The sequence below is a fragment of the Affinirhizobium lemnae genome, assembly GCF_022968395.1.
Lineage (GTDB): Bacteria > Pseudomonadota > Alphaproteobacteria > Rhizobiales > Rhizobiaceae > Neorhizobium > Neorhizobium lemnae.
The window spans coordinates 1-44,778 of sequence record NZ_JALJQZ010000032.1 but is presented as its reverse complement, the minus strand read 5'-3'; the positions used below and the strand labels follow the sequence as shown (position 1 = coordinate 44,778).

Here is a 44,778-nt window from a genome sequence, read left to right as displayed (position 1 = left end):
TGAACTCCATCGAATCTCGCAAATCCGAAGGAATCATAACCTCTTGAAATCACCCACCTCTTTTTGAGGCAGCCTCTAAACTCACGTCTTGTCGGTATCGGGCTCAACCCTATGTCGTGGAGACAACAGAGGTTTAGAATTGATGTATCGCTTCTTGATTGTAGAGGACAGCCTTCTGATCGCGATGGATCTGGAAGAGGCCATTTCGCGCAGCGGGCACGAAGTTATCGGAATAGCTCCAGACATGACCGTCGCGCTCAATTATGCCCGAGAAGCCGACATAGCATTTGTCGATGTACGGCTTGCAGATGGAGAGACCGGCCCTGAGCTTGCCCGTCTACTGACCGGACGTGGCCTGACGGTCATTTTCGTGACCGGAAACCCAATGCTTATCGAAGGGCGCGATGCCGGCGCCCTGGGCGTTATCGCCAAGCCGCTCACACAGCAGGCTGCGGCGGATGTCATTCAGTTCGTCGTTGACTGGAAAGGCGGGAAACAAAGAAGACCTCCCGCACGCCTGAGGCTGTTTCGCCCGTTTTCTCCTGCCGCCTGAAACGGCAAAGGGCGCGGATTGGTGATCCCGCGCCCCTCTTGCACATAAACTGCTCGATCAATCAGCCAGCGAGCTTCGTCGCAATCCTGGCCACATGTGCGCCCTGGTAGCGTGCACCCTCCAGCTCGATTTCCGAAGGCTGACGGGAACCGTCGCCATCCGTGATCGTGGATGCGCCGTAGGGTGAGCCACCCTTGACCTGTTCGACGCCCATCTGGCCCTGGAACGCATAGGGAAGCCCTGCGACGACCATGCCATGGTGCAGGAAGGTCGGGATGAACGACAGGATCGTCGACTCCTGGCCGCCATGCTGCGTGGCCGTAGATGTGAAGACCGATCCGACCTTGCCTACCAGCTTGCCCTGGAACCACAGACCACCGGTCTGGTCCCAAAAGTTGCGCATCTGCGAAGCTACAGTGCCGAAACGCGTGCCTGCGCCAACGATGATGGCGTCGTACTCCGTGAGATCGTCAACCTTGGCGACTGCTGCTGGCTGGTCCATCTTGTAGTGAGAAGCCTTGGCAACGTCTTCCGGAACCAGTTCCGGCACGCGCAGGACGGTCACCTCGGCACCGGTCGATTTTGCGCCCTCTGCAACGGCATATGCCATGGTTTCGATATGACCATACGTCGAGTGGTAGAGTACGAGAACCTTAGCCATTCATTCCTCCTGTTTCGGCTCCAACAATTGGAGCGCGTCTGGTAGCTGCATACTTATCCGCGCAAATACTAACTTCCAGCCTCCAGGCGCGGTACGCACTGTTCAATAATCGAATACGGAAGATCTGTTGTGATCATAATTTCGTAACAATGGAAGCTGGAATTCGTCTTCTGTCGCGAGGGGAATCCGCATACATCATGATTCAGTCGCAGACTTCACGAGGGCTAAAATGACATCGACGATCGTAACCGCGGCCATTCTGGCCATAGGCGACGAGCTTCTTTCCGGTCGTACAAAGGACAAGAACATTGGCCACCTTGCCGATCTCCTTCTCCTGTCCGGCGTTGACCTCAAGGAAGTGCGGATCGTCGCAGACGAGCAGGACGCAATCGTCGAAGCGCTCAATGCGCTGCGCAAGCGTTACACCTATGTCTTCACCTCCGGTGGCATTGGCCCAACACATGACGATATCACGGCAGATGCCGTGTCGGCAGCATTCGGTTTGCCTTGTGAGCACGATGCTGAAGCGATGCGCCTGCTGGCGGACATGTACAAGCGACGGGAGATGGAGTTCACCGAGGCGCGTCAGCGGATGGCGCGTATGCCGAAGGGCGCGCGTCACATCGCAAACCCCGTCTCCACCGCACCGGGCTTCATCGTGGAAAACGTCTATGTGATGGCCGGGGTGCCACAAGTATTTCAGGCCATGGTGGATAACATCCTGCCAGAGCTTCAAAAAGGCTCGCACTTGCTGACGCGCTCTCTGCCGTGTCCCTATGGGGAGGGAGATATCGGCACACTGCTTGGCGCGATCCAGAAGGCTCATCCAGAAACGAGCATCGGCTCCTATCCCAAGTATGACGGTCAGCGCTTTTCCACGGAACTCGTTGTCAGAGCGCGAGATGAAGCAAAGCTCGACGCTGCCGCAAACACGATTTCCGACATGATCCGAGGGCTCGATGCGGCACGTGCAGGCAGCAATCCAGGGCCTGAAGCCTGACCCAAGGTCGCGCTTCGCCCAAAGGGCGCCTTGACCCATCTCAATGCAGGGACCATCTCCTTTGATGATGGTGGGATACATCTATGCCACCATGCCGAGGAGATCAGACAATGAGCTATCGGACCATTCTTGCAGTTCTGGACAGCGAGCATAACGTCGCTCCCGTCACCGAGTTTGCTATTCAGCTGGCGCGCCAGTTTTCCGCGCATATCATGGCACTTCGAGCCGAGACTCTCGCGACAATCCCTCTGATCGCACCGATGGAAATTCCGGATCCGACAGCGATTGAGACCTTGCAGCGAGCGGCGCAGGAAGAGACCCGGAAGATTGAAGCGGCATTTCGCCAGCGCGCCGAATCCTCCGGCGTCCCCTTCGAATTCAGATCTTACGTCTCGACAGGCGGAACTTCCTCCGAAGCAGTTCTCGAACTTGCCCGCACCTGTGACCTGATCGTTGCTCGACAGAATGACGCCAAAGCGGAAGCAGACAATAGCTCCGACCTCGAGACCTTCATCCTTGAAAGCGGGCGTCCTGTTCTCCTTCTTCCGCATGGTTCAAACCGCTCGCTTCCCGTTCGCCGCGCGCTCATCGCCTGGAACGGATCGAAGGAAGCGGCTCGTGCCGCATTCGATGCGTTACCGTTTCTCCAACAAGCGGAAAGCGTCGAGATCTTTTCCGTCGATCCGCCGGATATGCCACGTCAGAATCCGGAACTTGCCGGTGCCGATCTCGCCACTGCGCTTGCACGGCATGGCGTCAAGGTGAGCATCCGCACAGAGGAGAACTGCCAGATCTCCACATCTGAAGCCATCACGGCCCGTCTTGCAGACCAGAGCGTCGATCTGCTGGTGATGGGTGGCTACGGACATTCCCGCTGGTGGGAGATGTTGTTTGGCGGCGTCACGCGCTCTCTACTGAGCTCGATGACCGCGTTTACGCTTCTTTCGCGATGAACTCGAACCGCGGAACCTGGCCCTTCATCCATCTTGCCTAATTGTAGGAATTAAAGCTAATAGCAACGGCCAACGGAGCAGCTTCTATCGGTTGCTCCGCAGGCTGCCCGTTCCCATTCGGCGCCTGTTAAACTCAAGCGCGCCCGGAGCGAAACATATGTCTCTTCCTGATAAAGCCTTCCCCGTTTCGTGGGATCAGTTCCACCGTGATGCACGCGCGCTTGCCTGGCGTCTGGCAGGATCTGGACAGGAGTTCCGCGCAATCGTCTGCATCACACGTGGTGGCCTCGTTCCCGCAGCGATCATCTCGCGCGAACTGAATATTCGACTGATCGATACGGTTTGCGTCGCCTCTTACCATGACTACGTCAATCAGGGTGAAATGAACCTGCTAAAGGGTATTGATGCCAGCCTGATGGTCGATGGCGGCAAAGGCGTTCTCGTCGTGGACGACCTGACGGATACTGGCAAGACTGCCTCGGAAGTTCGCACCCTGATGCCGAATGCACATTTCGCCTGCGTTTATGCGAAACCCAAGGGAGTGCCGACCGTCGATACCTTCATCACCGAAGTCAGCCAGGACACCTGGATTTACTTCCCTTGGGACATGGGCTTCACCTATCAGGAGCCGATTGCCAAGGGGCACAAGGGCTGAAAACGCATTCTCCTTTTCGCATTCAGAACCCGCCAATCCGGCGGGTTTTTTCATGACCTTGCAATTCTTATAAATTGCATAGTTCAACCAATGATCGAATATGACTTTATGGTCTAATTTCTGTCCAATGACGTGCTACCTCCGGTGAGTCGGCGTAGCATTGATGAGGAGAAGGCATGTCTTGGTCCGATGCAGTCTATCGCCCCTTTGAGCAATTCATCCGTCCACTCGAAATCCCCTATAGGCCGTTGCCGACCACAGGGGCCATGTCCGTTCTTTGGCATTTCATCCGCATGTTTCGTGGGGTGGTCATCCTCATGGCCATCACGTCCATGGTCGTGGAAGCGTGCAACCTTACCATAATCTGGGGCCTGTCAGCCATTGTAGATGGGGTGACCAGTCAAGGTGTCGAAGCCTTCGTACATGACCGTTTCTGGCTGCTGGCTTTTCTGACATTCATCATTTTTCCGGTCATGCCGATCTTCTTCTATGTTGCCAATATCCTCAACTCCCACACCGTTGGTATAAGTCTGCCCATTACCATTCAATGGCAGGGCCACAAGGCCGTCGAAAAGCAGGATCTCGCTTTCTTTCACGATCTCTTCGCAGGTCAGGTTGCCTCACGCCTGGGACAGGTTGCCAACGGCGTTTTGCAGCAGATTCAGATCGCATTTCAAAGCGCGCCGCGTTTCTTGCTGCAAATCGTTGGCTCCGTCGCAATACTCCTCACCCTCTCATGGCAACTCGCCCTGCCAGTCGTTCTCTGGATCGCCTTCAACATTGCCTATGCCATACGTGTCGTGCCTGATTTCACGGCCCGATCCCGCCGCTCTGCCAAGCAGAACAGCCTCATCAATGGCACGCTGACCGATGTTTACAGCAACATGCAAATGGTGAAGCAGTTCGCTGCGGAAGATACTGAAGCTGGTGCGTTGCGCAAAATTTTGGGAAAAGCGACCACGACACTTCACCATGAACAGCGAGCGTACCGCACGGCTGAACTCGTCGTGGTCAGCGCCAACATGTTGCTTTGGCTGGTTCTGCTGGGGTTAGGCTTTTGGGGGCTTTATCGCACCACCTTGACGGTGGGAGAGTTCGTCGCGACCGTTTACATCCTCCAGCGTCTATCGGCGAGTTCCTTCACCTTTCTTCAGATGGGCCAACAGATTTTCAAGGCGTTGGGAACGATAAAGGATGCCATGCCGGTTTTAACGACACCACCGCAGATCACGGATCGGCCCGATGCCTTAGATCTAACCGTCACGCGCGGTGAAATCCACTTCGATCGCGTCAACTTCGCCTACACTTCAGACAAGCGGGTCATAGACGATCTCACGCTCACAGTGAAACCGGGCGAAAAGGTGGGTCTTGTTGGCCTGTCTGGCGCCGGCAAGACCACGCTTGTCAATCTTCTCTTGCGCTTTTACGAGGTTACCGATGGCGCGATCCGTGTGGACGGTCAGGATCTGCGGCATGTGACACAGGCGAGTTTGCGCAGAAACATCGGCCTGATCGCGCAGGATGTAGCACTGCTGCATAGATCAGTGGCAGACAATATCCGCTATGGCCGACCAGACGCATCGACCACTGAAATCGAAGAGGCTGCACGGGCCGCTCAGGCTGACGCGTTTATCGCGGATCTACGGGATGGCGAGAAGCGAAGCGGTTACGATGCCTTTGTCGGCGATCGAGGCATCCGACTTTCGGGTGGTCAGCGCCAGAGAGTATCTATAGCTCGCGTTCTGCTTAAAAATGCACCAATCCTCATTCTAGATGAAGCGACATCGGCGCTGGACAGTGAGGCGGAGGCGGCCATTCAGGACAGGCTGAACCTGCTGATGGAAGGTAAAACGGTTATTGCCATTGCTCATAGGCTGTCAACCATAGCGAGGATGGACAGAATCGTCGTCCTGGATCAGGGAAAAATAGTGGAAGAGGGCACCCCGGAAGAGCTTCTCGCCCACAATGGCCTTTATGCACGCCTTTGGCAAAGGCAGACGGGTGGCTTCATTCCAGACCAACTGGGCTGAATTACACCTTGATAGGCACCGCGAAAGGGTGCCTATCATAACATCAATTGAATCGCCTTACGCAGCGGAACGCAAGGCTTGCGCCGAACCGCTGATACGGAAGTGAGACAGCAGATCGGTTAGCTGTCTGCTTTCGTTGGCCAGAACCTGGCTGGAGGCGGTCGTCTCCTCAACCATGGCAGCATTTTGCTGGGTCATCTGGTCCATGTGATTAACGGAAGTATTGATCTCGCCAAGCGCCGCCGACTGTTCCGTCGCAGCACGAGCGATCATGGAAACCTGTTCGTTGACGTTATGCACGAGATCCTCGATTTCCTTCAACGCCTCGCCAGTGGAGAGAACCAGCTTAACCCCGCCCTGCACTTCCTGAGCAGAATTGTTGATCAGGGATTTGATTTCCTTCGCTGCATTTGCGGACCGTTGGGCGAGTTCACGAACTTCCTGAGCGACGACGGCAAAACCGCGCCCCGCCTCACCGGCGCGGGCTGCTTCCACACCGGCATTCAGCGCGAGCAGGTTTGTCTGGAAGGCTATCTCGTCGATAACCGAGATGATCTGGCTGATCTTCTGGGAGGACTGCTCAATACGCTCCATTGCATCGATTGCGTCGCGGACGATACCGCCGGACCGCCCAGCGCTATCCTTGGTCGCCGAAACCATGCGCGTTGCCTCGTTTGCGCGCTGGGTAGAGGTCTTGACCGTCGTCGTGATTTCCTCAAGCGCTGCGGCGGTTTCTTCGAGAGCTGCTGCCTGCTGCTCTGTTCTGCGGGCTAGCTGGTTCGATGCCGCGGAAAGCTCGCCGGAGCTGTCGGTGATCGTCCCGGCTGCCGCACGGACATTGTCCATGGTCGACCGCAGCGAAGCCATCGTAGCATTGACGTTCGATTGTAGTTCGGCAAAGGCACCCTGGAAGTGGCCCCGCATGTCCTGGGTCAGATCCTGATCGGCAAGGGCAGCGATAACGCGACGGACCTCGTTGATGCCACGGTCAACATTCTCGACCAGTTCGTTGACACCAGAGGCGAATCGCGTGAGGTCGGCATCTTCGTAGGTCTTGGTAATGCGCTGGCTGAAGTCGCCAGCGGATGCGGCCGCGACAATACCGCTGATGGATTGCTGCAAATCCTTGCTCTGGCGATTGAGCGCTTGCTCCTGTGCCTCCATCTCGCGCATGTGCAACTCGTTCGCCCGGAAGATTTCCAGCGCTCTCGCCATTTCGCCAATTTCGTCTGCGCGGTCCGTATCAATCACCACATCCCGGACATTGCCTTTGGCCATTTCGCTCATGACCATCGTCAGGCTGCGGATCGGCGCTGAAATGCCGCGTCGTGCTACGAGGAAGCTGATGGTTATACCCAGACCAATGCAGATGAGCGCGCTCGCCAACAGGATCGTCATGGTCATGCGTGAATCCGCCAAAGCATCGGCGCGGGCCGTTGCCAAAGTGTTGGCAGAATAGGTGCTGTAGATCTTCACTGCTGCGGTCACGGCCTTTTGGCCGTCAAGAGCCTTGTCGAGAGCAGCACGCAGGGCGGTAGGGTTCTTACCCTGCTCAGAACCAGCAATTTTTACCATTGCGCGAATGCTGTCGAAATAGGAGGCAAGCGATGTACGGACATTAGCCAGTTGCTTTTGCTCTTCCGCGTCTGCCGTGGCTGCAATCTTCGGCAGACGGTCCAGCATTTCCTTGGCGCGTTTTTCGGTTTCAGCTGCGAAATCTGCTGCTTTTTCCGGCGCCATCGCCAACTGATAAGTCATCCGGCTGATTGCGATGATATCGACACGCAGATCCATTGCCTCGCGCGCCACTTCTTCACGAGCGCCAGTGTTCTTCAAAGAAGATCCCAACACGCTTAGTCCCTGTGCACCGACGCCCGCGATGACGACGGCTGAAAGACTCATCAGCGTCATGACGACACCAACCTTCTTCAGGATTGAGAAATTCTTGATATTCACGAGAGACCCCCAACGGCAGAAAGGCACGGCAACAGGCGCGTCCATTCGAATTTTCAAAAAATCTATCGGAGGAAAGTTAAAATTGTGCCGTTATCGGTTTTTCTTCCATTTTCAATGGTATGTGACGGTCAAGAAAATTTTCTCCTCACTGCACATATCTGGCACTCTTGCTTGCAAGTCTTTGACTTCACTAATCGATTCGTCTGTCCCCATTTTCCACAGGCAAGCACCACAATATCTTGTGGTTAAAAATCCATTGCAAACGAGACCTTGACGGAATCACACATTCGAACAAGATAGCTTTCATGTTGCGGCGGCGACTGAACCGGACATGACGAGATCGGTTCTACCAGAACAAAACCCTGTATCCTGCAGGCTTGAGACGGGCAAACCATCAGTGTTTTTCCCGGCAGGATTTTTGTGCCGTTTTGTCTGATTTCTTCCGTGACATGGGGTGGTGGAAAACTGCTTTTATGCTATATTTAGTGTTTGCAGCTAAACTCACCACAAGATACAGGTCGACCATCTACGGATGATTTACCATTCGGACTGAGATAGGGCACGGCTGCCGGTGTTGACCCAACGGCTGCTGCAGTGACTTTCTGCGCCTGAGCGGGGCGCATAACAAGGACGAGAGACATGCGCATTGAACGTCGTTTTACGAAGCCAGGCGTTGGCGCCTATGCGGAAATTGAGTTCCGCAAGGCCACGAGTGAGATCCGCAATCCGGATGGTTCCATCGTGTTCCGTCTTGCGGATATTGATGTGCCCGCACAGTTCAGCCAGGTTGCGACAGACGTTCTGGCGCAGAAGTATTTCCGCAAGGCCGGCGTGCCGAAGATCCTGAAGAAGGTTGAAGAGAACAATGTTCCTTCCTTCCTGTGGCGCTCTGTGGCGGACGAAAAGGCGCTGAAGGAACTACCCGAAGACGAGCGTTACGGTTCTGAAATCGACGCGCGCCAGGTCTTCGACCGTCTTGCCGGCACCTGGACCTACTGGGGCTGGAAGGGAGGCTATTTCTCGTCCGAAGAAGATGCAGCTGCTTTCCGCGATGAACTGGCCTATATGCTGGCCACGCAGCGCGTTGCGCCGAACTCCCCGCAATGGTTCAATACTGGCCTGCACTGGGCTTATGGTATCGATGGTCCGGGTCAAGGCCACTTTTATGTCGATCCCTTCACGGGCAAGCTGACGAAGTCGAAGTCGTCCTACGAGCATCCTCAGCCGCATGCCTGCTTCATCCAGTCCGTTGAAGACGATCTGGTCAACGAGGGCGGCATCATGGACTTGTGGGTTCGCGAAGCGCGCCTATTCAAGTATGGCTCCGGCACCGGTTCCAACTTCTCCTATCTGCGTGGCGAAGGCGAAAAGCTTTCGGGTGGCGGCCGCTCGTCTGGCCTTATGAGCTTTCTTAAGATCGGCGACCGTGCGGCAGGTGCTATCAAGTCCGGCGGCACGACACGTCGTGCAGCCAAGATGGTGGTAGTCGATATCGATCATCCGGATATCGAGGAATACATCGACTGGAAGGTGAAGGAAGAGCAGAAGGTTGCGGCGCTTGTGACCGGCTCCAAGGTCGTCTCCAAGCATCTGAAGGCCATCATGAAGGCCTGCGTGAACTGCGAAGGCAACGGCGACGACTGCTTCGATCCGGCCAAGAACCCTGCCCTGAAGCGCGAAATCCGTGCTGCCAAGAAGGATCAGGTTCCGGAAAACTACGTCAAGCGCGTCATCCAGTTCGCTAAGCAGGGCTACAAGGATCTTGAGTTCAAGACCTATGACACGGATTGGGATTCGGAAGCCTATCTGACGGTTGCTGGCCAGAACTCCAACAACTCCGTTTCGCTGAAGGATGACTTCCTGCGCGCTGTTGAAAACGACGGCAACTGGAACTTGACCGCCCGCAAGGACGGCAAGGTTATGAAGACACTCAAGGCGCGTGATCTGTGGGAGAAAATCTCCTACGCCGCGTGGGCTTCCGCCGATCCAGGCCTGCACTTCAACACCACCATGAACGACTGGCACACCTGCCCTGCAACTGGCCCGATCCGTGCATCGAACCCCTGCTCGGAATACATGTTCCTGGATGATACTGCCTGCAACCTTGCCTCTCTGAACCTGCTGCAGTTCAAGGATGCCAAGACCAAGCGCATCAACATTACTGACTACGAACATGCCTGCCGCTTGTGGACGGTGGTTCTCGAAATCTCCGTGATGATGGCGCAGTTCCCCTCGCCCCGGATTGCAGAACAGTCCTACGAATATCGCACGCTGGGCCTCGGCTACGCGAATATCGGCGGTCTGCTGATGTCTTCCGGCATTCCGTATGACTCGGCTGAAGGCCGTGCCATTGCCGGTTCGCTGACCGCAATCATGACCGGTGTTGCCTATGCGACTTCGGCGGAAATGGCCTCCGAACTCGGCCCCTTCCCTGGCTTTGCTCCGAACCGCGAAAACATGCTGCGCGTCATGCGCAACCATCGTCGTGCGGCCTATGGCGAGGCAACCGGCTACGAGGGCCTGTCCGTCAACCCGGTTCCGCTGACCCATTCGGAAAACCCGGATCAGGATCTGGTTGTCCATGCCAAGGCGGCCTGGGACAAGGCGCTGGAGCTTGGCGAAAAGCACGGCTACCGCAATGCCCAGACGACCGTCATCGCGCCGACCGGCACGATTGGCCTCGTCATGGATTGCGACACGACCGGTATCGAGCCGGACTTTGCTCTGGTGAAGTTCAAGAAGCTGGCCGGAGGCGGCTACTTCAAGATCATCAACGGTGCCGTTCCGGAAGCTCTGCGCACGCTGGGTTACTCGGAAAGCCAGATTGCCGAAATCGAAGCCTATGCAGTTGGCCACGGCAACCTGAACCAGGCGCCGGGCGTCAACCCTTCGACGCTGCGTGCCAAGGGCTTCACCGATGAGAAGATCGAAGCCGTCAACGGTGCGCTGAAGGCTGCCTTCGACATCAAGTTCGTCTTCAACCAGTGGACGCTCGGCGCGGACTTCCTCAAGGACACTCTCAAGGTTTCCGATGAGCAGCTTTCCGACATGAGCTTCAACCTTCTGGAGCATCTCGGCTTTGCGAAGAAGGACATCGAAGCGGCAAACGTGCATGTTTGCGGTGCAATGACGCTGGAAGGCGCACCGTTCCTGAAGGCAGAGCACTTGGCCGTATTCGATTGCGCCAATCCTTGCGGCAAGATCGGCAAGCGTTACCTCTCCGTGGAATCCCACATCCGCATGATGGCGGCTGCACAGCCCTTCATCTCCGGTGCGATTTCCAAGACGATCAACATGCCGAACGAGGCAACCGTCGAGGATTGCGGTAGCGCCTACATGCTCTCCTGGAAGCTGGCGCTGAAGGCCAACGCGCTGTACCGCGATGGTTCCAAGCTGTCCCAGCCGCTCAACGCCTCGCTGATCGAAGACGAGGATGATGAGGATGCAGTCGAAGACTTCATCCAGGCACCGGCAGCGGCGCAGGCCGTTCAGGTGACCGAGAAGATCATCGAGCGTGTCATCGAACGTGTCACCCGCGAGCGTGAGAAGCTGCCGAACCGCCGTCAGGGTTACACCCAGAAGGCCAATGTCGGCGGACACAAAGTGTATCTGCGCACCGGTGAATTCGGTGACGGTCGTATCGGCGAAATCTTCATCGATATGCACAAGGAAGGCGCTGCGTTCCGTGCGATGATGAACAACTTCGCCATCGCGATTTCGCTGGGTCTGCAGTACGGCGTGCCGCTGGAAGAATATGTGGAGGCCTTCACCTTCACCAAGTTCGAACCGGCTGGCATCGTGACCGGCAACGACGCGATCAAGAACGCCACGTCGATCCTCGACTACGTCTTCCGCGAACTCGCCGTGTCCTACCTCGGACGTCACGATCTGGCGCATGTCGATACGTCGGACTTCTCCAACACGGCGCTCGGCAAGGGCATTCAGGAAGGCAAGACCAACCTGGTTTCCACCGGCTGGACCCGTGGCCACAAGCCGACGCTGGTTTCCAGCAGCAGCCTGGACCGCGCAGGTTCGGAACCGAAGGGTTCTGCCACTGCGGCACCGGCCAAGGCTTCCGGCGCTGGCAATGTAACCGCCTTTGCAGGCTCTGCCGCCCGCAAGCTGGAAGCAACGGTTGCCATCTCGACCTCGGAAGTCGTTTCCTTCAAGCGCGATTATGAAGAGCGCGCCAAGGAGCTGGCGGAAGAGATTGCCGAGGAAGCGGTGGCCGATGAAGGCCAGCAGGCTGCGACCGCCCTCTTCTCCGACAAGGCAGCCGCCGACGCGGCAACAGCCAAAACGGAAGCGAAGAAGGTGGAAGCCGAACGCCGTATGCGCTCCATCGCACAGGGCTATACCGGCAACATGTGCACCGAGTGCCAGAACTTCACCATGGTGCGCAACGGCACCTGCGAGAAGTGCGACACGTGCGGCGCCACGAGCGGGTGCAGCTGACCACCGGAGTCTAAACCAATAAATTCCATATATCTTGTCCCGCAGGTAAAAATCCCCTGCGGGATTCTTCTAGGAGCTTAAATGGAGAAGAAGAGATACCAAATATTCTTAAGTTCGACTTTTACCGATTTGGAGGAAGAACGACGAAAGGTAATGCAAGCCATGCTAGGTATGGATTGTATCCCTTCCGGGATGGAGTATTTTCCTGCCTCGGATGAGGAAACGTTCGAGTTTATTAAGACTGTCATTGATGAATCTGATTACTATATATTGATATTGGCGGGGCGCTACGGATCAATTGATGCTGACGGAGTATCATATACTGAAAAAGAATACGATTACGCCTTAAAACAATCTAAACCAATATTGAGTTTTCTTAGGAAAGATTTGTCAAAGCTGACGCTAGACAAGATCGACAAAGAGCCAGACCACCGTCCGAAACTTGAAGAATTTCGTAAAAAAATTCTTGGCTCAGGTAGGCTAGTTAAACAGTGGTCGAACGCCGATCAGCTTGCCGCAGACATTGTACTTACTCTGACACACGCAATAAAGCGATATCCCCAGCCAGGTTGGATAAGGGGGGATAGGGCGGCGTCCGCGGATCTGTTGGAAACTCTCAACAACTTAAGAATAGAAAACGAAGGATTAAAGAAACGGGAAGCACCCTCGAATCCAAAAATTGCAAAAGAAGGACTATTAGATCTAGAAGGTACGTTGACTATTCCATTTAGGGCGAAATTTAATAATTCTTACTCACCGGTATCGCGGAAAATAGATCTATCATTGGGGGAAATTCTTCGAGTAGTAGGCTTCCGTTATCGCACCGCTAGTGTTCCTAATAGCCATGATGATCTAAGGCATCACATCGCAAAATCGGCGTCTGCGTTATCCGTAGATCTGGATTACGAGATAACGCGAGATATAATCACACAATTCGAGATATTAGGAATTCTTACAAAGAACACGGAAAATGGCTACATCTCCTATGTCCTTAGCGAAAATGGGGAGAGAGAGTATCTCGAGCGGACGGCGCTCCGCAGGTAATGCGGCTAGATGTAAATTACATCTGCCGAGCGCGAGAATTGAAGCAGGATCAGTTACAGATCAGCAACCGTTTCAATGCCGACCACCCTTATCGAGTGGTCGGCATTGCCCATTCTGACAGCACGGCGGTGGCGCTTGCGGCTTCATTGTATTGATTGCAAAGTCGCCCGCCTCAGCATGATCAGGACGGGTCCCCGAAACTGGATAATCTGGCAGGTGGCACGGCGAGCATTTGCGGCTCATGGCCCTTGCCATGCGTGAGCGCTTCGAAATCCGCGTGATCGAGAACGAGCGCCGGCTGGCGATCCTGTCGTGCGGGTGGCGTGGGTGATGTGAGTTTGAGCCGAAGTCTCAGGGTGCAGATCGCCAACCCCAGCAAGCCCAGCACAAATACCGGTGGCACAAGGAGCCACAGGGCCTTGATGGCATCTGGAGACGCGCGAAACGTGGCCAGTAGATCGGCCCAGAGATTATAGTCCTGCATGAGGCAAGCCGCCCTGCTCTGTTGCGAGTTCAAACCGAACGGACAACGGCACACCAGCAGGCGCAACGTGCGCCTCTGGCGGCCGGGGAGTTCGAAAAATCGCACACATACGACCGCCCCGACCTTTAGGTGCAAGCACCTTGGACATACGTCGGGGCCTCCCCAGCCATAGAGGGTGGGAGAGCCTTATAGGGCAATCACAAGCACTCAGCCACTCAAGAATGGCCGAGGGGGCATCTCGTATCGCGGATGCCAGCCGATGTGTGAGGGGTTTTCGAGGCCCCAGAATCGACCCGTTCAAGCCGATCCCGCGAGCACACTATGCCACTCTGGTTGTTACATCCATTGCGAGAAGTGGTGATTATTTTCCGTGGATGCGCAGATACTTGGGTGTCGCGCCAGCTCCGCCCGCTACCCCTGCAACTTCTCCTTCGGCACCGGTGCATCATCATAACCGCCATAGACGGACTGATCGAAGGGGACAACAGCGCCCGTCATCATGCCGCTTTCCTCGGATGCCATCCAGAGAACCGTGCGAGCCACCTCCTTCGGGTCGAGAATGCGGCCAAAGGGTTTGGTCGCGGCGGCACGATCGATGAAATCCGGATCGCCGGTTTCAGAGAGGATCAGCTTGCGCTCGTGATCCGAGTTCATCCAGCCAATATCCAACTGGTTGACATGGATACGGTGACGCATGAGCGCGTAAGCCGCGTTGCGGGTCAACGTGGCCAGTGCGCCCTTGGAGGCGGAATAGGGGGCAAGAAAGGGCTGACCGGCGAGGCTGGACATGGAGCCGATATTCACCACCCTGCCCTCGATACCATCGCGGATCATCAGCCTGGCCGCATCCTGCAGCAGGAAGAACGGCGCACGGGTATTGATCGCAAACATGCGGTCGAACAGTTCCGGCGTCGTGTTGAGAATATTGCCACGATCGGTCAGCCCCGCCGCATTGACGAGAACATCAACCTTGCCGAAGCGTTTGTCGGCTGCTGGAATAACGGTACGGACGGCGTCGATATCGGCAAGATCGGCAGCAACAACCTCGACCGCAACTCCTGTCGCACCGGTAATACGGTCTGCCACTCCCCGGCCCTTTTCCGCATCGCGCCCGACAATGACAATGCCGCCTGCGCCTGCCGCGGCAAAGCGCTCGGCAATGGCGGCACCCAGCCCTTGCGTGCCACCGGTTATAACCGCGATTTTTCCCTCAATGCGACTCATGGCTTCCTCCCAACCCACTTGATGAGAAATGGATAAGGTTCATGAGGGAGTTTGCATAGAGCGCATGTCACTGGTCATGAGAAAGCGGCGGAGCCGTTTCCAGCCCCGCCGCCTGTCACTTCCGGCAAATGGTTCAGGCCGATCACTCAGCCGCGAGCGGCTGGCCTTCCAGACCCGTTGCCACGACGGAAACGCGGAAACGACCATCAAGATTGCGGTCGAAAATCGCGCCAACCACGATATCAGCCTCATCCTGCACTTCATCGCGGATACGGCTGGCGGCCTCATCCACTTCGAACAGCGTCATATCCATGCCGCCGGAAATGGAGATGAGAACGCCGCGCGCGCCGCGCACTGAGATATCGTCCAGCAGCGGGTTTGCGATGGCGGCTTCCGCAGCGCGCATGGCGCGGCCCTGGCCTTCCGCCTCACCCGTACCCATCATGGCGCGGCCCATGCCCCGCATGACGGATTTCACATCGGCGAAATCGAGGTTGATCAGACCTTCCTTGACGATGAGATCCGTAATGCAGCCAACGCCTGCGAAGAGAACGCGGTCCGCAGTCATGAAGGCATCGGCAAAGGTGGTCTTGGCGTCTGCAATGCGGAAGAGGTTCTGGTTCGGGATCACGATGACCGTGTCAGCGGCCTGGCGCAGTTCCTCGATCCCGGCTTCAGCCGTCTTCATGCGGCGATTGCCTTCGAAGGTGAAAGGCTTCGTGACGACACCGACCGTGAGGATACCGGCAGAGCGGGCAGCCCGCGCGATGACCGGAGCTGCACCCGTGCCGGTTCCTCCGCCCATGCCTGCCGTTACAAAGCACATATGGGAGCCAGAGAGATGATCCATGATCTCATCGATGGATTCCTCCGCAGCGGCACGACCGACATCCGGCAGCGAGCCGGCGCCCAAACCCTCGGTCACATGGGCACCGAGCTGAATACGGCGCTGCGCCTTGGACGTGGCCAGCACCTGCGCATCCGTGTTGGCGGCGATGAATTCTACGCCTGCCAGCTCTTCCGCAATCATGTTGTTGATCGCGTTACCGCCGCCACCGCCGACGCCGATAACTGTGATGTGCGGCTGCAAACCGGAAATGCCGCCTCTGGCGTCGATCATCGCTCTCTCCTTGTCACTTCAATTTCATCGGCTTCTCTCGAAGCCCTTCAGTCTTCACATTCATTGCCGGGCCGAATTGTGCCGCTTTGAAATCCGATGAGCTGCACGTGCGCTCGAATCAGACAGGCCCGGCCCGTATCCCATTTCGAGTGCCCCGCCAAACATGGCATTGGCAAGGCGAAATACCGCTAAATTGAGCTGCATGGGCAGTTCAAACAAAATGGCCCTCCCGAATTGCGAGAGAGCCATTGGAATTCCTGACAGTCGGGCGACTTAGAACTTGTAGTTCACGCCAGCCTTGACAGTGTGATCATGCACATCCTGCTCGGAGGCAACACCACCAGCAAAGCTGCGAACATTCGGCGTTCCGGTGTAATTGTATTCTACCTTGGCCGAGATCTTGTCGTTGAACTTCTGCTCGATCCCAGCGCCAACGATGTAGCCAGCCTTCCAGCCATCAGGGCCCGAGACGCCGCCGTTATCGCGGAAGTTGGTCATGGCCATACCGGCCGTACCGTACAGAAGCGTCTGATCGAGCGGAACGCCTGCCTTCGCCTTCAGGCCCAGACGATGGCGCTCTTCCAGCTTGCCACCATTGACCTTCACGTCAGCATCGCCGAGGTAGGACAATTCGCCTTCGCCGCCGACAACGACGCCGCCGACATCAGCCTGATAACCACCCTGAACGCCAGCAGCAACGCCCTTGCCGCCCTTGAAGGGGTTCAAACGGCGCGAAACAAAACCGCCATGCGCACCAACATAGGCGCCATCCCAGTTGCCGCTGCGCGCAGCAGGCTCGTTATAAGCAGGCGGTTCCTGATAGGATGAAGTGAGGTCTGCTGCGGAAGCGGTCGTGGCGAGCTGAGCAGTAAGGCTGGCAACGACGGCCAGGGCAAGCGGCTTCTTGATCATGTTCGTAAACTCCATACACAGCCCACGTATGGCCGATGCGCGGGCGATCATCGGGACATCCTCGGTCTGTGAGAGCGGCCTCCCTTTGCCCCAGCCTCACTCAGCAGACCTTGCCAATACACCCTCCATTTTTCACGAATCTATAAACACATCCTTAACCAGGGAGACGCTGCCTGTGGAAAACCTGCCTTTAGGCGGCCACGCACAAAAAGACCCCGAAACCGTCACTGGTTTGCCTTGATGTAAGCCACGACATCATCAATTTCCGACTGAAACCAGAACCCCCAAAAGCGCATGCTGGTGCCCGGCACCTTGCTCTTCGGGCTTCGCAGGAACTCTGAAAGCGCAGCCTCGTCCCAGACAAGACCCTTCTCGCCCGCTTCCGTCATTGCGGGAGAATATCGGAAGTTCGGGACTGTGCCGGCATTTCTGCCAATGACACCGTTCAAGGTTGGCCCGAAGCCATTGCTGTTCGTCTGAAGCGTATGACAGCTTGCGCACTGTTTAAAGATCTGCTCGCCGCGGCGCAAATCGGCGGCAAGCGTCTGCCCTGCAATCGCCAACATCGCAAAGGGGGCAGAAAAACGCATGAGGCATAGGAGGAAGCATGATAAATGGCGCATGCTTCGCCAAGTAGCGCGCAAGGCGACGGACTGGGGGGTCCATACAGACCCCCCGATCGACGATAGAGATGAAACTACGCAGCCTTCTTATTCGGCGCGGGCACATCGACCCTGTAACACATGGGGATCCAGAGGGTATGAAACATAGAGGGAGAACGAAGTTCCATGTATTGTTCAGGATGTATTTTCCGAGGACCGGCGCAGTAATATTCTAAATGTTCACTGGTTTTTTTGTATTCATTTTCAAAATAAAATCTTTCATATGAGCCTGACGCCATTGCACCCTCTCCTCATTATTTCAATATTTCAACTTTATACTTATCGTATTCGCTAAGGAACACATTCAACATCAGGTTAAAGGCCACCAAAAGTGCTGAAACAGCCTTTCACCTCAACGTTGGCGGCGATCTATCATATAAAATTTTAACTTTCACACGCCTTCTATAAAATCTCTGACAGTTTGATTAAGTTTTTTTGATAGATCTGAACGTATTTTAGTCCTGAGACTAGCTGATGTTCCGTTTCTGCACGCTCACTCTGGTAAGGATACCGATCAAATCCGTCGGCACTGATATGCCATGCTCCAGGAGCGAAGGCATATTGTCGCCTGCTAATTCAACAATTTGCTTCCCGGGACGCCACAGGAATGGGCTTGGCTGCGGTTTTGCAGTTTGATGTGCAATCGCATGTCGCGCCAATTCATCTTCAAAGTTTACATCCGCTCGGCTGTTCAAGTTTGTCGGACCGGTTGATTTTGACGCTTAGGCCGCTTCCATCTCAGAACAGGTTTGCGGACAATCCGGTAGCTCAGCAAGACTGCCGCGATGGCAATATATACGGCCGGTTCAAGTGTCAGACTTTTTCGAGCCAGCACGAAATGCAGAACTGCTCCTGCCAGGATGAGGTAGCTGAGCTTGTGCAGTGTATTCCATCGGGGGCCTAATCTGCGAATCGACCATCCATTCGAAGTGGCGGCTAAAGGCAGCAGCAAGATCAGGCACGCCATGCCGATTGTGATGTAGGGCCTTCGCACGATGTCAGCCCAAACGGCATGAATATCGAGCCGAAGATCCAGCACGACATAGACGGTGAAGTGGAACAGCACATAATAGAAGCCGAGGAGACCAAGCGCCCGCCGGTAGCGGAGCCAGTTTATGCCGGTAAGGTCGCGCAAGGGGGTAACGAAAAGCGCAACGATTAAAAAACGCAGCGCCCAGATGCCCAATAGGTGCTCCAATCCCTTGACGGGGTTGAAACCAAGACCACCGGTCATTGCCTGGTAAAGATACCACGCCGCAGGCAACAGGCCCAGGAAGTAAAGGGCCCGGACGCTTGGACCGTGCAAGCGTCGTGGGAGGGCAGCGAATGAAGGCATCAGTAGTTCGCCTTCAGGTCCATTCCGGCATAGAGGCTAGCGACTTCGTCGGCATAGCCGTTGAACGGCAGTGTTGGCCTACGGTCAGGAAACAAGCCGCTTCCCTCTCCAATTCGCTGTTCTGTGGCCTGGCTCCAGCGTGGGTGGTCCACGGCCGGATTCACATTGGAATAGAAGCCATACTCCTTGGCATTCGCATTCTTCCACGTTGTTTCCGGCTGCTTTTCAACGAGCTTGATCTTGACGACCGACTTGATGCTCTTGAATCCGTATTTCCACGGCACAACCAGCCGGATAGGGGCCCCATTTTGATTGGGCAAGGTTTCCCCGTAGAGCCCAACGGCCAGAATGGTCAATGGATGAGCGGCCTCGTCAAGGCGCAGCCCTTCAATATAAGGCCAGGACAGAGGTTGGAAGAAACCGCTTTGGCCAGGCATCTCGGAAGGGCGCACAACGGTTTCGAATGCGACGTATTTGGCACTGCCCTGTGGCTCCACCTGATCGAGCAGGGCCTTAAGCGGAAAGCCGATCCACGGAATCACCATGGACCATCCTTCAACGCAGCGCATTCGATAGGTTCGCTCCTCGAGCTGGATCTTCATCAGTTCTTCCAGACCGAAAGTCTTCGGCTTGTTTACAAGACCTTCCACCGCCACAGCCCAAGGTGTCGGCTTGAAGTCTCCCGAATTCTGAGCGGGATCGGACTTGTTGACGCCAAACTCGTAGAAATTGTTATAGGTCGTCACCGCCTCTTTTGGCGTCAATTTTTCGTCCAGCTTGTAAGACCCAGGCTTTGCCTGCAGTGGTGCAGCAGAGGCACTCACCGCCGTTCCGGAAAGCACGAGACCTGCTGCTGCGCCGCCGATAAATGTCCTACGGGACAGATAAACCCGCTGGGGCGTGATTTCGTTCGAGGAGATTTTGGGAGGGTGGTAGACGCTCATGGCAGTTCTCTCTCAACACTATGTTGGATCTTTCTATCACTACGTAAACTGTTGGAGGAGAGTTTCAGACCTCACGCAAATTAAATCGAGGGGAACATTTTCGTGTATGTCGGAGAGCTGGAGGCGTACCGCTTTGACCTGTGCTGATAGTGACAGCAAAATTCCTTTGGAGTAGGGATTAGCCATAGCAATTGGTCTTGCCGCCGACAGGGCTGGCGGATTTTGAATCGAGGATAACACCATGCCTGCTTACCGGTCCAGAACGACGACTCACGGCCGCAATATGGCGGGTGCGCGCGGTTTGTGGCGTGCTACCGGCGTGAAAGACAGTGATTTTGGCAAGCCCATCATTGCTGTCGTTAACTCCTTTACCCAGTTTGTGCCCGGCCACGTACACCTGAAGGATCTCGGCCAACTGGTCGCACGCGAGATTGAAGCAGCCGGTGGCATTGCCAAGGAATTTAATACGATCGCGGTAGATGACGGAATCGCGATGGGGCACGATGGCATGCTCTATTCGCTGCCCTCGCGCGAGATCATTGCCGACAGCGTGGAATACATGGTGAATGCCCATTGTGCTGATGCCATGGTCTGCATTTCGAACTGCGACAAGATCACGCCCGGCATGCTGAATGCTGCAATGCGCCTCAATATCCCGGCCGTGTTCGTTTCCGGTGGTCCGATGGAAGCCGGCAAGGTCGTTTTGCATGGCAAGACTGTGGCGCTCGATCTGGTCGATGCGATGGTCGCTGCTGCAGATGACAAGATTTCGGATGAGGAAGTGGCCGTCATCGAGCGTTCGGCTTGTCCCACCTGCGGTTCCTGCTCCGGCATGTTCACGGCGAATTCCATGAACTGCTTGACAGAGGCCCTTGGTCTTTCGCTCCCGGGCAATGGTTCTACTCTCGCAACCCATTCGGATCGTAAGCGGCTGTTCGTCGAGGCCGGTCATCTGATCGTGGATCTTGCCCGCCGTTACTACGAGCAGGAAGACGAGGGCGTGCTGCCGCGCAACATCGCCACGAAGCAGGCGTTCGAAAATGCCATGGCACTCGATATTGCCATGGGCGGATCGACAAACACCGTTTTGCACATTCTTGCCGCGGCCCACGAAGGCGGGGTCGATTTCACGATGGATGATATCGACCGCCTCTCGCGCAAGGTGCCATGCCTGTCGAAGGTCGCGCCTGCGAAGCAGGACGTCCATATGGAAGATGTCCATCGCGCAGGCGGTATCATGCGCATTCTGGGCGAGTTGGAGCGGGGCGGTCTGTTGAACACTGACTGCAAGACCGTCCACGAAGCAACGCTCGGCGATGCCATCAACCGGTGGGATATCACACGCACCAACTCGGAAACCGTTCGAACCTTCTTCAAGGCGGCTCCGGGTGGAGTGCCCACTCAAGTTGCGTTTTCTCAGTCTTCACGCTGGGACGATCTCGATACGGACAGCGAAAAGGGCGTTATCCGCTCGGTTGAAAGCCCATTCTCGAAGGATGGTGGCTTGGCGGTGCTTTACGGAAATATCGCGCTGGATGGCTGCATCGTCAAAACCGCTGGTGTTGATGAATCGATTCTCAAGTTCACCGGACCTGCCAAGGTCTACGAAAGCCAGGATGCGGCTGTTAAGTCGATTCTTGGCAACGAGGTTGTCGCGGGTGATGTCGTCGTGATCCGTTACGAGGGACCGAAGGGTGGGCCGGGCATGCAGGAAATGCTGTACCCGACGAGCTACTTGAAGTCGAAAGGCCTGGGCAAGGCCTGCGCGCTCATCACCGATGGCCGCTTTTCGGGCGGTACCTCCGGTCTCTCGATCGGTCATGCTTCACCGGAAGCGGCAAACGGCGGGGCAATTGGGCTGGTCAAGAACGGCGATCTGATCGAAATCGATATTCCGAACCGTACAATCAACCTGAAGGTCACCGATAGCGAACTGGCCGCTCGGCGTGCCGAGCAGGATAAGCTGGGCTGGAAGCCGGTTGCGCCGCGCAAGCGTAACGTAACAACGGCATTGAAAGCCTATGCTGCTTTTGCATCCAGCGCGGACAAGGGCGCGGTCCGAATTCTCCCGGAATAATCAGTTTTAGGGTTGGTTGATTATCAGAGAGGCGCTCGCTCAGCGGGCGCTTTTTTTGTTTGAATTTATAGTTGGAGGAAATCCTATAAATTCAGAATATATATCACATTTTGTATTCAGATCGTATTCATGAACTGAAAGTATTGTGTCCAACAGAAGATCGAACGATCTTCAAGTCTTGTTGTCCCCCATCTTTGCTTCTGAGGACTTATCCATGAAAAAGCTCGGCTTGGCACTTTGCCTGGCGTTCGCAGCATCTGCATTTGCAAGCATTCCTGCATCTGCCAGCGATTATGCGTTTAGACTTCACAACAGAGCCAATGGCTACACCATAAATGGCTTCTATACATACCAGAATGGCAAATGGAGCGAGAACTGGCTCGATTCGCGTATTAGGCCGGGCGAATACGCCAACATGGACTGGTTCAGCAACGAAGGAAATTGCGTCGTTCCATTCCGCGTGAGCTGGGATGGATACGGTGCAGACGACTTCAAGGTCGACTGGTGCAAGGGTGTCAGCAATATCTACATGAAAGATAAAGGCTTTAGCTGGGATTGATTCCCGGCCTAGGGCGACCGGGACCGCTGGTGACTGGTCGCTCTTCCGGCATTAGATCAAACCCCGCTCTAGGGTCAAAACTCAATCAGGTTTCGGGCGTGGCGCGAGCGGATTTTGTTGGCGAACAGGAGAAGAGGCTGCCGTGGAGCGCCACTCCACAAAGCCTTTTCGACGCCTTCGCAGAGAAAATCCACCGCGTCCCGCAGGGATATGGCGAAAATCGCTCATTTCTGCGTCGCGAATCCTTGATGGATATTGGATCCACCGGCGGCTTCGCTTCTATAACTGAACGATTTTCTCCCATACCACGCTCCAAATCCTGATTGAGTTTTGACCCTAAAGGGGCTTGATCAATCCCTTATAGGCCTCGTTGAGTTGCTTCAATCGCTCCTCATACGCACTTCGCAAGCAAGCCGCCTCGCTTCCACATGTCGTTCGCTTCTTCAGCCAAGTCGCTTGCTCATCCCGCACCAGATCCCGGTTCCCCATAGGCATCAAGCCGGTAAGAATTTCAAAAGTCGTGGCCATTTTGACGTCGAGATCGTTCAGGGTCCTGTCTTCGCAAATCGTCTTTTCGTCTGCCGCAAGCTCGCTCTTCGTGCAATCGAAGCTGGCAGCATGGCTTGTTTCTGGCAGCAGGATGTTGCTTGAAAGGGTCGCCAGAACGGCTACCAGAAGCGCTGGTTTGACATGGGTCATCAGGTATCTCCGTCTTGAGCGGAAATTACGGATGAGCTGCAAAATGGTTCCACACGGGTGTCATCGAAAGCGGCTTTGGCATCATCCCTGTCGCAGCTTCTGGCATTTCTCAGCGGTGATCCTAAGTAACCAGCCACGATCATCTTTCACCTTGTTCGGCCATCTTTCATTTCTAACCTATCCAGCTACAAGGTCACCATCGCTTTGTTGAAGAGGAATCACATGCTCCACCTGCCGAAAACCCTATTCAGTATGTTGATAGCCTTGGCATTCCTGCAGCCGCTGCCTGTCATGGCGCAGGAAAAGACGCTTCCGCAAAGTCAACAGCAAATGCAGCTATCTTTTGCGCCGCTTGTGAAACAGACCGCAGGAGCGGTGGTCAACGTCTATGCTGAGCGTGTGGTGCAGCGGCTCAATCCCTTCGCGGGCGACCCTTTCTTTGAACGTTTTTTCAACCAGCGCATGCCGAACCGGTCGGAGAAGCAGTCTTCGCTGGGGTCCGGGGTAATCGTTTCCCAGAATGGGCTCGTCGTGACGAATACGCACGTCATTGAAGGCGCTGACGACATCAAAATCGCACTTCCGGACGGACGTGAATTCCCATGTGAAGTCCTGCTGAAAGACGAAAGCATCGATCTGGCTGTCCTGAAGATCAAAGCAAATGAGCAGTTCCCGGTTCTCGGAATCGGCAATTCCGACGCGGTAGAGGTCGGCGATCTGGTTCTGGCAATCGGAAATCCCTTTGGCGTTGGGCAGACCGTGACGAGTGGCATTGTCTCCGCACTTGCCCGTAATCAGGTGACCGACGGCGACGTCGGCTTCTTCATCCAGACGGATGCCTCAATCAATCCCGGCAATTCCGGGGGCGCCTTGATGAACATGAAAGGCGAGCTGATCGGCATCAATACCGCGATCTTCTCCAGGGGCGGCGGTTCGAACGGCATTGGATTTGCTATTCCCGCTAATCTCGTCAAGGTCTTCCTTCAGGCGGCAGAAGCCGGCAAGAAATCGTTCGAGCGTCCCTATGTTGGTGCAACCTTCCAGCCGGTTACCTCCGAAGTCGCGGAAGCGCTCGGGTTGAAGACGGCGCGGGGCGCTTTGGTGGTTAGCGTGACTGAGGGGGGTCCGGCAGACAAAGCCGGCTTGAAGGCTGGCGAAGTGGTAACGGGCGTCAACGGCATATCGGTCGAACACCCAGATGCGCTTTGGTATCGCTTGACGACAGCTGGCCTTGGTAATTCAACGAAGCTGACCGTCCAGCAGGGTGGCGCACAGCGTGAACTCAGCATGGTCATTGGTGCCGCTCCGGAAAGCGTGCCGCGCGATGTTCGCCTGATCGAGGGCCGAAATCCCTTTGCCGGATTGCGAGTTGCCAATCTCTCGCCGCGTCTTGCAACAGAAGTGCGTCTGCCGACAGACAAGACCGGGGTTGTTGTCACGGAAGTCGTCAAAAACTCTCCGGGTGCGCGTCTTGGTTTCCAGGTGGGTGATATCATAGTATCGGTGAACGGCGATCCTGTGCCATCCACAAAAGCCATGGCCGCTTTGGTGGAAGACAATCCTGGCTTTTGGCGTGTAGAGATCGAGCGTGGCGGCCAGCGTATCCGTCAATTCTTCAGATGAGCGGCGATTTATTCGCTCCCAGGATTCCGGAAGCCGTCGCCAATCTTCGACCGCTCGCGGACCGGCTGCGCCCCACCTCCCTTATGGAGGTAACGGGCCAATCGCACCTCACGGGCGAAGATGGCGTCCTGCGCCGGATGATAGCGTCGGGTTCGCTCGGATCGATGATCTTCTGGGGACCGCCCGGGACTGGTAAAACGACGGTCGCCAGATTGCTGTCTGGCGAAGCCGGTCTGGCGTTCGAGCAGATATCCGCCATTTTTTCGGGTGTGGCCGACCTCAAGAAAGTGTTCGAGACAGCACGGCTGCGCAGGCATGATGGGCGACAGACATTGCTGTTCGTCGATGAGATTCATCGCTTCAACCGGGCGCAGCAGGACAGCTTCCTGCCGGTCATGGAAGACGGCACGGTGATCCTTGTCGGTGCAACAACAGAGAACCCGAGTTTCGAATTGAACGCCGCTCTCCTGTCCAGGGCGCGGGTGCTCACCTTTCGTTCCCATGACGAGGAGAGCCTGAGCGAACTGCTGCTGCGTGCCGAGCAAGCCGAAGGCAAGCCGCTCCCGCTCGATGATAGCGCGCGCGGCGCACTTCTACGGATGGCGGATGGCGATGGACGTGCGGTTCTGACGCTTGCTGAAGAAGTCTGGCGTGCGGCCCGGGCGAACGAAATCTTCGATGTCGACGGCTTGAGCATCATCGTTCAGAGGCGAGCACCAGTCTATGATAAGAGTCAGGACGGCCACTACAATCTGATCTCTGCCCTTCATAAATCAGTACGCGGATCCGATCCCGATGCTGCACTCTATTATCTTTGCCGAATGTTCGACGCGGGTGAGGATCCTCTTTACATAGGCCGCCGACTGGTTCGCATGGCGGTGGAAGACATCGGGCTGGCCGATCCGCAGGCATTGGTGGTCTGTAACGCAGCAAAGGATGCCTATAACTATCTCGGGTCGCCAGAGGGTGAACTCGCGCTAGCACAGGCTTGCGTTTACCTGGCAACCGCTCCTAAGTCGAATGGTGTCTACACTGCCTACAAGGCTGCGATGCGCGCCGCCAAGGAGCACGGCTCTCTTGTGCCGCCAAAGCATATTCTCAACGCACCCACGAAGCTTATGAAGGGTGAGGGCTATGGCGACGGATACCGCTATGATCACGACGAGCCTGATGCCTTTTCCGGTCAGGATTACTTCCCGGAAAAGATGGGCAGAGTGACTTTCTACGACCCACCGGAACGCGGTTTCGAGCGCGAGATCCGCAAGCGACTCGACTGGTGGGACAAGCTGAGGCGCGAACGAAGTCCGCGTTAACCGCGGCTCTGCTTGGGCGCTGGAATGCTATTGGCAGGTGGTGCCACCATTTTCACGGAGGAATCTGCCAGTCCATGGTGGCCTTCCGCATCGACGATGAGATGCCACGTTCCGTCTTCCGGAACGACCAGTCGGATCGGCGATTTTTTCGCAACGCCTCCGATATACTTGAAGTCGAGGCGCTCGTTGAAGCGCTGCCAGGCAGTGGCATTCATCAGCCGCACGTTGTTTACCGCACTCATTGTCACTTCGATCGTGGTGCCAGCGCGCTGCTGCTTGAGATCATAATGTGTGAAACGAAAACTCGGGCCTGCCATTTCCAACTCCAGAACAGTCTGCTGTCCGTTAGTTAGAACGCAAAGCGTTAAAGTTCGGTAGGCGCGATGGCCCCCGAAATCGCTGGTCTTCTTTTGGTAATCGCCAGCAATCAGTCCACCAAGGCTCCCTTTCCTCGATTGGGGCGATCTCTGATTACTAGAGAGAAGCAATCACTTATGTGTAATCCCAAATATCGGAGAACAGCGCGTCATAGCGACAGAGACTGCACTCCGACTCATGCGCGAAATTCAAAAGGAACATCCGGATGTACTATTTCACCATTTGGGTAGATTCTGCGATTGCTCTTCTCCCATGTATCATCCCAGTAAGCCATACCCAAGCAGTGACGCCATGTCTGCCATATTCAAGCGCTGGCGCATCGATGCCGGTTTGGCGTACCTGTCCGCACATGGTGTCCGAGAAGGCTTGGCTGAGTTGCTCGCTGAAATGGGCTGCAGCCAATACGAAATCATGGCCATACTTGGCCACTCGGAAGCCAAGACAAGCGAGGTTTACACCCGCCGCGTAGAGCGGTGGACCCTTTAAAAGCGAGCCCTTGGATAAGTGGATTGGAAACAGTGAATGGGACAACGTTATAAATCATTGTCCCAAAAACGAGAAAAAGCGCTGAAAAATCAGCGCTTTTCTCAAGTACTTGGTGCGGTCGAGAAGACTCGAACTTCCACGGGTTGCCCCACAGCGACCTCAACGCTGCGCGTCTACCAATTCCGCCACGACCGCATCGTGGTAGGCCTTCTTGCGTCGGCTAGGGAGCATCTAGCAAAGCGTTTTGGCCCGCGCAAGAGCGCCGTGACAGTTTTTTGAAAGATAAATTTCCCGAAACAATCCCCATATGTGAAGCAGGCCGCATTTGCAGGGTTTTGCGCCTGTGGATATAAGCGGGCATCCTGGAAAAAGAGAACCATGCCATGCTGACGCGCACCGATCTTGAGATTTCCATGCTGCCGAAGGAGGGTTCCCCGCCCGTCCGCTGGAGAATCTCTGATGATCTGGTGCCTTACGACCATGCGCTAGCAGTCATGGAACGCGAGGTAGCGGAGATTGCTGATGGCAAAGCGGACGAACTTGTCTGGCTTCTGGAGCATCCGCCGCTCTACACAGCAGGCACGAGTGCCGATTCTGCTGACCTGATCGAACCGAACCGCTTTCCCGTGTTCGCGACAGGCCGCGGGGGTGAATACACCTATCACGGACCTGGCCAGCGCGTGGCCTATGTCATGCTGGACCTCAAGCGTCGACGCCAGGATGTGCGTGGTTATGTCGCCGCGCTGGAAGAGGTGATCATCCGGACCCTGGATTCCATGAATGTTCGCGGCGAGCGCCGTGAGGATCGCGTCGGTGTCTGGGTACGCAGACCGGAGAAGCCGCTTTTGCCAGATGGATCAATGGCCGAGGACAAGATTGCAGCACTTGGCATCCGCTTGCGGCGCTGGGTCAGCTTCCACGGCCTTTCGCTCAATGTCGATCCCGACCTCTCGCATTTTTCAGGGATCGTGCCCTGCGGAATCTCCGCCCACGGCGTCACCAGCCTCATGGATCTCGGCCTGCCGATCTTGATGACGGACGTTGATGTAAGGCTGAGGCAGGCATTCGAGGACGTGTTCGGACCAACGGCACGGGAAATGATTTAAGCGAGCAGACGAGGCGCTTGACGTAGGGTGAGTCCCTGTGATTGATGTCGAACATAGGGAGAACACTCATGCGCAGCGCGAGCGTAAGCACGGACCGTACCGTACCGGGAATGGCGCTCATGGCTTTCTGCATGATCGTGCTGCCTATGATGGACGCCATTGCAAAATACATGGCGACATTCGAAACCATGTCGCCCGGCCAAGTGACGTTCTATCGTTTTTTCTTCCAGCTTGTTGTTCTGGCACCGCTTTTCTTCTGGAGTGTTGGCAGCTTCCGTAACGTCAAGCGGCCATGGATGAACCTGCTGCGCGGTGCGCTTCATGCAGCCGCCAGCCTGCTGTTCTTCACCGCTGTCAAATACATGCCTTTGGCAGACGTATTCGCCATCTATTTTGTCGAGCCCTTCCTGCTGACGATTATGTCTGCAATCTTTCTCGGCGAACGCGTCGGCTGGCGCAGATGGCTGGCCATCCTTGTCGGCTTTGCCGGTGCGATGATCGTCATCCAGCCGAGCTACGCTATCTTTGGCCCCACCTCTCTTCTGCCGATTGCCTGCGCCGCCCTTTTCACGCTCTATCTCTTTCTCAATCGCGCGCTTGGCGACGCCGACTCACCGCTGACAATGCAGATGATGTCCGGCCTGGGCGGTACACTCTTCATGGGCGTAATCCTGGTTATCGGGCATCTGGCGGGCCAGACAGATTTTGCAATGTCCCTGCCCTCGTCGACCCTTGGGCTTACATTGCTTGTCATACTGGGGTCGCTGTCCGGCTACGTTCATCTGCTCGTGGTTCGTGCGTTCCGGATGGCGTCCCTGTCTCTTCTGGCACCGTTTCAGTATTTTGAGATCATTTCCGCAACTGTGCTGGGCTATCTGCTGTTTTCCGATTTTCCCACGCCGTCGAAGTGGCTGGGTATTGCAATCATTGTAGCGTCCGGGCTGTTTATCATCTGGCGGGAACAGGTCGCGCGGGTACGTTTGCAGGCTTGAGCATCGATTCCGGGGCTGTAGAATCCACTGTCAACGAATGTCGCACTGAAGACTTGAGCCGCTGAGCCGGGCATGTAAAAAGCGTGATGAATCGGGAATGTAGGGAGATCTAAGATGGACGTTCGCGCCGCAGTCGCCGTTCAGGCAGGCAAGCCATTGGAAGTTATGACCGTTCAGCTTGAAGGCCCGCGGGCGGGAGAGGTTCTGATCGAAGTCAAGGCAACAGGAATCTGCCACACGGATGATTTCACGCTGTCGGGTGCCGATCCCGAAGGTCTCTTCCCGGCAATCCTCGGCCATGAGGGCGCTGGCATTGTTGTCGACGTCGGACCGGGCGTAACGTCGGTGAAGAAGGGCGACCATGTCATTCCGCTTTACACGCCGGAATGCCGCGAATGCTATTCCTGTCTTTCTCGCAAGACGAACCTCTGCACGGCGATCCGCTCCACGCAGGGGCAAGGCCTCATGCCGGATGGCACAAGCCGCTTCTCCATCGGCAGGGACAAGATCCATCACTACATGGGTTGCTCCACCTTTGCGAATTTCACGGTCCTGCCCGAAATCGCTGTCGCCAAGGTCAACTCAGACGCTCCCTTCGACAAGATCTGCTACATCGGCTGCGGCGTCACGACAGGCATCGGCGCTGTCATCAACACAGCCAAGGTGGAGATCGGATCGACAGCGATCGTTTTCGGCCTTGGCGGTATCGGCCTGAACGTCCTGCAGGGGCTGCGTCTGGCCGGCGCGGACATGATCATCGGCGTTGACATCAACCCGGACCGCAAGGCCTGGGGCGAGAAATTCGGCATGACGCATTTCGTCAATCCGAAGGAAGTCGGCGATGATATCGTGCCCTACCTCGTCAGCATGACGAAGCGGAACGGCGATTTGATCGGCGGCGCAGACTATACTTTCGACTGCACCGGCAACACAAAGGTCATGCGTCAGGCACTGGAATCCTCTCATCGCGGCTGGGGCAAGTCCATCATCATCGGCGTGGCGGGAGCGGGTCAGGAGATCTCGACGCGCCCCTTCCAGCTTGTGACCGGACGGAACTGGATGGGCACGGCCTTTGGCGGTGCACGCGGACGAACCGATGTTCCAAAGATCGTTGACTGGTACATGGACGGAAAGATCCAGATCGACCCGATGATCACCCACACCATGCCGCTCGAGGATATCAACCAGGGCTTCGAGTTGATGCACAAGGGCGAAAGCATTCGCGGCGTGGTGGTTTATTGATCAGCCACCCCTCCTGCACAGTGGACGTGCGGAGCCTTGATGAATTCTCCGCACGCGAACTTTATGCTCTGTTGAAACTGCGCGTCGACGTTTTCGTCGTCGAGCAGGCATGCGCCTATGAAGAGCTGGATGGCAAGGACGACGCATCATTGCATCTACGCATGATGGACGGCAGTGACCTGGTGGCAGCTGCGCGAATTCTCCCGCCGGTGGACGGGAAGAACCCGCGGATCGGCCGGGTCGTGGTCTCCCCGCATCATCGCGGCAAACGCTTGGGCGAGGCTGTGATGAGGGAGGCGTTAGCGGTCTGCGCCGATCGTTTCCCCGGTATCGACGTGGAGATTTCTGCACAAAGCCATCTCCAGCGCTTCTACGGCCCCCTTGGTTTCGTGGCGATCTCGGAAGAATATGTTGAGGATGGTATTCCCCACGTCGATATGGTGAGGTCTTCATCATGATCTATGTCGATGCTGATGCCTGTCCCGTAAAGCCCGAGATCCTGAAGGTTGCAGAACGCTTCGGGATGGAGGTCACGTTCGTCGCAAATTCCGGGCTTAGACCCTCTCGTGACCCGATGATCAAGAATGTCATTGTCTCGGGTAAATTCGATGCTGCGGACGACTGGATCGCAGAACGGGCCGGAACCGGCGACGTCGTGGTGACTGCAGATGTGCCGCTGGCTGTTCGCTGCGTCGCCAACGGCGCGCAGGTCACGGGGCCGACGGGCCGGATTTTCGATGAGACAAATATCGGCATGGCGAGCGCCATGCGGGACCTCGGCGCGCATTTGCGGGAGACCGGGGAAAGCAAAGGCTATAACGCGGCCTTCACCCAAAAGGATCGCTCCGCGTTTCTCTCCGCCTTGGATGTTCTCTGCCGCCGGGCAATGCGCGCGGATGGATCTGCAGGATGACAAGCGGGACACAGAGAGCGAGGCTGAAATGGCGTAGCCGCCGCTACAGCCCGTTTTACGGTGCGGGATTGGTAGGTCTTGCTGCCGTGCCGTTGTTCGCTTACTTCGCCCCGAATCTCCTCATCGAAGGTGCGGCGGTCACGTTTTTCCTGATCTATCTGGGCATTATGGGCCGTCGAATTCCGCGCCTCACCGTAGAGCGCTACAAAAACAGCCGGGAGCGCGATGATGCGCCCGCCTACGCCATCATTCTCGTTACGATTCTGGCTGTCGTCGCGGCAATCGGGGCACTCTTCAACGCGCTCAATCGGGGTTCGCATGTCAGTGTTTTCGAGATTGCCCTTGCCTTCCTGTCCGTCATCGGTGGCTGGCTGACGCTTCACACAATGTTTGCGTCGCACTATGCGCATCATTTCTGGCGGCATGTGACAGGACCGGACGGCGTTCGCAGGGTCCAGGGTGGGCTCTCATTTCCCGACACGGAAGAACCGGCGGGTCTGGATTTCCTCTATTTCTCCTTCGTCATTGGCATGACAGCGCAAACATCGGACGTCGCGATCACTACGACTGCGATGCGGCGTATCAATCTCTCACATTCTCTGACAGCCTTCTTCTTCAACACAGTGCTGGTAGCGGCAACAGTCAATGCCGCCGTCGCATTGGCGGGCTGATACCGCGCAAGGACATAAGCAATGAAAGTCATCTCCCAGAATACGGCGTTCGGCGGCATGCAGGGCGTTTTCCAACATCAGTCGGAAGCGTGCAATTGTGAAATGACCTTTGCGGTATTCGTGCCTCCACAGGCCATCACAAAGAAGAGACCGGTTCTCTGGTTCCTGTCCGGCCTGACCTGCACCCATGCCAACGTCATGGAAAAGGGTGAATACCGGCGGCTGGCGGCTGAACTCGGGCTGATCATCGTGTGCCCGGATACCAGCCCAAGAGGAAATGATGTTCCGGACGAACTGACGAATTGGCAGATGGGCAAGGGCGCAGGCTTTTACCTCGATGCAACAGAAATGCCGTGGTCTGAACATTACCGGATGTATACCTACGTCACCGAGGAACTCCCGGCACTAATCGGTGAGCACTTCCGGGCAGACATGACACGTCAGGGCATATTTGGGCACTCCATGGGCGGCCATGGCGCAATGACGATCGCGCTAAAGAACCCTGATCGCTTCAAGAGCTGCTCGGCATTCGCCCCCATCGTGGAGCCATCCACCGCGGATTGGTCTGCACCCGCCCTGGAAAAATATCTCGGCTCGGACAAAGCCAACTGGCGCGCCTATGATGCATGCGCCCTCGTTCAGGATGGTGCCCGCTTCCCGGAATTCCTGATTGATCAGGGTAAGGCTGACAGTTTTCTGGAAAGCGGGCTGCGTCCCTGGCTGTTTGAGGACGCAATTCAGGGCACAGGAATCGGCCTGACCTTGCGTATGCACGAACGCTACGATCACTCCTACTATTTCATTTCGACCTTCATGGATGATCATCTGCGGTGGCACGCCGAGCGGCTTGCATAAAATTCAGCAGGTCTTGAAATACCTCAGGTCGCGCACCAATTCATGCCTTGCGCAGACGACTGAGTATGCTTTTCCTCTCGAAGCATGGTGAACCGGCGGGGACGACCTCGCTCTCAAAAGGAGCGATACATGCCCTGGACATACCTGTTCCTCGCCGGCGTGCTCGAAGTTGGCTGGGCCATCGGCCTCAAATACACTGACGGTTTTACGCGCCCTCTCCCCACAATCCTGACTGTCTTGTCCATGGTTGCAAGCGTAGGCCTGCTCGGGCTTGCCTTGCGCGACCTGCCCCTTGGCACGGCCTATGCTGTCTGGACCGGCATCGGAACAGTTGGTGCCGTAACACTTGGCATGGTTTTGTTTGGTGATCCGGCGACAGTGGCCCGCATCGCCTGCATTGGCCTGATCCTGATCGGCATTGCCGGATTGAAGCTGACCAGCTGACGCAAAAAGAAGCGGAGATCGAACCTGTCGGCCTCCGCTTCGTTGCTCATGCACATATCGGTAACAAGATCGAAAATCAGTCCGGCTTGCGGTGCTCCAGCTTCAATCCCTTCGCCGTTCGGTTCTTGAAACCGGCCCAGTAAGTGTGATCCGGCTTGAAACCACCGCCCTGTTGCGCCGACCAAACACCTTTGTCGGCGTCTTCCACCAGATCCAGATAGCGCGCCTTGTCCTGGTCGCCCTTCAGCTTGAGATTAAACCAGGCCGAAGCGAAATGTTGAGCGATATTGTTCATGCGCACCGTATCCCACACCGGATCGGCGTAGTGATCGAAAGGTGCATATCCCAACGTCTCGCTGACCATCCAGCTTTCGGCGGGCGCAGGCATGGGCGCTGCGGCATTGTGGTTAGCATTGTAGAATGTGAGCAGGTAACGATCTACCGGCATTTTCGCTTCGAAGATCTTGCGGATGCCCTTCTGATAGTCGGAAACGTCATCAACACTACCAGCCATAAAGAACAGCGGAACCTTGATTTCAGCAAGCCCCGCTGCATCCCACATTCCACGCTGCATACCCCAGGGAGCAATGGCGATGATTGCCTTGAACCGCTGATCGAAAAGCTGACGATGTGTCTCCGAGCCAGCCTTATGGATGGCAAGCAAACCGTTCGGCGCGCTCCAATCGGCTGTCACGACGCTGTCGGAAACACCCGCCCCTGCCGTGACGACCGCACCATATGCGCCCATGGAATAACCAATGAGGCCAGTGGTTGCTGTATCGACCAACCCGGAGAGAAAACTGTTGCCAGAAGTCTCCTGTTTCGAAATCTCGTCCAGAACAAATTTCTGATCCAGCGGACGGTTGACCAGCGTGCTGCCGAAGGGCCCGCGGTCAGCATATGTACTGTCGGTATGGTCAATCGATGCAACGACATAACCCTTGCTGGCGAGGTTTTCCGCAAGCGGGCTGAGCAGCATCCTGTTACCCGGATAGCCATGCGAAATGATGATCAGGGCATATTTCCGCTCCGGCTTCAGAGCCTCCGCATCGCGAACCGCCCTGCCCTTCAACGTCACTTCCGTCTTGCCATCACGAAGAAGCGTTCGGTACTCCCCGCCGATCTGGTCGGTCTTTGCCGGATACCAGACTTCAAGCGTCAGTGGTCTATCATATCGCGGCGGTTCCTTGCCCGCTTCCGTCTTGGCGACATTGATCTGACTGGGGTTGGTGAGGTTCAGCGTTCGCACACCAATCGATACGAGGCCGTCGGCCGCCAATTCCGGCGCGTCAGGCCGGATCTGGTCAATCCTGTTCTCCGCACTGTTTTGCGCGACGGCCGCTCCAGGTCCCATCACAGCAACAATGCATGCTCCTGCCAGGAGGTTAAACTTCATCGCTATCTCCTCCAAACGATCCTAAGAAGGAATCATGCTCACATATACGACATCAAAAACGAAGCCGCTTCATTTAGAAAGGCAGTATGTGACAATTGGATGAAATCTCAGAACCTGGGAAACAGGGCTGTGGCAAGGGTGGAGGGGCCGGTTTCCTGCAGACGAAACTCGAACGAGATGCGATCAGCAATGCGCCTAGCCAACGCTAAGTCACCGTGCTCGGCCTGCAAGGCGAACGATGAAACGTTGAAGCCGCCAGTCGCAATAGTTTCGCCATTACCGACGGCTGTTGCGTCGACCGAAACCTTGGCGATAAACCGTCCACCGACGATATATTCCTGTCGTTTCACCTCGAGAATGCGGACGGTCAGAACGGCGCGGGGGAGCAAAGTTGCCCGAAACGTCGCGCGTATGGCTTCATCTACAAGCCGGTCGGTTTCCGTTACAAGTCGCCGGGATACGGTGGGTGGAGCGCTGACAAATGCACCACGGACATCGTAGAGCACAGCCATTTCCGGAGGGCGATCGCCCGGCGCAAGCCGAAAGCTGCTGAAGGTCAGCCACGCCAGCAGAAGCAATAAAACTCGAACGAAAGCACTGTTCATGGACCACCGGAAGAATTTATCCGATGGTCTCAGAACAGGGTTAGGTTTCGGTTAAATTTGTCCGTTCAGGAGCGCAGAGAGCGAAATACCGCAACCGCTGCCTGTAATTCCTGGTAACGCTTGAAGCGCCTTGCCTCAGCCTCCGCATCGACGCCCCAGTGCTCATTGGTCCAATCTTCGTCCAGATGGGCTAGGCCCCACGCCTCATCCATTCCGATGAAACCTCTGGCAAATGCCATAGCCAGCATGGCGGAACCGGTGAGAGATGTGACTGTGTGGAGCGCGGCGAGGTCCAAAGGGGTCGAAAAGGGTCTGAGCGCATCGGCAAAGGCCGCGATAGCGTCATCTGGCTGTTTCTGCGGCATGATGCCTTCGATCAGGATGAAGCGTGCGCCAACCTCGCTGGCCAGCCACTCCATGACAGGATCCCATTCTGCAGTCTGGCGAGCGACAAGTTCCTCGGGACCATCGGCCCGATAGCACAGCAGATCGCTGCCGGAGAAGCGAACGATCTCGTCGAACACCGCCTGCATCTCCATTGAGACGCCATCAATCGCGGTGTTGACCAGGCGCGTGACGGGCATGGTGGATGGATCGATAGTCTCGCTCTGCGTATCCCACTCGGATTGGAGCAAGGCGGCCAATGCCTCAGTCGGAACTTTCAAATGGTTCTTTGCTGGTGTCTTGATCGCTTTCCCGTCGAGCAGGAGGGCAAACTCTTTACCGTCCGGGCTCACGGATACCTCTTTATAGAAGCGCTTAGGAAGCGGCTTCTGCATTTGTATCTGCGCACGACGGGTCGGATCTGGATGGCTAAGACCATCTGGAAGATCAAAGAGTTCTCTCATTTTCGGGCTTCCTCAGCCAATCAGTCTCAAAAGGTCGTCTGGTGTCCGGGCAATCGCGTCCGCACCGGCGGAAAGCAAATCTGCAACCGGGGCATAGCCCCAGGCAACGCCGATTGCCGTGGCGCCAGCCGCTTTCGCCATCTGCATATCGTAGATGGCATCGCCGATAACAAGTGTACGAGATGGTGGGATCCCGCTTTCATCGCAGCATTCGGTGACCATTGCCGGATGCGGCTTTGATGGACAATCGTCCGCTGTCCGGCTCACCGTGAACAGTTTGCCGAATTGATGCGTCTCCACGATCATGTTCAAGCCACGGCGCGATTTGCCCGTTACCGCGCCGACAAGCAAATCGTCGCGAGCCTCAAGCAAGGTCAGAACCTCCCGGATCCCGTCGAAAAGCGGCTCTTCGAACCCGAGTTCGGAACGCGTCTGAAGGAAGATAGATTTGTAATAGGCCATCATGGTGACGGCTTCTTCATCGGCATGTACCTTGCCTTGCAGCCGCGCGATTGCGATATCGAGCGTTAATCCGATGATAGACTTCGTTTGCTCCAGCGTTGGCGCCGCATACTGAAAATGGGTGAAGGTTCGAACCATCACCTCGTGGATCAGCTTCGCGCTATCGACAAGCGTTCCGTCGCAATCGAAAAGAACGAGGCGCAGATCACTCATCGTCATCGATAACACCGTCAGCCTGATCGAAACCAAGCAGGTTCCAGCTCTGAATCATGTGGGGCGGCAATGGCGCCGTTACACGCAGGCGCCCGCCCGAAGGATGCGGAATGTCGATGTGGCGCGCGTGGAGATGCAGACGCTTCTGCACACCACCCGGGAAATCCCAGTTCGGGTCGTCCTCGAAATACTTCGGGTCGCCAATGATAGGGTGGCCGATGTGAAGCGCGTGAACACGCAGCTGGTGCGTACGGCCAGTATAGGGCTCCATCTCGAGCCACGACAGTCTTTGCGCGGCGGTATCGATCACGCGGTAGTAGGAAACAGCGTGATCGGCCCCCTCTTCCCCATGCTTGGCAATACGCATGCGGTCGCCATCGGGCGTCTGCTCCTTGACGAGCCAGGTGGAAATTTTGTCCTCGCGCTTGCGTGGCTGCCCTTTGACCAGCGACCAGTAGGTTTTCTTTGTATCGCGCTCGCGAAAAGCCGCGGTCAGCTTTTGGGCGGCACCGCGCGTACGGGCGATGACCAGAACGCCGGATGTATCCCTGTCGAGGCGGTGGACCAGCCGCGGCTTCTCACCCTTCTGGCTCACCCAGGCATCAAGCATTTTGTCGATATGTCTGGTGACACCGGAACCGCCCTGCACGGCCAGACCGGCAGGCTTGTTGAGCACGAACACCTTGTCGTCCTCGTGCAGCAGCATCCGCGCGAGCAACTGCGCATCGTCGCCGTGCCTGAGATCCTTGCCAGCGATCGGGCCACTCTTGATCTTGGGATCGACATCCATGGGCGGCACGCGCACCATCTGTCCCGGCTGAACGCGAGTGTCGGATTTAACCCGGCCACCATCTACACGGATCTGTCCTGATCGCAACAGCTTTTGAAGCGCTCCGAAGCCGAGACCCGGATAGTGGATCTTGAACCATCTATCGAGACGCATACCCGCCTCATCCGCGTCAACGCGCATATGCTCGATGCCAGCCATCGAACCTCTTTCCTAAAACCTGTTCATCTAAGTCCAGCCTTTAGATGATTTCGCGTCTGATTGGAAAGGGTCAGTTGGGAAATACAGGTCAGAACACCGCGCGACCGAGAGCAAAACCGGCAAAAGTTGAGACTAGCGAAATGACGACACTGGAAAATACGTAAATCACAGCCGATGACACTGCACCCTTTTCAATCAGCGCAACGGTATCGAGGGAGAACGACGAAAACGTTGTGAAACCGCCGAGAATACCCACAACAAGCAGCAGCCGTATTTCCAAAGATGCATCGAAGCGCCGCGCAACTAACTCCGTCAGCAAACCGATTGCGAACGACCCGACAATGTTGACAGTGATTGTCCCCCAGGGAAAAGCGGAGCCCATCAGCCGCGTCATGAGAATGCCTGTGAGATAGCGACAAACAGAACCAAAGGCGCCGCCTACGGCTACGAGAAATATATTGAGCATTTCCATCCCAGGTAAGTCGATGTCCGAATGGCTACAATTCTAGGGAACAGCTTAAGCTTCCTTGAGTTGGATTAAGATATACTCGTTGAAACGAAAGCTGGATATGGCGATGACACAAGTTCCATCAATTTCTGCCGCAACAGCCGCCTACGTCATGGAGGCAACGAAACCTGCACGACGCGTTGCAACCAAAGACCTTGTAAAAGATGTAAAAAAGGACGCTGAGACGAATGATGCAAAATCCGCTGGCGCAAATCCCCCTGAAAAAGTGATCGTTTTACCACCTGTTCCATTGAAGCTAGACTTGAGTTTAGCCAAGAATAAAGATGCCTCTTGGTCGGTTAGAGATATAAATAGAGCATATAATGATGTATAAATAATATATATCAATTTTTGCATTAACATTATAAATATTATTTGATCGACATTAATTTTTTGTAGAGATTAAATAGGTCGCCTTGATAATAGGCACTGATTAAAAATAAATAAAAGGAAATTAAAATGAGAAAAATTTTTAAATTTACTTCGGCGGCCTTGTGCTTCTTGATAGTTACTACATCCGTCCATACAAGTAGCTTCGCGGCGCAGGCATCAGCCGGAGGCATGAAAGGAAATACGCCGTCAAACACTGGTGACTCAAAAACCCCAAATTCAGGTGGTCAAGGCGGGCTCGTGAGCGTCGGTGGAGGTAGCAAAGGCGGGACGGTGGGCGTCGACCCAACTAGCAAAGGGTCTGGTGGTCAAGGCGGTTTAGTGAGCGCGGGTGGAGGTAGCAAAGGGTCTGGTGGTGGAATGAAACCGAAGTAAGCGTCATTTATCGTTGTTGAAATGGTGATCATGGTTCAATTTGTCTCCAGGTTTTCGCACTGGAGGCAAATTGAATATATTTATTTGTGATCGACTTTCCGAATGCCGCGGGCAACTACCTTCAAAAGGATCCGATTAGGTCGATTGCCGCTGTATAGCGTAGCGTTTACTTCACAGCGATCCTGCGGAGTTTCCTCGCTTGCTTTGTGATCAAGCAGCAACCCAATATTTATGATTGGGATCGGCAACCCTCTGTCTTGGCAGACCTCGGTTTGATCATTTATTCCAGCAAATTTACATCAATAATTTGCGACGCGACAAAATTCGTGTCCATTGCGACATTTGCTACTTGCCAACTGGCTGCCTGCTCTCATAATGACGCCACATCTCGTTGGGAGAAACCGCTTCGATGCGGCGCCGAAGGAGCAACCGCCCCGGAAACTCTCAGGCAAAAGGACCAGCGGGACCTACAGAACTCTGGAGAGAAGCTTTTTCTACGCGAAGGGCTCGCCGAAGGGATAACAATCTCAGGCGCAAAGGACAGAGGGGGCTCTTTGAAAGGCGCTTTTTTGGCGTCAGTAACTGAGCCCGTGCGGCCGAGCCGCACCTGATCTGGAGGCTTTCTTGACCGATAGCGGCCCACTGTCCACCACCCCACTCCACACACTTCACATCTCGCTCGGCGCACGCATGGTGCCGTTTGCGGGGTATGATATGCCGGTTCAATATCCGGCAGGCGTTTTGAAAGAACACCTTCATACTCGTGCAAAAGCTGGACTCTTCGACGTTTCTCACATGGGCCAGGTTTTGGTGAAGGCTGATTCTGGCGTCGTTGCCGACGCAGCCCTCGCGCTCGAAAAACTGGTTCCCGTTGACATTTTGGGTCTGAAGGAAGGTCGCCAGCGCTACGGCTTCTTCACCGATGAGAATGGTGGGGTTCTGGATGATCTGATGATCACCAATCGCGGAGATCATCTGCTTGTCGTGGTCAACGCAGCTTGCAAGGAAGCCGATGTCGCCCACATGAAGGCGCATCTCTCTGGCTGCTCTGTAACACTTCTGGAAGATCGCGCTCTGATCGCGCTCCAGGGGCCGGCCGCAGAAGCGGTGCTCGCCTCGCTTGCTCCCGAAGTTGTCGCCATGAAGTTCATGGACGTACGTGACGTGACATTGGCGGGGGCGGCCTGCATCGTTTCCCGTTCCGGCTATTCGGGTGAAGATGGATACGAAATCTCCGTTCCTTCGGACAAAGCCGAAGAATTGGCCAAGGCATTGCTGGCCCATGAAGATTGCGAAGCCATCGGTCTCGGTGCGCGCGATTCCCTGCGCCTCGAAGCGGGTTTGTGCCTCTACGGCAACGACATCGACACGACCACATCGCCGATCGAGGCTTCACTGGAGTGGGCCATCCAGAAGGCACGTCGGGCTGGCGGCGAACGTGAAGGCGGCTTCCCTGGCGCCGGACGCATTCTGGGTGAGTTGGCGAACAAGACAAGCCGCCGCCGCGTCGGCCTGAAGCCCGAGGGCAAGGCACCGGTGCGCGCCCATGCCAAGCTTTTTGCGGATGCTGAAGGCCAGCGAGAAATCGGCGAAGTGACATCCGGGACCTTCGGTCCGTCTGTCGAAGGACCCGTTGCCATGGGTTACGTGCCGAGCGAACTCGCGGTGCCCGGCAAACAGGTGTTTGCGGAAGTTCGAGGCAAATACCTGCCGCTGACGGTCGCGTCCCTGCCGTTTATTACCCCTACCTACAAACGCTAAAAAACTTCCGGAGAGAACCATGTTGAAATTTACCGCTGAACACGAATGGCTGAAGCTTGACGGCGATGTTGCCACTGTTGGCATCACGCAGCACGCTGCAGACCAGCTCGGTGATCTCGTATTCGTGGAACTGCCGGAAGTCGGCAGCACATTTGCCAAGAACGGCGAAGCCGCCACGGTCGAAAGCGTGAAGGCTGCGTCCGACGTGTATTGTCCACTCGACGGCGAGATTGTCGAGATCAACGAGGCAATCACCTCCGACCCTTCGCTGGTCAATTCCGATCCGCAAGGCGCAGGCTGGTTCTTCAAATTGAAGCTCAGCAATGTTGCCGACGCCAATGATCTGCTGGACGAAGCTGCCTATAAGGAGCTGGTTGGCTAATGTCTGACACCCGCGATTTTCATTTCACCGACTATCAGCCCTATGATTTCGCCAATCGGCGGCACATTGGTCCCTCTCCTTCCGAAATGAAGGAAATGCTGAAGGTTATCGGCTATCCGTCACTCGACGCTCTGATCGACGCAACAGTTCCGTCCTCCATTCGCCAGACCGAGCCGCTAGCATGGGGTGCGGCTCTGACCGAACGTGAGGCGCTGGATCGTCTGCGCGAGACCGCAAACAAGAACCAGCCCCTGACCTCACTTATAGGCCAGGGTTACTATGGCACGATCACGCCCCCGGTCATCCAGCGCAACATTCTGGAAAATCCTGCGTGGTACACGGCTTACACCCCATACCAGCCAGAGATTTCTCAAGGTCGTCTGGAAGCTCTTCTGAACTTCCAGACCATGATCTGCGACCTGACGGGTCTGGATGTCGCCAATTCCTCACTTCTCGATGAAGCAACCGCAGCTGCTGAAGCCATGGCGCTCTGCCAGCGTCAGGCAAAGTCCAAAGCAACGGCCTTCTTCGTGGATGCGGCCTGCCATCCGCAGACGATCGCGTTGATTGAAACCCGCGCGGCGCCGTTGGGCTGGAAGGTAATCGTGGGCAATCCGTTCACTGACCTCGATCCAGTAGATGTGTTCGGTGCGATTTTTCAGTATCCGGGCACGCATGGTCATGCGCATGATTTTTCCGGTCTGATCGCCCGACTGCACCAGACTGGTGCCGTGGCTGCGATGGCCTCGGATCTCCTGGCGCTGACGCTGCTGAAGTCACCCGGTGAAATGGGTGCGGATATCGCAATCGGTTCGTCCCAGCGCTTCGGCGTTCCCATGGGTTATGGTGGTCCGCACGCAGCCTTCATGGCTGTGAAGGATGCGCACAAGCGCTCCATGCCGGGTCGTCTCGTTGGCGTCTCAGTCGATGCGCGCGGCAATCGGGCCTATCGTCTGTCGCTGCAAACGCGCGAGCAGCATATCCGCCGCGAAAAAGCGACGTCGAACATCTGCACCGCGCAGGTGCTTCTCGCTGTCATGGCGTCCATGTACGGCGTATTCCACGGACCCGAAGGTCTGAAGGCCATCGCCCAGCAGGTTCACAGAAAAGCTGTGCTGATGGCCAAGGGCCTGGAAAAGCTCGGCTATACGTTAGAGCCTGACGCGTTCTTCGATACGATCACCGTCGAGGTCGGCCATATGCAGGGCCTCATCCTGCGCGCAGCCGTTGCCGAAGGCGTCAACCTTCGCAAGGTCGGCACGACCAAGATCGGCATGTCACTGGATGAGCGCACGCGTCCGGCAACGCTGGAAGCGGTCTGGCGCGCCTTTGGCGGCAATTTCGCTGTCTCGGATTTCGAAGCAGATTACCGTCTGCCAAAGGATCTGCTGCGGACATCGGCCTATATGACGCATCCGATTTTCCACATGAACCGTGCTGAAAGCGAAATGACGCGCTACATCCGCCGTCTTTCAGATCGCGATCTGGCGCTCGATCGTGCAATGATCCCGCTCGGCTCGTGCACGATGAAGCTGAATGCCACGGCCGAAATGCTGCCGATCACCTGGCCGGAATTCTGCGACATGCATCCTTTCGCCCCGGTCGAACAGGCCGCTGGCTATAAGGAAATGATCGAGGATCTATCCGCCAAGCTTTGCCAGATCACCGGCTACGACGCTTTCTCCATGCAGCCGAACTCCGGTGCGCAGGGTGAATATGCTGGCCTGCTGACAATCCGCAATTACCACATCGCCCGCGGTGACACGCATCGTGATGTCTGCCTGATCCCGACCTCGGCGCACGGAACGAACCCGGCCTCCGCGCAGATGGTGGGCATGAAGGTGGTGCCGGTAAAGGCGAAGGAAAACGGTGACGTCGATCTCGATGATTTCCGGGCCAAAGCTGAACAATACGCGTCCAGCCTTTCCGCCTGCATGATCACCTACCCTTCGACCCATGGCGTGTTCGAGGAAACGGTTCGGGAAATCTGCGAGATTACCCATCAGCATGGCGGCCAGGTCTATCTCGATGGCGCGAACATGAATGCTATGGTCGGCCTCTCCCGCCCAGGCGATATCGGCTCCGACGTATCGCACCTCAACCTGCACAAGACCTTCTGCATTCCGCATGGCGGCGGCGGACCGGGCATGGGACCGATTGGCGTCAAATCGCATCTGGCACCCTATCTTCCGGGACACCCGGAATGGGACGGACGCGAAGGTGCGGTCTCGGCTGCACCATTCGGATCTCCGTCCATTCTGCCGATCAGCTGGTCTTACTGCCTGATGATGGGCGGCGAAGGCCTGACGCAGGCGACGAAGGTGGCAATCCTGAATGCCAACTATATCGCTTCCCGTCTCGCCGGTAGCTACGATGTGCTCTACAAGTCAGCCTCCGGCCGGGTTGCGCATGAATGCATCATCGACACACGCCCGTTAAGCGCTTCAGCCGGTGTCACTGTCGACGACATCGCGAAGCGCCTCGTCGATTGCGGCTTCCATGCACCGACCATGAGCTGGCCGGTTGCCGGAACCCTGATGATCGAGCCGACCGAGTCGGAAACAAAGGCGGAGATCGATCGCTTCTGCGATGCGATGCTGGCGATCCGCGAGGAAGCGCGCCAGATCGAAGAGGGCAAGATGGATCGGGAAAACAACCCGCTCAAGAATGCACCGCATACGGTCGAGGATCTGGTCGGCGAGTGGAACCGCCCTTACTCGCGCGAGCAGGCCTGCTTCCCTCCGGGTTCTTTCCGCGTGGACAAGTACTGGTCTCCCGTCAACCGTATCGACAACGTCTACGGTGACCGTAACCTCGTCTGCACCTGCCCTCCCATGGAGGAATATGCGGAGGCTGCGGAGTAACTAAAACATCCACTCCCGGTTCTCGGACCGGGAGCGGAATGCCAATACCAGCATACCGATCTTCAGCAAGCCGTCAGTATTGGTTGCTAGCCATTCTCCGGGGCAATACCGAACGGAGAATTTCAATGTCCAGACTTACAACACTATCGCTTCTGGTTGCTGGCGGCCTGCTGGCATCGGCACCCGCATTCGCAGCCGGTTCGACTGTCATGGTGATGACCAATGGCGAAGGCGGTCAACCGATGACATTGTCTCTTGATAAAGCCAGCGTCCCGGCGGGTGACGTGACGTTCAAGGTTCACAATAGCGCCATGACGGAAGAGCATGAAATGGTGCTCGTCAAGCTGAAGAGTGCCAATGACCAAATTCCCTATAATGCGGCGAAACATAGGGTCGATGAATCAAAGATGAAAAGCCTCGGTGAAGTTTCCGATCTGAAGCCCGGCAAGGATGGTCAGCTCAAGGTCAAACTCGCTGCGGGCAATTATCTCCTGCTCTGCAATATCAAAGGCCATTTCGAAGCAGGCATGAAGGCGAATTTTACCGTGACGCCCTGATGTTAGCCCTAGGTCGTGGTGATGATTTAAGGATTGGGATTCCCAAAAGAGCGCAAATCGGATTCAAAGCTGATTTTGGAGA

General features: G+C 56.0%; 42 protein-coding genes, 1 tRNA gene and 1 riboswitch. Of the genes, 25 read left to right on the top strand and 18 right to left on the bottom strand.

What is annotated here, in order from left to right:
• Positions 1-142: 142 nt before the first annotated feature.
• Positions 143-553 carry a response regulator gene (locus tag MUU53_RS17220; protein ID WP_247262003.1) on the top strand — a complete coding sequence of 137 codons (411 nt, stop codon included), beginning with the start codon at positions 143-145 and terminating at the stop codon, positions 551-553.
• 61 nt (positions 554-614) lie between these two features.
• Here the strand turns inward: MUU53_RS17220 and wrbA are convergent, their stop codons facing one another.
• Complete coding sequence (wrbA, locus tag MUU53_RS17215; protein WP_247262002.1) at positions 615-1,214, bottom strand: NAD(P)H:quinone oxidoreductase type IV; 600 nt, start codon at positions 1,212-1,214, stop codon at positions 615-617.
• A gap of 229 nt (positions 1,215-1,443) precedes the next feature.
• Between wrbA and MUU53_RS17210 the strand changes: the two genes are divergently transcribed.
• From MUU53_RS17210 to MUU53_RS17195, 4 genes are all read left to right on the top strand, one after another.
• Positions 1,444-2,214 (top strand): competence/damage-inducible protein A, encoded by a 771-nt coding sequence (locus MUU53_RS17210; RefSeq protein WP_247262001.1) that lies wholly within the window; start codon positions 1,444-1,446, stop codon positions 2,212-2,214.
• Positions 2,215-2,324: 110 nt separating this feature from the next.
• Entirely contained in the window at positions 2,325-3,167 is an 843-nt protein-coding gene (locus tag MUU53_RS17205) for a universal stress protein (protein ID WP_247262000.1), read from the top strand.
• Between the two features lie 157 nt (positions 3,168-3,324).
• Entirely contained in the window at positions 3,325-3,822 is a 498-nt protein-coding gene (gene gpt, locus MUU53_RS17200; protein WP_165136181.1) for a xanthine phosphoribosyltransferase, read from the top strand.
• 176 nt (positions 3,823-3,998) lie between these two features.
• On the top strand, positions 3,999-5,852 hold the full coding sequence (locus tag MUU53_RS17195; protein WP_247261999.1) for an ABC transporter ATP-binding protein: 1,854 nt from the start codon (positions 3,999-4,001) through the stop codon (positions 5,850-5,852).
• A gap of 57 nt (positions 5,853-5,909) precedes the next feature.
• On the opposite strand, the gene MUU53_RS17190 is transcribed toward MUU53_RS17195, so the two are convergent.
• Positions 5,910-7,808, bottom strand: a complete 1,899-nt coding sequence (locus MUU53_RS17190; protein ID WP_247261998.1) for a methyl-accepting chemotaxis protein — start codon at positions 7,806-7,808, stop codon at positions 5,910-5,912.
• A 639-nt stretch (positions 7,809-8,447) separates the two neighbouring features.
• On the opposite strand from MUU53_RS17190, the gene MUU53_RS17185 reads away from it, so the two are divergent.
• Together MUU53_RS17185 and MUU53_RS17180 are read left to right on the top strand one after the other, a co-directional pair.
• Positions 8,448-12,263, top strand: coding sequence for a vitamin B12-dependent ribonucleotide reductase (locus MUU53_RS17185; protein WP_247261997.1), 3,816 nt, complete (start codon positions 8,448-8,450; stop codon positions 12,261-12,263).
• 81 nt (positions 12,264-12,344) lie between these two features.
• Positions 12,345-13,307: a DUF4062 domain-containing protein gene (locus tag MUU53_RS17180; RefSeq protein ID WP_247261996.1), complete on the top strand. Its 963-nt coding sequence runs from the start codon at positions 12,345-12,347 to the stop codon at positions 13,305-13,307.
• Positions 13,308-13,488: 181 nt separating this feature from the next.
• On the opposite strand, the gene MUU53_RS17175 is transcribed toward MUU53_RS17180, so the two are convergent.
• The 7 genes from MUU53_RS17175 to msrP all read right to left on the bottom strand — a co-directional run bounded on the left by MUU53_RS17175 (position 13,489) and on the right by msrP (position 19,989).
• Entirely contained in the window at positions 13,489-13,791 is a 303-nt protein-coding gene (locus MUU53_RS17175; RefSeq protein WP_247261995.1) for a hypothetical protein, read from the bottom strand.
• A gap of 411 nt (positions 13,792-14,202) precedes the next feature.
• Positions 14,203-15,015 carry an SDR family oxidoreductase gene (locus MUU53_RS17170; RefSeq protein WP_247261994.1) on the bottom strand — a complete coding sequence of 271 codons (813 nt, stop codon included), beginning with the start codon at positions 15,013-15,015 and terminating at the stop codon, positions 14,203-14,205.
• A 142-nt stretch (positions 15,016-15,157) separates the two neighbouring features.
• Complete coding sequence (gene ftsZ, locus MUU53_RS17165) at positions 15,158-16,135, bottom strand: cell division protein FtsZ (protein ID WP_062554690.1); 978 nt, start codon at positions 16,133-16,135, stop codon at positions 15,158-15,160.
• Positions 16,136-16,408: 273 nt separating this feature from the next.
• On the bottom strand, positions 16,409-17,098 hold the full coding sequence (locus MUU53_RS17160; protein ID WP_247261993.1) for an outer membrane protein: 690 nt from the start codon (positions 17,096-17,098) through the stop codon (positions 16,409-16,411).
• 173 nt (positions 17,099-17,271) lie between these two features.
• Positions 17,272-17,670, bottom strand: coding sequence for a c-type cytochrome (locus MUU53_RS17155; protein WP_247261992.1), 399 nt, complete (start codon positions 17,668-17,670; stop codon positions 17,272-17,274).
• A 730-nt stretch (positions 17,671-18,400) separates the two neighbouring features.
• Positions 18,401-19,045, bottom strand: coding sequence for a protein-methionine-sulfoxide reductase heme-binding subunit MsrQ (gene msrQ / locus MUU53_RS17150; RefSeq protein ID WP_247261991.1), 645 nt, complete (start codon positions 19,043-19,045; stop codon positions 18,401-18,403).
• Positions 19,045-19,989 (bottom strand): protein-methionine-sulfoxide reductase catalytic subunit MsrP, encoded by a 945-nt coding sequence (gene msrP, locus MUU53_RS17145; RefSeq protein ID WP_247261990.1) that lies wholly within the window; start codon positions 19,987-19,989, stop codon positions 19,045-19,047. The genes msrQ and msrP overlap by 1 nt, the downstream gene beginning before the upstream one ends.
• 241 nt (positions 19,990-20,230) lie before the next feature.
• Between msrP and ilvD the strand changes: the two genes are divergently transcribed.
• Positions 20,231-22,066, top strand: coding sequence for a dihydroxy-acid dehydratase (gene ilvD / locus MUU53_RS17140; protein WP_247261989.1), 1,836 nt, complete (start codon positions 20,231-20,233; stop codon positions 22,064-22,066).
• 214 nt (positions 22,067-22,280) lie between these two features.
• Positions 22,281-22,625 (top strand): hypothetical protein, encoded by a 345-nt coding sequence (locus MUU53_RS17135; protein ID WP_247261988.1) that lies wholly within the window; start codon positions 22,281-22,283, stop codon positions 22,623-22,625.
• A gap of 336 nt (positions 22,626-22,961) precedes the next feature.
• On the opposite strand, the gene MUU53_RS17130 is transcribed toward MUU53_RS17135, so the two are convergent.
• Entirely contained in the window at positions 22,962-23,324 is a 363-nt protein-coding gene (locus MUU53_RS17130) for a lysozyme inhibitor LprI family protein (RefSeq protein ID WP_247261987.1), read from the bottom strand.
• Between the two features lie 222 nt (positions 23,325-23,546).
• Here MUU53_RS17130 and MUU53_RS17125 point away from each other — a divergent pair, with 222 nt between their 5' ends.
• Positions 23,547-24,947 (top strand): DegQ family serine endoprotease, encoded by a 1,401-nt coding sequence (locus tag MUU53_RS17125; protein WP_377307208.1) that lies wholly within the window; start codon positions 23,547-23,549, stop codon positions 24,945-24,947.
• A complete protein-coding gene (locus MUU53_RS17120) occupies positions 24,944-26,260 on the top strand; it encodes a replication-associated recombination protein A (RefSeq protein ID WP_247261986.1) in 1,317 nt (438 codons plus the stop codon). Before MUU53_RS17125 ends, MUU53_RS17120 begins: the two co-directional genes overlap by 4 nt.
• Here MUU53_RS17120 and MUU53_RS17115 read toward each other — a convergent pair.
• A complete protein-coding gene (locus tag MUU53_RS17115; protein ID WP_062554694.1) occupies positions 26,257-26,577 on the bottom strand; it encodes a DUF1883 domain-containing protein in 321 nt (106 codons plus the stop codon). The two genes, MUU53_RS17120 and MUU53_RS17115, sit on opposite strands and share 4 nt — an antisense overlap.
• Positions 26,578-26,761: 184 nt before the next feature.
• Between MUU53_RS17115 and MUU53_RS17110 the strand changes: the two genes are divergently transcribed.
• Positions 26,762-27,124, top strand: coding sequence for a tyrosine-type recombinase/integrase (locus MUU53_RS17110; RefSeq protein WP_343229119.1), 363 nt, complete (start codon positions 26,762-26,764; stop codon positions 27,122-27,124).
• Positions 27,125-27,234: 110 nt separating this feature from the next.
• Here MUU53_RS17110 and MUU53_RS17105 read toward each other — a convergent pair.
• Positions 27,235-27,319: transfer RNA gene (locus MUU53_RS17105), tRNA-Leu, on the bottom strand.
• Between the two features lie 188 nt (positions 27,320-27,507).
• On the opposite strand from MUU53_RS17105, the gene lipB reads away from it, so the two are divergent.
• The 8 genes from lipB (at position 27,508) to sugE (ending at position 33,347) form a co-directional block, all read left to right on the top strand.
• Positions 27,508-28,230 (top strand): lipoyl(octanoyl) transferase LipB, encoded by a 723-nt coding sequence (gene lipB, locus MUU53_RS17100; protein WP_247261984.1) that lies wholly within the window; start codon positions 27,508-27,510, stop codon positions 28,228-28,230.
• 68 nt (positions 28,231-28,298) lie between these two features.
• Complete coding sequence (locus MUU53_RS17095) at positions 28,299-29,222, top strand: DMT family transporter (RefSeq protein ID WP_247261983.1); 924 nt, start codon at positions 28,299-28,301, stop codon at positions 29,220-29,222.
• 114 nt (positions 29,223-29,336) lie between these two features.
• Complete coding sequence (locus MUU53_RS17090; RefSeq protein WP_247261982.1) at positions 29,337-30,464, top strand: S-(hydroxymethyl)glutathione dehydrogenase/class III alcohol dehydrogenase; 1,128 nt, start codon at positions 29,337-29,339, stop codon at positions 30,462-30,464.
• Positions 30,464-30,922: a GNAT family N-acetyltransferase gene (locus MUU53_RS17085; RefSeq protein ID WP_377307211.1), complete on the top strand. Its 459-nt coding sequence runs from the start codon at positions 30,464-30,466 to the stop codon at positions 30,920-30,922. The genes MUU53_RS17090 and MUU53_RS17085 overlap by 1 nt, the downstream gene beginning before the upstream one ends.
• Positions 30,919-31,377, top strand: coding sequence for a YaiI/YqxD family protein (locus MUU53_RS17080; protein WP_247261980.1), 459 nt, complete (start codon positions 30,919-30,921; stop codon positions 31,375-31,377). Before MUU53_RS17085 ends, MUU53_RS17080 begins: the two co-directional genes overlap by 4 nt.
• A complete protein-coding gene (locus tag MUU53_RS17075; protein ID WP_247261979.1) occupies positions 31,374-32,048 on the top strand; it encodes a DUF1345 domain-containing protein in 675 nt (224 codons plus the stop codon). Before MUU53_RS17080 ends, MUU53_RS17075 begins: the two co-directional genes overlap by 4 nt.
• Positions 32,049-32,069: 21 nt before the next feature.
• Positions 32,070-32,903, top strand: coding sequence for an S-formylglutathione hydrolase (gene fghA / locus MUU53_RS17070; protein ID WP_247261978.1), 834 nt, complete (start codon positions 32,070-32,072; stop codon positions 32,901-32,903).
• Positions 32,904-33,032: 129 nt separating this feature from the next.
• The gene (gene sugE / locus MUU53_RS17065; RefSeq protein ID WP_247261977.1) at positions 33,033-33,347 is read left to right on the top strand and encodes a quaternary ammonium compound efflux SMR transporter SugE; all 315 of its coding nucleotides are present in this window, start codon (positions 33,033-33,035) and stop codon (positions 33,345-33,347) included.
• Between the two features lie 76 nt (positions 33,348-33,423).
• On the opposite strand, the gene MUU53_RS17060 is transcribed toward sugE, so the two are convergent.
• From MUU53_RS17060 to crcB, 6 genes are all read right to left on the bottom strand, one after another.
• Positions 33,424-34,743 carry an alpha/beta hydrolase family protein gene (locus tag MUU53_RS17060; RefSeq protein WP_247261976.1) on the bottom strand — a complete coding sequence of 440 codons (1,320 nt, stop codon included), beginning with the start codon at positions 34,741-34,743 and terminating at the stop codon, positions 33,424-33,426.
• 107 nt (positions 34,744-34,850) lie between these two features.
• Complete coding sequence (locus MUU53_RS17055) at positions 34,851-35,348, bottom strand: hypothetical protein (protein WP_247261975.1); 498 nt, start codon at positions 35,346-35,348, stop codon at positions 34,851-34,853.
• A gap of 65 nt (positions 35,349-35,413) precedes the next feature.
• Positions 35,414-36,196: an ATP12 family chaperone protein gene (locus MUU53_RS17050; protein ID WP_247261974.1), complete on the bottom strand. Its 783-nt coding sequence runs from the start codon at positions 36,194-36,196 to the stop codon at positions 35,414-35,416.
• Positions 36,197-36,208: 12 nt separating this feature from the next.
• A complete protein-coding gene (locus MUU53_RS17045) occupies positions 36,209-36,862 on the bottom strand; it encodes an HAD-IA family hydrolase (protein WP_247262005.1) in 654 nt (217 codons plus the stop codon).
• Between the two features lies 1 nt (position 36,863).
• Positions 36,864-37,859: an RluA family pseudouridine synthase gene (locus tag MUU53_RS17040; RefSeq protein WP_247261973.1), complete on the bottom strand. Its 996-nt coding sequence runs from the start codon at positions 37,857-37,859 to the stop codon at positions 36,864-36,866.
• Positions 37,860-37,947: 88 nt separating this feature from the next.
• Entirely contained in the window at positions 37,948-38,325 is a 378-nt protein-coding gene (crcB, locus tag MUU53_RS17035) for a fluoride efflux transporter CrcB (RefSeq protein WP_247261972.1), read from the bottom strand.
• Between the two features lie 103 nt (positions 38,326-38,428).
• On the opposite strand from crcB, the gene MUU53_RS17030 reads away from it, so the two are divergent.
• The 5 genes from MUU53_RS17030 (at position 38,429) to MUU53_RS17010 (ending at position 44,696) form a co-directional block, all read left to right on the top strand.
• Entirely contained in the window at positions 38,429-38,701 is a 273-nt protein-coding gene (locus tag MUU53_RS17030; RefSeq protein ID WP_247261971.1) for a hypothetical protein, read from the top strand.
• A gap of 813 nt (positions 38,702-39,514) precedes the next feature.
• Positions 39,515-39,602: riboswitch (glycine riboswitch) on the top strand.
• 154 nt (positions 39,603-39,756) lie between these two features.
• A complete protein-coding gene (gene gcvT, locus MUU53_RS17025) occupies positions 39,757-40,893 on the top strand; it encodes a glycine cleavage system aminomethyltransferase GcvT (RefSeq protein WP_449314324.1) in 1,137 nt (378 codons plus the stop codon).
• 19 nt (positions 40,894-40,912) lie between these two features.
• Positions 40,913-41,275, top strand: a complete 363-nt coding sequence (gcvH, locus tag MUU53_RS17020; protein WP_137133961.1) for a glycine cleavage system protein GcvH — start codon at positions 40,913-40,915, stop codon at positions 41,273-41,275.
• Positions 41,275-44,139 (top strand): aminomethyl-transferring glycine dehydrogenase, encoded by a 2,865-nt coding sequence (gcvP, locus tag MUU53_RS17015; RefSeq protein ID WP_247261970.1) that lies wholly within the window; start codon positions 41,275-41,277, stop codon positions 44,137-44,139. Before gcvH ends, gcvP begins: the two co-directional genes overlap by 1 nt.
• A 125-nt stretch (positions 44,140-44,264) precedes the next feature.
• Positions 44,265-44,696, top strand: coding sequence for a plastocyanin/azurin family copper-binding protein (locus MUU53_RS17010; protein ID WP_247261969.1), 432 nt, complete (start codon positions 44,265-44,267; stop codon positions 44,694-44,696).
• Positions 44,697-44,778: the final 82 nt, after the last annotated feature.

Coding starts and splice junctions, on each gene's coding strand:
- MUU53_RS17220 (WP_247262003.1), top strand. CDS start 143: ATGTATCGCTTCTTGATTGTAGAGGACAGCCTTCTGATCGCGATGGAT.
- wrbA (WP_247262002.1), bottom strand. CDS start 1,214: ATGGCTAAGGTTCTCGTACTCTACCACTCGACGTATGGTCATATCGAA.
- MUU53_RS17210 (WP_247262001.1), top strand. CDS start 1,444: ATGACATCGACGATCGTAACCGCGGCCATTCTGGCCATAGGCGACGAG.
- MUU53_RS17205 (WP_247262000.1), top strand. CDS start 2,325: ATGAGCTATCGGACCATTCTTGCAGTTCTGGACAGCGAGCATAACGTC.
- gpt (WP_165136181.1), top strand. CDS start 3,325: ATGTCTCTTCCTGATAAAGCCTTCCCCGTTTCGTGGGATCAGTTCCAC.
- MUU53_RS17195 (WP_247261999.1), top strand. CDS start 3,999: ATGTCTTGGTCCGATGCAGTCTATCGCCCCTTTGAGCAATTCATCCGT.
- MUU53_RS17185 (WP_247261997.1), top strand. CDS start 8,448: ATGCGCATTGAACGTCGTTTTACGAAGCCAGGCGTTGGCGCCTATGCG.
- MUU53_RS17180 (WP_247261996.1), top strand. CDS start 12,345: ATGGAGAAGAAGAGATACCAAATATTCTTAAGTTCGACTTTTACCGAT.
- MUU53_RS17175 (WP_247261995.1), bottom strand. CDS start 13,791: ATGCAGGACTATAATCTCTGGGCCGATCTACTGGCCACGTTTCGCGCG.
- MUU53_RS17170 (WP_247261994.1), bottom strand. CDS start 15,015: ATGAGTCGCATTGAGGGAAAAATCGCGGTTATAACCGGTGGCACGCAA.
- ftsZ (WP_062554690.1), bottom strand. CDS start 16,135: ATGATCGACGCCAGAGGCGGCATTTCCGGTTTGCAGCCGCACATCACA.
- MUU53_RS17160 (WP_247261993.1), bottom strand. CDS start 17,098: ATGATCGCCCGCGCATCGGCCATACGTGGGCTGTGTATGGAGTTTACG.
- MUU53_RS17155 (WP_247261992.1), bottom strand. CDS start 17,670: ATGCGCCATTTATCATGCTTCCTCCTATGCCTCATGCGTTTTTCTGCC.
- msrQ (WP_247261991.1), bottom strand. CDS start 19,045: ATGCCTTCATTCGCTGCCCTCCCACGACGCTTGCACGGTCCAAGCGTC.
- msrP (WP_247261990.1), bottom strand. CDS start 19,989: ATGAGCGTCTACCACCCTCCCAAAATCTCCTCGAACGAAATCACGCCC.
- ilvD (WP_247261989.1), top strand. CDS start 20,231: ATGCCTGCTTACCGGTCCAGAACGACGACTCACGGCCGCAATATGGCG.
- MUU53_RS17135 (WP_247261988.1), top strand. CDS start 22,281: ATGAAAAAGCTCGGCTTGGCACTTTGCCTGGCGTTCGCAGCATCTGCA.
- MUU53_RS17130 (WP_247261987.1), bottom strand. CDS start 23,324: ATGACCCATGTCAAACCAGCGCTTCTGGTAGCCGTTCTGGCGACCCTT.
- MUU53_RS17125 (WP_377307208.1), top strand. CDS start 23,547: ATGCTCCACCTGCCGAAAACCCTATTCAGTATGTTGATAGCCTTGGCA.
- MUU53_RS17120 (WP_247261986.1), top strand. CDS start 24,944: ATGAGCGGCGATTTATTCGCTCCCAGGATTCCGGAAGCCGTCGCCAAT.
- MUU53_RS17115 (WP_062554694.1), bottom strand. CDS start 26,577: ATGGCAGGCCCGAGTTTTCGTTTCACACATTATGATCTCAAGCAGCAG.
- lipB (WP_247261984.1), top strand. CDS start 27,508: ATGCTGACGCGCACCGATCTTGAGATTTCCATGCTGCCGAAGGAGGGT.
- MUU53_RS17095 (WP_247261983.1), top strand. CDS start 28,299: ATGCGCAGCGCGAGCGTAAGCACGGACCGTACCGTACCGGGAATGGCG.
- MUU53_RS17090 (WP_247261982.1), top strand. CDS start 29,337: ATGGACGTTCGCGCCGCAGTCGCCGTTCAGGCAGGCAAGCCATTGGAA.
- MUU53_RS17080 (WP_247261980.1), top strand. CDS start 30,919: ATGATCTATGTCGATGCTGATGCCTGTCCCGTAAAGCCCGAGATCCTG.
- MUU53_RS17075 (WP_247261979.1), top strand. CDS start 31,374: ATGACAAGCGGGACACAGAGAGCGAGGCTGAAATGGCGTAGCCGCCGC.
- fghA (WP_247261978.1), top strand. CDS start 32,070: ATGAAAGTCATCTCCCAGAATACGGCGTTCGGCGGCATGCAGGGCGTT.
- sugE (WP_247261977.1), top strand. CDS start 33,033: ATGCCCTGGACATACCTGTTCCTCGCCGGCGTGCTCGAAGTTGGCTGG.
- MUU53_RS17060 (WP_247261976.1), bottom strand. CDS start 34,743: ATGAAGTTTAACCTCCTGGCAGGAGCATGCATTGTTGCTGTGATGGGA.
- MUU53_RS17055 (WP_247261975.1), bottom strand. CDS start 35,348: ATGAACAGTGCTTTCGTTCGAGTTTTATTGCTTCTGCTGGCGTGGCTG.
- MUU53_RS17050 (WP_247261974.1), bottom strand. CDS start 36,196: ATGAGAGAACTCTTTGATCTTCCAGATGGTCTTAGCCATCCAGATCCG.
- MUU53_RS17040 (WP_247261973.1), bottom strand. CDS start 37,859: ATGGCTGGCATCGAGCATATGCGCGTTGACGCGGATGAGGCGGGTATG.
- crcB (WP_247261972.1), bottom strand. CDS start 38,325: ATGCTCAATATATTTCTCGTAGCCGTAGGCGGCGCCTTTGGTTCTGTT.
- MUU53_RS17030 (WP_247261971.1), top strand. CDS start 38,429: ATGGCGATGACACAAGTTCCATCAATTTCTGCCGCAACAGCCGCCTAC.
- gcvH (WP_137133961.1), top strand. CDS start 40,913: ATGTTGAAATTTACCGCTGAACACGAATGGCTGAAGCTTGACGGCGAT.
- gcvP (WP_247261970.1), top strand. CDS start 41,275: ATGTCTGACACCCGCGATTTTCATTTCACCGACTATCAGCCCTATGAT.
- MUU53_RS17010 (WP_247261969.1), top strand. CDS start 44,265: ATGTCCAGACTTACAACACTATCGCTTCTGGTTGCTGGCGGCCTGCTG.